Origin of the sequence: Pseudomonas sp. NPDC008258, assembly GCF_042956345.1 — a bacterium.
GTDB lineage: Bacteria > Pseudomonadota > Gammaproteobacteria > Pseudomonadales > Pseudomonadaceae > Aquipseudomonas.
This window is the reverse complement of the sequence record NZ_JBIBGE010000009.1, coordinates 1-55,961: the sequence shown is the minus strand read 5'-3', so window position 1 is coordinate 55,961 and position 55,961 is coordinate 1. Positions and strand designations below refer to the sequence as shown.

Annotated in this window: 52 protein-coding genes and 2 pseudogenes (1 of these 54 running past the window's edge); 20 read left to right on the top strand and 34 right to left on the bottom strand. The window is 59.3% G+C overall.

Annotation, left to right across the window (positions count from 1 at the left end; translation table 11 throughout):
* A protein-coding gene (locus ACFY9W_RS09450; protein WP_391128857.1) for an SDR family oxidoreductase crosses the window boundary here: on the bottom strand, window positions 1–440 show its 5' portion. 328 nt of this gene lie to the left of the window's left edge; only the first 440 of its 768 coding nucleotides appear in the window; its start codon is at window positions 438–440; its stop codon lies off the left edge, out of view.
* A 304-nt stretch (window positions 441–744) separates the two neighbouring features.
* Between ACFY9W_RS09450 and ACFY9W_RS09445 the strand changes: the two genes are divergently transcribed.
* The gene (locus ACFY9W_RS09445) at window positions 745–1,554 is read left to right on the top strand and encodes an NAD-dependent epimerase/dehydratase family protein (protein ID WP_391128854.1); all 810 of its coding nucleotides are present in this window, start codon (window positions 745–747) and stop codon (window positions 1,552–1,554) included.
* A gap of 7 nt (window positions 1,555–1,561) precedes the next feature.
* Window positions 1,562–2,782, top strand: coding sequence for an FAD-dependent oxidoreductase (locus tag ACFY9W_RS09440; protein WP_391128851.1), 1,221 nt, complete (start codon window positions 1,562–1,564; stop codon window positions 2,780–2,782).
* A 59-nt stretch (window positions 2,783–2,841) separates the two neighbouring features.
* On the opposite strand, the gene ACFY9W_RS09435 is transcribed toward ACFY9W_RS09440, so the two are convergent.
* Window positions 2,842–3,189, bottom strand: coding sequence for a Rid family hydrolase (locus ACFY9W_RS09435; RefSeq protein ID WP_391128849.1), 348 nt, complete (start codon window positions 3,187–3,189; stop codon window positions 2,842–2,844).
* Between the two features lie 421 nt (window positions 3,190–3,610).
* Between ACFY9W_RS09435 and ACFY9W_RS09430 the strand changes: the two genes are divergently transcribed.
* Window positions 3,611–4,222 carry a TetR family transcriptional regulator gene (locus tag ACFY9W_RS09430; RefSeq protein WP_391128846.1) on the top strand — a complete coding sequence of 204 codons (612 nt, stop codon included), beginning with the start codon at window positions 3,611–3,613 and terminating at the stop codon, window positions 4,220–4,222.
* Between the two features lie 534 nt (window positions 4,223–4,756).
* Here ACFY9W_RS09430 and gspD read toward each other — a convergent pair.
* The 11 genes from gspD to gspE are packed head-to-tail and all read right to left on the bottom strand — an operon-like array spanning window position 4,757 to window position 14,568.
* Window positions 4,757–6,988, bottom strand: a complete 2,232-nt coding sequence (gene gspD / locus ACFY9W_RS09425; RefSeq protein ID WP_391128843.1) for a type II secretion system secretin GspD — start codon at window positions 6,986–6,988, stop codon at window positions 4,757–4,759.
* Entirely contained in the window at window positions 6,985–7,497 is a 513-nt protein-coding gene (locus ACFY9W_RS09420; RefSeq protein ID WP_391128841.1) for a hypothetical protein, read from the bottom strand. Before ACFY9W_RS09420 ends, gspD begins: the two co-directional genes overlap by 4 nt.
* Window positions 7,494–8,108 (bottom strand): type II secretion system protein GspM, encoded by a 615-nt coding sequence (gene gspM / locus ACFY9W_RS09415; RefSeq protein ID WP_391128839.1) that lies wholly within the window; start codon window positions 8,106–8,108, stop codon window positions 7,494–7,496. The genes ACFY9W_RS09420 and gspM overlap by 4 nt, the downstream gene beginning before the upstream one ends.
* The gene (locus ACFY9W_RS09410) at window positions 8,089–9,132 is read right to left on the bottom strand and encodes a PilN domain-containing protein (RefSeq protein WP_391128836.1); all 1,044 of its coding nucleotides are present in this window, start codon (window positions 9,130–9,132) and stop codon (window positions 8,089–8,091) included. The genes gspM and ACFY9W_RS09410 overlap by 20 nt, the downstream gene beginning before the upstream one ends.
* Window positions 9,129–9,842: a type II secretion system minor pseudopilin GspK gene (locus tag ACFY9W_RS09405; RefSeq protein ID WP_391128833.1), complete on the bottom strand. Its 714-nt coding sequence runs from the start codon at window positions 9,840–9,842 to the stop codon at window positions 9,129–9,131. The genes ACFY9W_RS09410 and ACFY9W_RS09405 overlap by 4 nt, the downstream gene beginning before the upstream one ends.
* Window positions 9,839–10,447 (bottom strand): type II secretion system protein GspJ, encoded by a 609-nt coding sequence (locus ACFY9W_RS09400; RefSeq protein ID WP_391128831.1) that lies wholly within the window; start codon window positions 10,445–10,447, stop codon window positions 9,839–9,841. The genes ACFY9W_RS09405 and ACFY9W_RS09400 overlap by 4 nt, the downstream gene beginning before the upstream one ends.
* Window positions 10,444–10,806, bottom strand: a complete 363-nt coding sequence (locus tag ACFY9W_RS09395) for a prepilin-type N-terminal cleavage/methylation domain-containing protein (protein WP_391128828.1) — start codon at window positions 10,804–10,806, stop codon at window positions 10,444–10,446. Before ACFY9W_RS09395 ends, ACFY9W_RS09400 begins: the two co-directional genes overlap by 4 nt.
* Window positions 10,803–11,243, bottom strand: coding sequence for a GspH/FimT family pseudopilin (locus tag ACFY9W_RS09390; protein ID WP_391128825.1), 441 nt, complete (start codon window positions 11,241–11,243; stop codon window positions 10,803–10,805). Before ACFY9W_RS09390 ends, ACFY9W_RS09395 begins: the two co-directional genes overlap by 4 nt.
* A 2-nt stretch (window positions 11,244–11,245) precedes the next feature.
* Complete coding sequence (gene gspG, locus ACFY9W_RS09385) at window positions 11,246–11,668, bottom strand: type II secretion system major pseudopilin GspG (RefSeq protein ID WP_391128822.1); 423 nt, start codon at window positions 11,666–11,668, stop codon at window positions 11,246–11,248.
* A 10-nt stretch (window positions 11,669–11,678) separates the two neighbouring features.
* A complete protein-coding gene (locus tag ACFY9W_RS09380) occupies window positions 11,679–12,878 on the bottom strand; it encodes a type II secretion system F family protein (RefSeq protein WP_391128819.1) in 1,200 nt (399 codons plus the stop codon).
* 1 nt (window position 12,879) lies between these two features.
* Window positions 12,880–14,568, bottom strand: coding sequence for a type II secretion system ATPase GspE (gspE, locus tag ACFY9W_RS09375; RefSeq protein WP_391128817.1), 1,689 nt, complete (start codon window positions 14,566–14,568; stop codon window positions 12,880–12,882).
* A 489-nt stretch (window positions 14,569–15,057) separates the two neighbouring features.
* Between gspE and ACFY9W_RS09370 the strand changes: the two genes are divergently transcribed.
* On the top strand, window positions 15,058–15,300 hold the full coding sequence (locus tag ACFY9W_RS09370) for a hypothetical protein (RefSeq protein ID WP_391128814.1): 243 nt from the start codon (window positions 15,058–15,060) through the stop codon (window positions 15,298–15,300).
* Window positions 15,297–18,011 carry a glycoside hydrolase family 3 C-terminal domain-containing protein gene (locus tag ACFY9W_RS09365; protein ID WP_391128811.1) on the top strand — a complete coding sequence of 905 codons (2,715 nt, stop codon included), beginning with the start codon at window positions 15,297–15,299 and terminating at the stop codon, window positions 18,009–18,011. Before ACFY9W_RS09370 ends, ACFY9W_RS09365 begins: the two co-directional genes overlap by 4 nt.
* A gap of 33 nt (window positions 18,012–18,044) precedes the next feature.
* On the opposite strand, the gene ACFY9W_RS09360 is transcribed toward ACFY9W_RS09365, so the two are convergent.
* The 4 genes from ACFY9W_RS09360 to ACFY9W_RS09345 all read right to left on the bottom strand — a co-directional run bounded on the left by ACFY9W_RS09360 (window position 18,045) and on the right by ACFY9W_RS09345 (window position 21,789).
* Window positions 18,045–18,686 carry a TetR family transcriptional regulator gene (locus ACFY9W_RS09360; protein ID WP_391128808.1) on the bottom strand — a complete coding sequence of 214 codons (642 nt, stop codon included), beginning with the start codon at window positions 18,684–18,686 and terminating at the stop codon, window positions 18,045–18,047.
* Window positions 18,687–18,740: 54 nt separating this feature from the next.
* On the bottom strand, window positions 18,741–20,084 hold the full coding sequence (locus tag ACFY9W_RS09355; RefSeq protein ID WP_391128805.1) for an MATE family efflux transporter: 1,344 nt from the start codon (window positions 20,082–20,084) through the stop codon (window positions 18,741–18,743).
* Window positions 20,085–20,546: 462 nt separating this feature from the next.
* Window positions 20,547–20,900 carry a Rid family hydrolase gene (locus tag ACFY9W_RS09350; protein ID WP_391128802.1) on the bottom strand — a complete coding sequence of 118 codons (354 nt, stop codon included), beginning with the start codon at window positions 20,898–20,900 and terminating at the stop codon, window positions 20,547–20,549.
* 241 nt (window positions 20,901–21,141) lie between these two features.
* Entirely contained in the window at window positions 21,142–21,789 is a 648-nt protein-coding gene (locus tag ACFY9W_RS09345; protein ID WP_391128799.1) for an EamA family transporter, read from the bottom strand.
* A gap of 334 nt (window positions 21,790–22,123) precedes the next feature.
* Between ACFY9W_RS09345 and ACFY9W_RS09340 the strand changes: the two genes are divergently transcribed.
* Entirely contained in the window at window positions 22,124–22,603 is a 480-nt protein-coding gene (locus tag ACFY9W_RS09340; RefSeq protein ID WP_391128796.1) for an Lrp/AsnC ligand binding domain-containing protein, read from the top strand.
* 62 nt (window positions 22,604–22,665) lie between these two features.
* On the opposite strand, the gene ACFY9W_RS09335 is transcribed toward ACFY9W_RS09340, so the two are convergent.
* The 5 genes from ACFY9W_RS09335 to ehuB all read right to left on the bottom strand — a co-directional run bounded on the left by ACFY9W_RS09335 (window position 22,666) and on the right by ehuB (window position 27,178).
* Window positions 22,666–23,973: a D-amino acid dehydrogenase gene (locus tag ACFY9W_RS09335; RefSeq protein ID WP_391128793.1), complete on the bottom strand. Its 1,308-nt coding sequence runs from the start codon at window positions 23,971–23,973 to the stop codon at window positions 22,666–22,668.
* A 79-nt stretch (window positions 23,974–24,052) separates the two neighbouring features.
* On the bottom strand, window positions 24,053–24,811 hold the full coding sequence (gene ehuA / locus ACFY9W_RS09330; RefSeq protein WP_391129197.1) for an ectoine/hydroxyectoine ABC transporter ATP-binding protein EhuA: 759 nt from the start codon (window positions 24,809–24,811) through the stop codon (window positions 24,053–24,055).
* A gap of 131 nt (window positions 24,812–24,942) precedes the next feature.
* Window positions 24,943–25,602: an ectoine/hydroxyectoine ABC transporter permease subunit EhuD gene (ehuD, locus tag ACFY9W_RS09325; RefSeq protein ID WP_391128790.1), complete on the bottom strand. Its 660-nt coding sequence runs from the start codon at window positions 25,600–25,602 to the stop codon at window positions 24,943–24,945.
* Complete coding sequence (gene ehuC, locus ACFY9W_RS09320) at window positions 25,599–26,258, bottom strand: ectoine/hydroxyectoine ABC transporter permease subunit EhuC (RefSeq protein ID WP_391128787.1); 660 nt, start codon at window positions 26,256–26,258, stop codon at window positions 25,599–25,601. The genes ehuD and ehuC overlap by 4 nt, the downstream gene beginning before the upstream one ends.
* A 62-nt stretch (window positions 26,259–26,320) precedes the next feature.
* Window positions 26,321–27,178, bottom strand: a complete 858-nt coding sequence (gene ehuB, locus ACFY9W_RS09315; RefSeq protein ID WP_391128784.1) for an ectoine/hydroxyectoine ABC transporter substrate-binding protein EhuB — start codon at window positions 27,176–27,178, stop codon at window positions 26,321–26,323.
* 227 nt (window positions 27,179–27,405) lie between these two features.
* On the opposite strand from ehuB, the gene ACFY9W_RS09310 reads away from it, so the two are divergent.
* From ACFY9W_RS09310 to argE (ACFY9W_RS09300), 3 genes are all read left to right on the top strand, one after another.
* A complete protein-coding gene (locus ACFY9W_RS09310) occupies window positions 27,406–28,788 on the top strand; it encodes an aminotransferase class I/II-fold pyridoxal phosphate-dependent enzyme (protein ID WP_391128781.1) in 1,383 nt (460 codons plus the stop codon).
* Between the two features lie 340 nt (window positions 28,789–29,128).
* On the top strand, window positions 29,129–30,319 hold the full coding sequence (gene doeA, locus ACFY9W_RS09305) for an ectoine hydrolase DoeA (protein ID WP_391128778.1): 1,191 nt from the start codon (window positions 29,129–29,131) through the stop codon (window positions 30,317–30,319).
* 103 nt (window positions 30,320–30,422) lie between these two features.
* Complete coding sequence (argE, locus tag ACFY9W_RS09300; RefSeq protein WP_391128775.1) at window positions 30,423–31,601, top strand: acetylornithine deacetylase; 1,179 nt, start codon at window positions 30,423–30,425, stop codon at window positions 31,599–31,601.
* A gap of 141 nt (window positions 31,602–31,742) precedes the next feature.
* On the opposite strand, the gene ACFY9W_RS09295 is transcribed toward argE (ACFY9W_RS09300), so the two are convergent.
* Both ACFY9W_RS09295 and ACFY9W_RS09290 read right to left on the bottom strand, forming a co-directional pair.
* Window positions 31,743–32,711 (bottom strand): methyl-accepting chemotaxis protein, encoded by a 969-nt coding sequence (locus tag ACFY9W_RS09295; RefSeq protein ID WP_391129194.1) that lies wholly within the window; start codon window positions 32,709–32,711, stop codon window positions 31,743–31,745.
* A gap of 374 nt (window positions 32,712–33,085) precedes the next feature.
* Window positions 33,086–33,685, bottom strand: coding sequence for a PDC sensor domain-containing protein (locus tag ACFY9W_RS09290; RefSeq protein WP_391128773.1), 600 nt, complete (start codon window positions 33,683–33,685; stop codon window positions 33,086–33,088).
* 404 nt (window positions 33,686–34,089) lie between these two features.
* Here ACFY9W_RS09290 and ACFY9W_RS09285 point away from each other — a divergent pair, with 404 nt between their 5' ends.
* Window positions 34,090–35,493: an aminotransferase gene (locus ACFY9W_RS09285; protein WP_391128770.1), complete on the top strand. Its 1,404-nt coding sequence runs from the start codon at window positions 34,090–34,092 to the stop codon at window positions 35,491–35,493.
* Between the two features lie 72 nt (window positions 35,494–35,565).
* Here the strand turns inward: ACFY9W_RS09285 and ACFY9W_RS09280 are convergent, their stop codons facing one another.
* Window positions 35,566–36,123 carry a winged helix-turn-helix transcriptional regulator gene (locus ACFY9W_RS09280; protein WP_391128767.1) on the bottom strand — a complete coding sequence of 186 codons (558 nt, stop codon included), beginning with the start codon at window positions 36,121–36,123 and terminating at the stop codon, window positions 35,566–35,568.
* 300 nt (window positions 36,124–36,423) lie between these two features.
* Between ACFY9W_RS09280 and argE (ACFY9W_RS09275) the strand changes: the two genes are divergently transcribed.
* From argE (ACFY9W_RS09275) to ACFY9W_RS09250, 6 genes and pseudogenes are all read left to right on the top strand, one after another.
* On the top strand, window positions 36,424–37,638 hold the full coding sequence (argE, locus tag ACFY9W_RS09275; RefSeq protein WP_391128764.1) for an acetylornithine deacetylase: 1,215 nt from the start codon (window positions 36,424–36,426) through the stop codon (window positions 37,636–37,638).
* A gap of 113 nt (window positions 37,639–37,751) precedes the next feature.
* Window positions 37,752–39,233, top strand: coding sequence for an amino acid permease (locus ACFY9W_RS09270; protein WP_391128762.1), 1,482 nt, complete (start codon window positions 37,752–37,754; stop codon window positions 39,231–39,233).
* A gap of 37 nt (window positions 39,234–39,270) precedes the next feature.
* Window positions 39,271–40,473 carry an ectoine hydrolase DoeA gene (gene doeA / locus ACFY9W_RS09265; protein WP_391128759.1) on the top strand — a complete coding sequence of 401 codons (1,203 nt, stop codon included), beginning with the start codon at window positions 39,271–39,273 and terminating at the stop codon, window positions 40,471–40,473.
* A gap of 325 nt (window positions 40,474–40,798) precedes the next feature.
* Window positions 40,799–40,855: pseudogene (locus ACFY9W_RS09260) on the top strand (hypothetical protein); the annotation flags it as partial.
* A gap of 48 nt (window positions 40,856–40,903) precedes the next feature.
* Window positions 40,904–41,068, top strand: coding sequence for a hypothetical protein (locus tag ACFY9W_RS09255; protein WP_391129206.1), 165 nt, complete (start codon window positions 40,904–40,906; stop codon window positions 41,066–41,068).
* 1 nt (window position 41,069) lies between these two features.
* Window positions 41,070–41,492, top strand: coding sequence for a LysR substrate-binding domain-containing protein (locus ACFY9W_RS09250; RefSeq protein WP_391128757.1), 423 nt, complete (start codon window positions 41,070–41,072; stop codon window positions 41,490–41,492).
* 302 nt (window positions 41,493–41,794) lie between these two features.
* Here the strand turns inward: ACFY9W_RS09250 and ACFY9W_RS09245 are convergent, their stop codons facing one another.
* From ACFY9W_RS09245 to ACFY9W_RS09205, 9 genes are all read right to left on the bottom strand, one after another.
* Window positions 41,795–42,463, bottom strand: coding sequence for an ABC transporter permease subunit (locus tag ACFY9W_RS09245; protein WP_391128754.1), 669 nt, complete (start codon window positions 42,461–42,463; stop codon window positions 41,795–41,797).
* 17 nt (window positions 42,464–42,480) lie between these two features.
* On the bottom strand, window positions 42,481–43,218 hold the full coding sequence (locus ACFY9W_RS09240) for an ATP-binding cassette domain-containing protein (RefSeq protein ID WP_391128751.1): 738 nt from the start codon (window positions 43,216–43,218) through the stop codon (window positions 42,481–42,483).
* Window positions 43,215–43,874, bottom strand: a complete 660-nt coding sequence (locus ACFY9W_RS09235) for an ABC transporter permease subunit (RefSeq protein WP_391128748.1) — start codon at window positions 43,872–43,874, stop codon at window positions 43,215–43,217. The genes ACFY9W_RS09240 and ACFY9W_RS09235 overlap by 4 nt, the downstream gene beginning before the upstream one ends.
* Window positions 43,875–43,918: 44 nt before the next feature.
* Window positions 43,919–44,740 carry a transporter substrate-binding domain-containing protein gene (locus tag ACFY9W_RS09230; RefSeq protein WP_391128745.1) on the bottom strand — a complete coding sequence of 274 codons (822 nt, stop codon included), beginning with the start codon at window positions 44,738–44,740 and terminating at the stop codon, window positions 43,919–43,921.
* A gap of 342 nt (window positions 44,741–45,082) precedes the next feature.
* Window positions 45,083–46,285 (bottom strand): CoA transferase, encoded by a 1,203-nt coding sequence (locus ACFY9W_RS09225; RefSeq protein ID WP_391128742.1) that lies wholly within the window; start codon window positions 46,283–46,285, stop codon window positions 45,083–45,085.
* 48 nt (window positions 46,286–46,333) lie between these two features.
* On the bottom strand, window positions 46,334–47,167 hold the full coding sequence (locus tag ACFY9W_RS09220) for an aldolase/citrate lyase family protein (RefSeq protein ID WP_391128739.1): 834 nt from the start codon (window positions 47,165–47,167) through the stop codon (window positions 46,334–46,336).
* A gap of 48 nt (window positions 47,168–47,215) precedes the next feature.
* On the bottom strand, window positions 47,216–48,475 hold the full coding sequence (locus tag ACFY9W_RS09215) for a methylaspartate ammonia-lyase (RefSeq protein WP_391128736.1): 1,260 nt from the start codon (window positions 48,473–48,475) through the stop codon (window positions 47,216–47,218).
* A 101-nt stretch (window positions 48,476–48,576) separates the two neighbouring features.
* Complete coding sequence (locus tag ACFY9W_RS09210) at window positions 48,577–50,016, bottom strand: aldehyde dehydrogenase family protein (RefSeq protein ID WP_391128733.1); 1,440 nt, start codon at window positions 50,014–50,016, stop codon at window positions 48,577–48,579.
* 281 nt (window positions 50,017–50,297) lie between these two features.
* On the bottom strand, window positions 50,298–51,851 hold the full coding sequence (locus tag ACFY9W_RS09205) for a FumA C-terminus/TtdB family hydratase beta subunit (protein WP_391128730.1): 1,554 nt from the start codon (window positions 51,849–51,851) through the stop codon (window positions 50,298–50,300).
* Between the two features lie 211 nt (window positions 51,852–52,062).
* Between ACFY9W_RS09205 and ACFY9W_RS09200 the strand changes: the two genes are divergently transcribed.
* The 4 genes and pseudogenes from ACFY9W_RS09200 to ACFY9W_RS09185 all read left to right on the top strand — a co-directional run.
* Entirely contained in the window at window positions 52,063–52,962 is a 900-nt protein-coding gene (locus tag ACFY9W_RS09200; protein WP_391128727.1) for a LysR substrate-binding domain-containing protein, read from the top strand.
* Window positions 52,963–53,233: 271 nt separating this feature from the next.
* Complete coding sequence (locus ACFY9W_RS09195; protein ID WP_391128724.1) at window positions 53,234–53,953, top strand: gluconate 2-dehydrogenase subunit 3 family protein; 720 nt, start codon at window positions 53,234–53,236, stop codon at window positions 53,951–53,953.
* A gap of 36 nt (window positions 53,954–53,989) precedes the next feature.
* On the top strand, window positions 53,990–55,759 hold the full coding sequence (locus ACFY9W_RS09190; RefSeq protein ID WP_391128722.1) for a GMC oxidoreductase: 1,770 nt from the start codon (window positions 53,990–53,992) through the stop codon (window positions 55,757–55,759).
* 11 nt (window positions 55,760–55,770) lie between these two features.
* A pseudogene (locus ACFY9W_RS09185) lies at window positions 55,771–55,961 on the top strand (cytochrome c); the annotation flags it as partial.

The following is a 55,961-nucleotide window of genomic DNA, read 5'->3' as shown; positions in this document are numbered from 1 at the left end:
GTGAAGGGCTGGGGCATTAGGGTTTCCAAAGACCCTAAATTGAGTATCGAGCCTCTTCCCACGTATTTCATTTCTTCCGCCAGTGCGCGGCTGGCCAGTGCAGAGCTTTCGTAGCATATTGCCCAAGGCCTCAGTGCCTCATCCAGCGGGTTTTTAGATGGCGTCTTGTGATCGGCTGCTGGGCATGTCACGACTGAATCGGGTAAGCCGCCGAGCTCCTTGCACCTTTCTATCAAAGACCTTATGGAGTCCTCTGTGGGTTCATAGTGAACATGCACACCTTTTCCGCCACGAGCAGAGATACGATCAGCCAGTTTCAATCCCGCCTCAACGTCCTCGCTAGCTACGACCACTGTGCCTTGGCTTTCAGCAAATCTGAGGCTGAGCGCTTTACCCAAAAGTGAGGTTCCACCAATTATTACTGTCATCGGACGTTTCACGCGTTGACCTCTGAGTTAAGTGCATGCGCTGGAGAGCGCCACGCACATTTTTTTCAGCCCCAGGCCAGGCGCTCAGCCCGCAGAAGTGGGCTGGTCGCTTGCGGGGGGGGGGCGTCATACCAAGCCCATTCACCAGCTTCACGTAGATCTACAGATCTGATCACGAATTAGTGATATTACCTTATTGACGAATCACTTGCTATGTCATATGTTCACTAGTGAACGCGACACGCACACGTCGGCCTGACCAAGGCGAGCGTCGCGCCCCTTCTGGGGATACCTATAAGCAATGGAGAGACCTGGTATGGCCATCTTGTGCAATCGAATCCTGTTGACCGGGGCTGCTGGCGGGCTGGGTACCCAGCTGCGGCCATTTCTGCGGGAGCGCTGCAATCATCTAAGGCTCAGCCATCTTCGTCCTATCGAGCTGGCAGACCCGAGTGAAGAGATGGCAACTCTAGATCTCGCTGATTTCTCCAAGGTGCTTGAGGCCACTCGGGATGTGGATGCGATCATCCACATGGGGGGGATCTCGAAGGAAAACACCTTTGAAAGTATCCTTCAGGGCAACATTCGAGGCATGTATAACATCTATGAAGCTGCGCGCTTAAATAACGTCAAGCGTATTATCTGGGGCAGCTCAGTACATGCCGTTGGTTACCATAAGCGCACCGATGTCCTTCAGACCGACTGTGTTACTCGCCCCGACAGCCTTTACGGAGTCTCTAAAGTCTTTGGCGAGGGGCTTGCTCAGTACTACTTTGACAAATTTGGTATTGAGAGTGTAACCATTCGAATTGGCTCCAGCTTCCCCGAACCGAGTGATTGGCGAATGCTGTCCACTTGGCTCAGCTACAACGACCTGAAGCATCTGATTGAGCGTTGCTTGATCGTTCCGAAGGTCGATCACACTATAGTCTTCGGCTGTTCTAATAATGATCAAAGCTTTTGGGATAATAGTAAGGTCGGCTATTTGGGTTATAAGCCTAAGGATAATGCTGAGGATTTTCGTCCAAACCTTGAGTCCAGTGTCACTAAACCACCATACGATGATACAGTCATCTCCTACCAGGGCGGCGCGTTCGTAGCCGCTGGCCATTTTGAGGATAAGTGAGTTTCCCATGAGAATTTCAACACTTGGCCCGCTCTCGGCACAGCCCCGGCAAAATCATTATGATGTGGTAATCATTGGTGGTGCAGTGAGTGGGAGCTCAACCGCATACTGGCTGGCGATGAACCCTGATTTCAAAGGTTCAGTGCTGGTTATTGAAAAGGATTCTCAGTATCAGTTTTGTGCCACTACTCTTTCAACCAGTGCTATCCGTCAGCAGTATTCGAATCCGATTAACGTGAAAATTTCACAGTTTGGGGTTGAATTCATTCGGGATTTTCATAGCAACGTTGAAGTAGATGGCGAAGCTCCCGACATCGGTTTTCACGAGAACGGCTATTTGTTCCTGGCAACAGAGGCTGGGCTTGATGTCATACGGGAGAACACACAAGTTCAGCAAGAGAATGGCGCTGATACTGTGCTTCTGAACCCGGCCGAAATCAAAGAGCGTTTCCCGTTTATTAATGTGGATGACTTGGCTGGCGGTAGCTGGGGTCGTACAGGCGAAGGATGGTTTGACAGTTATGGCCTTCTTCAAGGCTTCCGCCGTCGCGCGCGCTCTTTGGGTATGGAGTATGTTAACAACGAAGCTGTGGGCTTGATTCGTAATGGCAACCGAATTGAAGGTGTGCAGCTGAAAACTGGTGAGATCATCGAGTGCGGTGCCGTTGTCAACGCAGCTGGTAGTTTTGGGCCTTCGGTGGCAAGCTGGGCGGGGTTGTCAATTCCTGTTGAACCGCGTCGACGTAGCATTTTTATCTTCTCGTGCCCTACGCCAATTGCCCAGAAGATGCCTAATGTCATCGACCCGTCGGGTGTATTCTGCCGACCTGAAGGAGCAATGTTCCTTTCGGGTGGGGTGCCTGATCCGGATGTTGCTGTCTCACCGACAGATCATGATGTTGCATACAATGAGTTTGAAGAGCAAATTTGGCCTAACATGGCGCACCGAATCCCTCAGTTCGAAGCTATTCGTCAAGAAAACTGTTGGGCCGGACATTACGACTACAATACCCTGGATCACAATGCGATTGTAGGCCCGCACGATGAAGTGAAAAATTTTTACTTTGCAAACGGCTTCAGTGGTCACGGACTCCAGCAATCTCCTGCAGTGGGCAGAGCGCTGAGCGAGTTGCTTATCTACGGTCGCTTCAAAACGCTGGATCTTTCGCCTTTGGGTTATAGTCGTATTACGCGCAACGAGCCGTTTTTGGAAAAAGCAGTCATCTAGCTACACGTGATCTGTATCAAAAAGAGCGCCTTAGGGCGCTCTTTTTTTGAGGCGGGTTTTCACGCTGCTGCAGTAATGATGATTTCTACGAGCATTCCAGACTTGGCCATGCGAGCTTGTCCGGTCGATCGCGCGGGTGCATTTTCTTTATCCAGCCAGGCATCCCAAACTTTGTTCACTTCATCAAAATCCCGCAGATCATCCAACCAGAGTATTGCGTTCAAGATCTTGGACTTATCTGTGCCAGCCTGAGCAAGCAGCGTGTCGATCTTTTTCAGGACCTCAAGGGTCTGCGCGGTGGCCGATTCGCCAGGTGTACCTACCTGTCCAGTAAGGTAGACAACGCCATTGTGCTTGACGGCATGGTGGATGCGGGTATCGAAATCGTAGCGCTGAATCTCAGTCATGATGAATCCTCATAGAATTGTGATCTGATGACGCCTAAACGCCTCCAACACAGAGCATACCATCATAGTCATGAGATTTAAAATAGGTATGATCACATGTTGACTTCTGTGCTCGGTAGTAGTTAACTAAGGTCATCGGTGATCGAGGCTCACCGAACACGGCTCATCAGAAAAGGGTGGATAGATATGATCTCTATAGCTTCCCGCATACTTAGCCCTCTTGAAAGGTTGTCATTGTCACGGAACTGGGTTTCGCCGCATTGCAAGGTGAAGCCGCAGCCCGGCCCATCCGTGCCCTGTTTGTTGCCGAAGAGCAGGATGAGCAGCATAACTGCTTGACGGTTAACGCCAGTTGCGTGGTCGAGCTAAGAAAGACTAGATATATTCATTCGAATATGTCTGAAGTTGAGGTCCCGATCTTATGGGAACTATTGAGCAATTGCCTTCAATGCAAGAGCGTCTACGGCGGGTAGCCCTGGATTTATTCAGTGCGAATGGGTTTCAATCAACGAGCATGCGTGATCTGGCAAGTCAGCTGGGTATTCATGCGGGATCTCTGTATAGCCATATACGTAGTAAGCAGGATCTTCTGTTTGAAATAATTGAAGAGGCTCTGGATGATTTGGTTACAGAATCCTCTTATCAAATTTCTCAGCAGAAAACATTTGATGCGCAGCTTAGTAAATTTGTTGAGACTTATATATCGATTCGCATGACTGAATGGCAGAGTCTTGCTCTCCTGGAACGCGAGGCTCCCAACCTTTCTGAGCCCCAAAGGCAGCGTATTGAAGAGCTCCAAGCGGGTTATATCCGCTGTTTACGACAGCTTATTCTGCGGAATTCACAGTGCCGAAACTTGCCGCCCTCGCTCCTGGAGACGCTGGCTAAATGTATAGTTGGTATACTTCACGCATTGCCGTTAAAAGATGATCGATCTAATTCTATTAATGCTCAGCAAGCCGTTAAACACGGTGTATGCATCATTCATGGTGCTATCTTGGCTGCTGCCAAGTCATCTTCACTGAATAATTAGGTGGTGATGAATGATGCATGTGTGGGTATTGCCTAAGCCCATCTCTGACGCCGTTGATGTGCCAAGATGATCTAGGTGCGTAGCGCTGAATGCCCCTATAATCATTGAGTTTATCTGAGAGCATCTGGGCGTAAGTATTTTTTTGGGCAATCCAGGCCATAGATACGGTAGAGGCTCGGTCTGAGTACCAGCTCTTCATATCGCCGGGCTGAACCAGAAAAATCGGAATGTTCAAGAAGCCTAGCTTTTGTTCACGCTGTTTGGGTTAGTTCTCGAAACGCTTCTAACCCTATTACACCTCTCACCCCTGCTAACGGCTGGTTCGTCACAAACGTTGAACCGATTCCGCCCCTTAACTGAGAGGGCAGCGTGATGATGGTTTCATCGAGTCCGTCTCCAGCATCGAAGTACCTCATGAAAAGATCCTTTACTGAATTAGGCCTCGATAATCACCACCTTCATGATTGTATGCCTACGGGTTAGCTCTTTGTATTGCTTTGAAGGGAATCAGCGCCCTTGTTATCGAACAGGTCATTATCTTTTCAATTGGCTTTGCAGCAACTGCATCTGTTGACGGTAATCCGACGTGACTTGGCGCGCCTGCTCCGGATTGTTCACTACCTTGGGCGTGATCAATACGATCAGCTCGGTCCGGTCGCGGCTCTTGGAGCTACTGCCAAACAGCCAACCCAGCCCGGGAATGCGCGACAGCCCCGGCACGCGGGTGTCCGACTGAGTGTTGTCCTGTTTGATCAGGCCGCCAAGCAGCACCGTCTGGCCGCTTTGCACCGCCACCTGGGTCGACACCGCGCGGCTGGAGATGCGGGGGTTGGGCTGGGTGGTGGTTACTGCGCTGTCATCGGCGTCGCTGACCTGCTGCTGGATGTCCATGTACACCAGGCCACCGGGGTTTATGCGCGGCACCACATCGAGAATGACCCCGGTCTGCACGTATTCGACGCTGCTCAGGGTGGTATCGGAGTTGCTGGTATTGACCGTGGTCTGGCTGATCGGGATGTTGTCACCAACCTGGATCTGCGCCTGCTGGTTGTTCAGCACCACCAGCGACGGCGCCGACAGCACCTGGGTCAGGCCACGGGTTTCCAGGGCGCGCAGGGCGACCTGCAGGTTGTTGCTGACGAACGAGTAGAACATCGAACTGCTGCCCAGCGCCACGCCACCGGCGCCCAGCGCCCCTTGGCTGCCGCTTTCGTTGGCCACGGTGGTGCTGGAGGAGTTGCCCGCCAGGCGGCCCAGGTACCACTGCACCCCCTGATCGAGGTCACCGGTGAGCTTGACTTCGAGAATGCGGGTTTCGATCTGCACCTGCAGCGGTGGGCTGTCGAGGCGTTTGATCGCGGCTTCGATTTCCTTCCATTGCGCCGGCCGAGTGCGAACCAGCAACTGGTTGCTGCTCTTCTGCGCGGTGATGCGCACGGACTCTTCCAGGCTCTTGGCACTGCCGTCGCCCGCTTCAGTCGCTGCGCTACCCATTTCGCTGTCGCTGCCTTGTTCCGACGGTTCGTCGTAGGCTTCGCTCTGCTCATCGTCGGCCTTGTTCGCCTGGGCGGTCATGCCGCTGCCGTTCAGGCCTTGGCTGGCGGTGCCGTTCAGTGAGGTCAGGCTGGTGGTCTTGAGCCCCGGTGCGACCTTGGCCGGCGTGTCGTCGCTGACCTTGCCCGAGCCGTAGATCTGGCGCAGGTAGCGCGCCAAGTCGGCGGCCTTCATGTTGCGCACGTCATAGACGAACAATTGAGGCTCGTTGCCGCCACCTTCATCGATGGTGCGGATCCAGTCGCCTACCTCCTGCAGGTATTGCGGCTGGGACGAAATGGCGACGATCGAGTTGGTGCGTTCGTTGGGCATGAACTTGACCATGTCCGATAACGGCATGCCGCTGTCCGGGCCGAACAGCTTCTGCAGCTGCGGCATCAGTTCGGCCACCGAGGCACGTTGCAGGCCGTATACGCCGATCGACATGCCCTTGAGCCAGTCGACGTCGAAGGTGTCGATGGTGTCCTGGTAGTTGGCCAGTTCCTCCGGGGTGCCGGCCAGGCTGATTACGTTGCGCGCCGGGTCCACCAGCAGGAAGGCATTGTCACGCACGAACGGTTGCAGCAACTTCTGCATTTCGCCGGCGCCGATGTAACGCAGGTTGTACAAGCGCGCAGCCAGGCCGCCGGGGGGCTGCGCCACGGCGACTTCCGGGACCAGCTTGCCGGCGACGGCCTTGTCCGCGGGGAGGATCACGTAGCGGTTGCCCTGGCGGATCATGGCGTTGTCGGTCCAGGACAGCAGGGTTTCCAGAATCGACAGCGCCTGCTTCTTGTTCACCGGTTTCGAGGTGGAGAAGCTGACGCTGCCTTTCACGCCCTGGCTGATGCTGTAGTTCTCGTGCAGCAGGTCGCCCATCACGCTGTTGATCACCGCCTCGATCGGCTGGTCGGTGAAGTTGAAGACGATATCGCCCTGGTCGCTGGCGGCGGGGGCTGCCGGCCGGCTGGCGGGGCGGGTGAAGCGCTGGTTGCCCTGGATGATTTGCCGAGTAGGCGCGGCGCTCGCCGCTGGCGCACGCGGCGTATCGTCCGCTTGGCTCGCTGGGGCTGGGGCACCGGCACCGTCGAGTGCTTGCTCCAGCAGCGCCGGGTCGCCGTGCAGGTCTTGCCGGGGCAGGGCGCAGCCGGCGAGGGTGACGGCGACACCCAGGCCCAACAAGGGCGCCCGCAGTGCAAGGAGGGGGGAACGGGGGAAAAGCGGCATGGTCATGGTGTCGTCGCAGGCGGAAGTGTGATGGCGGGAGCGGTGGAGGGCGGTGGCAGGCGCAGCAACGGCATGCTGAGCGTGTGACTTTGCCCGGCGCGGGTGAAGGTGGCGCGGGTGGCGCCGAGCTGGCTGAGGGTCCAGCCACTGGCGAGGGTGCTGCCCAGGGCAACCTTGGTTGCCGGCTTGCGGCCTTCGCGCAGGTAGGCGAAGCGCCTGTCGCCGTCCAGCAGCACGCCGCTCAAGGTCATCCCGGCCAGGGCGGCGGCTTGTGCCAGCGGGCCATGGGCATCCGGCTGACGGCCTGGGCTGAACAGCGGGTGCTGCCACACGGCTGCCAGCTGTGCCTTGGCGGGTTCGACCAGATGCACAGGCGGCTTGGCAGCTGCGTTGCTCGCACGTGCCTGGGGTTCCAGCCAGTGCGGCTGGGCGGGCGATGCGAACAGCCAGGCAGCACCCGCCAGCAGCGTGACGTTGGCGGTCAGCAGTGCCAGGCGCAGGGTCTGTGCCTTCATGGCTGGCCTCCTTGGCTGGCGGCCTGCAGGTAGCCGCGAATCAGCAGGTGCACTTCCAGGCGCCCGGCTGGGCCCTGTGCCGGGGCGCTGCTACTGCGGCGGATGCTCAACTGCTCGATGAATAGGCTTGGCTGGCCGTATTCCAGGGCACGCAGCAGTGCGCTCAGCGGTTCGATGGCGCAGGCCAGGGTCAGGCTGACCTTGACTGGCCGGTACGGCTCGGCCTGGGTCTCAGCGCTTTCGGCGGGGGCGATCGGCATGCGCTGGGTCACCTCGCAGCCGGCGCCGGTCGAGGCCTGGCGGCGCACTTGCTCGACGGCGTATTGCATGAGGTCGGCCGCCACGGCATTGGGGTCGTCACCGGGTAGCAGGCTGTTGCGCTGCGCCGGGTCGTTGCGGGCCTGTTTCAGGCGCGCTTCCAGCTGCGGCTGCTCAAGCATCAGGCTGGCATAGCGGCGCTCCTGTTCACGCAAGGTCTGCGCCTGCTCGTCGAGATCGCGCAGCGGGGCCAGCAACAGGCTGTCGACGAACAGGTACCAGCCGGCCCAGAGCAGCAGGCCGAGCACGCCCAGCGCGATGATCTTGCGTTCCCTAGGATTGAGCGGGCGCATGGGGCACCTCCCGCTTGAGCTGGGCACTGATCGAAAAGCGCTCCTGGCCAGTGGCCTTGTCCGGCAGGATCACCCCTTGGAACTGGGCATGTTCCAGGGTCTTGCAGGCCTTGAGCTGGGCGATCATGGCGCTGCTGCGCGCGCTCTGGCCGGAGAACGTCACCTCGCCGGCCGCGTGAACTTCCAGTTGCTCGACCCAGGTTTCATCGCCCAGGCAGGCGCTGAGGTCTGCCAGTAGCGCCGTCACGGTGGGCTGCGCGGCTTTGCGGTTGGCCAGGTACGTGGCGGCGCCGACGCTGCTGTCGAGGGCCTGGCGCAGCTGTTCGATGTGCTGCACGGCCTCGCGTTGGCTGGCGACCTGCTGCTGCATGGCCGCCACCAACGCTTGGCGCTGATCGACGAATACGCCGGCCAGGAGCAGGCAGCCGGCTGCCAGGCCCAGCCACAAGCCTTGGTCGAGGCGGGACGGGCGGGCCAGGCCGGTATCGCTGCCGGCCGGCAGCAGGTCTATGCCCAGGCGCTGGCCATCGGTGCCTTGAACGTCGATGGCCAGCAGCGGGAGGCTGCGTTCACGGCACGCCACGAGCAGGGCATCGAGGCGCTGGCGGGCGATGGCCACCAGCTCGACCTCGGCGTTCGCTGGCTGCTGGCGCACCACGCGGGCGATGAAGTACACCTGCTCGGGGGGATAGGGGGTGTACTTGTCGATTTCGTAGGACAGCACTTCCCGCAGGTTGCGCGTGGCGGCCAGCGGCAGGTTGATGCGCTGCGCCAGCACTTGCCGGGCATCGAGCACGAGCACGGCGGGATAGCCAGGTTGAAGGTCGGCAGGCAACGGCCAGCTCACCCGCTGCGGCGCAGCGCGCTGGCCGAGGCGTTCGGCCACGGCGGCCGGCAACAGCCCGGTCAGCTCCGTGCGCCAGGCCAGCAGCCAGTGCCTGACAAGGCTCTGCCGCCAACCTGCGGCGCAGGCCTGCCGGTAACCGGAAAGCGCTGCCGAGCAGCGATTTGCCAGCGGGGTCATTCCTGCCACCGCAACACGCGATAGGGTTTGCCGCCAGCGTAACCCGGCAGCAGGACAAAGGTGGCCTGCACGTGCGCGGCGAAGCCACCCGCCAGGGTCGCCTCGCTGTGGACGCTGAGGATCTGCCCGGCGTCGGCGACCTGGCCGTTGCCCGGGCGCAGGCCGAGGGCGTGGGCCAGGTGCGGCTCGACCAGGTTCGGGTCGGGCACGGCGCTGCCGGACCACACGGTTATCGACGGCAGCACGCGCGCGTACAGCGAATAGTCCATGGCTGGCAGTTGGCGAAATTCTTCGAGCATTCGCAGAGGTACCTTGTTGCGCCTCGTCCTTAAAGCGTGGGTGATGGTTTTGGCTCGCCCGCTGCTGGCGCTAGAGGCACGCAGCAGCCGTTCGAGCGATGCGACCGGGGCCGCGTTGAGGTCGAGCTTGCCTCGTTCGCTGGTTACCCTGATACGCAGGGTGCTGCCGGCGAAGTGCTCGACATGCAGCTGGCCATCGGGCTGCCAGCGCTGGGTATCGCGGCTCAGCAGGTTGGTCACGGCCAGCTCCAGGCCGGCCTGGGCGGCCAGCGCTGCCTGTGCCTGCCGGCCTTGCCAGAGGGCCTGGCGCTGTTGCAATTGCACGGCGATGGCCAGGCCACCGAGCAGCACGCTCAGCAGCCCGATCACCCACAACGCCAGCAGCAGCGCGGCACCGCGCTGGCGCTTCACGGCCGCCCTCCGTCGCCGGACAGGTCCAGCAGCAGGTTCACCTGCAAGGTGGGCCAGGCCTGCTGGCCGCCGTGCAGGCGCAGGTCGACCCGTACCGCTTGCGGCACCCGCTCTGGCCAGGGCCATTGCGCCAGCCAGCCGGTCGCCTTGCCCAGCGGGGTGTAGCCGCGGTACTGCAGGCTCAGCGCTTCGACGCCATCGAGCAGCCGTTGAGGTGCGCCCCAGGCCTGCAAGTGACGGCCATCGAGCCTGGCCAGTTGCACTTCGAGGTGCTGGCCGCGCACCCGCAGGCGCTGGCGGTACAGCCCGCCGCCTACCGAACTTGGCAGCGGCGCATAGAACAGCACGCTGTCGGCAGCGCCTTCGAAGGTGCTGGTGTGCTGGCCTTCGGCCGTGCGCCCGGTCAGCGGCAGCACCTGGCTCAACGACTGGCGCAGGAAGCGCTGGGTAGCGCGGCGCTCATCCAGGTTGTCGCTGTAGCGCTGGGCCTTGCCCACAGCGCGGGTCGAGGTCACCAGGGCGCTGCCGACCAGACCCAGCAACAGGCCCAGCAAGCTGATCACCACCAGTATTTCCAGCAGCGTGAAGCCGGCCTGGCGCTTCATTGCCCGGGCCCTGCGGTGCGTGCGCGCAAGGTGCTGTAGCGCGAGGCGTGACGGCCTTCACCCAGCGTAAGGTCGAGCCGGTACAGGATGACGCGCCCTGGCGCAGCTGCGGCCTGGCTCACCTCCAGTGTCCACGGCAGGCCTTGCCAGCGGCCATGCTGCTGGCCGGGTTCGAGCGTGCCGAGGTCGAAGTTGTCGATCAGCGAGCGTGCGGCACTGTTGTATCGGTCGGCGCGCGCCACCTGTTGCAGCGAGCGCCCGCTCTGGGCAAAGGCGCCGAGCAGGATCGATGCGGCGATTACCAGCAGGGCAATGGCGGCGAGCATTTCCAGCAGGGTAAAGCCGCGCTGACGGTTCATGGCAGGGCCTTCAATATCACGCGCCCGGTCAGCCAGCCGACATCGATGCGCCAGTGCCGCTCGCCACGGGCAATCTGGATGTTGCCACCGCTGGCAGCGCCATCCGGGTAGAACTCGAATGCGGCGCCCAGGCCTTCGGCAGTGTTCAGGCGCACGGTGAAATCTTCAGGCCAACGGGCGGGGGCATGCCCGGCCATCACTACCTCGCGCCGCGGCAGGTCGAAGCGGGCGCGCACCGGCTGGCCGCTGCCGATCGCCTGCATGCGTGCACTGCGCAGGGCGCTGACCATATTCGACAGCGCACTGCGTTCCTGGGCACTGTGCAGGCCGCGGCCGACGCCGACCGTCAATATGGATGTGGCCACGCCCACCAGCACGATCACCAGCAACAGTTCGAACAGCGTGAAACCACGCTGGTGGTGCTGCAGCGTGCCCATGCTTACTGCCAGTTGCCCAGGTCGGCCTTGTAGCCTTCGCCACCGAGGGCGCCGTCCTGGCCGAGGAAGATCAGGTCGAAGCTGCCGTGCTTGCCCGGGTAGCGGTAGGCGAAGGCATGGCCGAACGGGTCGAGCAGATCGGACGGTTTGGCGTAGGGGCCGGCCCACTGGCTGGCGTTGGCCGGCTTGTGCAGCAACTGGTCGAGGCTGGCCGGCGGGGCGCCGACATCCAGCGCGTAGCTGTCGACCTTCATGCTCAAGCTGGCCAGTTGCGCCTTGCCGGCGCCGTACTTGCCCTTGTCGACGTTGCCGCCGACCTGGCGCACGACAATGGTCGCGACGATGCCCAGCAGGACGATGACTGCGAGCATTTCGAGCAGGGTGAAGCCCGCCTGGCGGGCGGTGGAACGGGAGCGGGAGCGCATGGGCGGTTTCCTAGATTGTGCTGGTGAGGCTCATCAGCGGCAGCATGATGGCGAGCATGATCGCTGCCACCAGCACCGCCATGACGATGGTCAGGGTCGGCACCAGGGCCGCCAGCAGGCGGTCGATGGTGCGCTTGCTCTCGATGTCGTAGACATCGGCGACCTTGAGCAACATGGCGCCGAGGCTGGCGGACTGTTCGCCGACCTCGATCATCTGCAGTGCAAGGTCCGGCAGCAGCGGGTCGGCGGACAGCGCATGGGGCAGGCTATCGCCCTGGCGGACGGCCTCGGCGACCTGGCCGACGTGTTCGCGCAGCGCGTGGTTGGCGCTAACATCGCGACCGATTGTCAGTGCGGCGAGCAAGGTGACGCTGTTGCTGAGCAGGGTGCCGAGGGTGCGCGCCAGGCGCGCTGTTTCGAGTTTTTGCAGCAGCGGGCCGAGCAGGCGGCTGCGCCATAGGCGGCGGTCCTGGGCGACACGCCGTTCTGGGTTGCGGCGTGCCGCCAGCAGCAGCGAGAACGTTGCAGTCAGCGTGCCCAGGCTGATCAGGCCCCAGGCGTTGACGAAGTCGCCCAACGCCAGGATCGCCCGGGTCACCCACGGGATCGGCACGCCCAGGTCCTGGAAGATCGGCATGAACTGCGGCACCACGTAGGCCAGCAGCAAGCCCAGCGAGCCAATAACGCCAATCACCAGGAACGCCGGGTAGATCAGCGCGTTGAGCACTTCGGCGCGCAGCGTGTGGCTGCGTTCCAGGTAGCTGGCCAGCTGCGCCAGGGTGATTTCCAGTACGCCGCCGGCTTCACCGGCACGTACCAGGCTGGTGTAGAACGGGGTGAAGGTCGCCGGGTGTTCTTCCAGGGCCAGGGACAGCGGCTGGCCGGCCTTGACCTGGTCCCGCACGCGTTCGAGCAAGGCCTTTGCCGCCGGTTTGCGCAGGTTCTTCAACAGGGTGGCCAGGGCCTTGTCCAGCGGCTGGCCGGCACTGATCAGGGTGGTGAGCTGCTGGGTGAAGCTGATCAGCTCTGCAGGCTTCAGCACACTGCGCTGGCCGCCGGCACGCAGCAGGCGGCTGCCTGGCTTGAGGCTGAGCACGAGCAGGCCGCGCTGATGCAACTGGCGCGCGGCCAGCGCTTGATCTGCGGCCTGCACTTCACCACGCTGCTTGCGCCCTTCACTGTCCAGCGCGCGGTAGCTATAGACCGGCATGTCAGTCGCCGCCCGTCACGCGCAATATTTCTTCAAGCGAGGTGACGCCGGTCAGGGCCTGGCGCAGGCCTTCCTCATAGAGTGTGACCAAGCCTTTGCTACGCGCTGCGGCTTCGAGGCTGGCGGCATCGCTCTGGCGCATCAGCAGGCTGCGCAGGTCGTCGTCCATCACCAGCAGTTCGGTGATCGCACTGCGGCCATGGTAGCCGCCACCCGGGCTCTGCTCGTCGGGGCGGTACAGCAGGATCGGCCGCTGCTCGGTGTAGCGCTGCAATTGATGGCGCTCGACCAGTTCGGCCGGCGCTTCAAAGGCGATGCGGGTGCGCGGGTCGAGGCGGCGCACCAGGCGCTGGGCGAGGATGCCCTGCAGGGTCGAGGCCAGCAGGTAGCCTTCGACGCCCATGTCGAGCAGGCGGGTGATGCTCGCTGCTGCGCTGTTGGTGTGCAGCGACGACAGCACCAGGTGGCCGGTGAGCGACGACTGGATGGCGATGCTGCAGGTTTCCAGGTCGCGCATTTCGCCGATCATGATCACGTCCGGGTCCTGGCGCACGATCGAGCGCAGGGCGGTGGCGAAACCCAGGCCGATCGAGGGTTTGACCTGGATCTGGTTGATGCCGGTGAGCTGGTACTCGACCGGATCCTCGACGGTGATGATCTTGCGTTCGGCGCTGTTCAGGCCGGACAGCGCGGTGTACAGCGTGGTGGTCTTGCCCGAGCCGGTCGGGCCGGTGACCAGGAAGATGCCGTGCGGGCGTGCCAGCAGTTGTTCGATGCTGCGCAGGACCGGGCCACTGATGCCGAGGCTGGCGAAGTCGAAGCGAACCGTCTGCCGGTCGAGCAGGCGCATCACCACCGACTCGCCGAAGCTGGTGGGCACGGTGGATACCCGCAGGTCGAGCTCGCGGCCCTGCATGCGCAGCATGATCCTGCCATCCTGGGGCAGGCGGCGCTCGGCGATGTCCAGGCGGGCCATGATCTTCAGGCGCGAGATGATCGCCGCGGCATAGCCACTGGGCGGCGCTTCGCCTTCGAGCAGCACGCCATCGACCCGGTAACGCACCTGCAGTTGGCTTTCGAAGGGCTCGACGTGGATGTCCGAGGCGCGCTGGTCGACGGCATGCTGCAGCATCAGGTTGACCATGCGCACCACGGGAGCTTCGGACGCCATGTCCTTGAGGTGCTCGATGTCGCCTTCGCTGACGCTATCGTCGTCCAGCGCCTCGACCAGTGCGCCCATGGCCGAGCGGCCGGCGCCGTAGGCCTGCTCGATCAACCCGGCGACCTGTTCGGCAGTGGCGATGACCGGCTCGACGGCCTTGTCGGCGTGATAGCCCAGTGCCGACAGGGCGTAGGCAGAAAGCGGCACGGCAGCCGCCACGCGCAGGTGGCTGGCGGTTTCGCTCAGGGTGATGACGCCATGGTGACGGGCGAACCGTTCGGTGACGCCAGGCGCTGCTTCGACGGTTTCGTCAGCCAGGCGTGGCGCACCGAGCAGGTGCGCGTAGGCGGCTGCCATCTGCCCGTCCTTGACGGCGCCGAGACGCAGCAGCGTGTGCAGTTTTTCATCCTCGCAAATGCCTTGGGCGACACCCAGCCGAACGGCGCGCTGTATATCAGCCAGTTGCAGTGCGCCTGCACTTAGCAGCCACTCACATATAGCGTCGGCGGTAGGGATTTCCAAGTTCATGGTGATGGCTTTATGCAATGTACTGGCTATATGGCGGCATTTATTTAGTTACTGATTTAAAGGTCGCCGGAGAATACGTCGTTGCCTTTCATGGCGCAATAGAGTGCATTTCGAGATAAATTCCCGATATTTAGCGTGGACTTTCCCAGCGGCGACGGGAGCTTACCAGATTGCTAAACCTAGCTGCAACTAGGTTTAGTGATTGGTTTAAAATTGCTTATAAACTACGAAAAAAGATGTTACATGCCTTCGATTTTGTATTTTTAGCAATTAATATCGAAATAATCCGCTGAGTTTATGAGTTTGAGCGTGCAGAGGAACGCTAAATGAGCAAATTCAACCGCCATTTTCGTCAATATTTATCGCGCGCTTAAGCTGAGTGTCTGTCGTGACTTGAACTTTTTCTCGCAGTGCCCAGACTTACGCCCGCTGCATGCCTGGGCCCGGGCCATGCCGTTCATTTCAAACCTTTCAATCGAGAACTATTCGATGAATAGACTATTGCTGTCGCTCGCCTGTTCGGCGCTGCTGGCCACGCATATCAATGCCTTTGCCGACACTTCGACTGCCAGCCAGCAGGCGACCACCCAGAGCGCGCGCGAACAGCTCGATGCCCAGCGCGAACGCATCACCGGCGTCGACCGGGTCGGCCAGGAGGCGGCAGCCTCCAACGCGATGCTCGACACCCCCGTCGACACCAGCGATGCCCCGACCCAGGTCAGCCAGCCATGAGCCGTACAAGGAACCGCCGTGTGAACCCTCTGAAACACACCCTGGGCCTGAGCCTTCTGGCGCTTGGCGTGATCCAGGCCTCCGGCGCCCTGGCCGCAGCGCCGGCCACCGGCAACGAAGTCGAGGCGCGGGTCAGCTCGATCCTCGACAACATGAACACCTCGGAGAAGATCAACTTCACCCGGGTCAACGACGGCCACATGATCCCGCCGCTGCTCAAGTGGGGCATCCAGGGCACCGTGGCCTATGACTCGTCGATGGGCGTGCACGTCAACAACGCCACCTTCGGCGCCCAGTACCCGTCGCAGTCGGCACTGGCGGCGAGCTGGAGCATCAACCGGGCCAAGGAATTCGGCCTGGCCATCGCCTATGAAACGCGTATTTCCGGCGGCCAGCAGATGCTCTCGCCAGGCGTCAACCTGTACCGCACGCCATACAATGGCCGCTCTGCCGAATACCTGAGCGGCGAAGACCCGTTCCTCGGGGCCGTATTAGCTCCGGCGGTGGTCAACGCCATCCAGGTCCAGGGCATTCAGGCCGGCGCCAAGCACTATGTGGCGAACGAGCAAGAGGCAAACCGCCAGGCGGTCAATGTCGTTGCCGACGAGCGCACCCTGCGCGAGTTGTACCTGCCAGGCTTCGAGTCGATGGTCAAGAATGCCAACGTCGCCTCGATCATGTGCGGCTTTAACAAGGTCAATGGCGATTATGCCTGTGAAAACCATCACCTGATCACTGAGGTGCTCAAGGGTGAGTGGGGTTACCAAGGTATGGTGATCAGCGACTTCAACGCCATTCACGACCCTTTCAAAGGCGCTTGGGCCGGCACCGACATCGATATGCCGTCGGGCCTGCAGTTTACCGAAGCCAACCTGCTGCCCTACCTGTGGAGCGGCCAGCTGACCCAGAACGTGATCGACGACAAGGTCAAGCGCAACCTGCGGGGTATCGTCAGCTACGACCTGCAAGAGCATATGAACACCGCGCAGACCCTTGAACACACCGAGTACGGCCAGCGCGCGGCGCTGAACCTGGCGCGCGAGTCCATCGTGCTGCTGCGCAACGCCGACACCGCTGCCGGCAAGCCCTTGCTACCCCTGGCGCGCACGGCCAAGGTCGCCGTGATCGGCGACTGGGCCGCCCAGGCCCCGGCTTCACCGTTCGGCACGGCCAACTCGCCACCCAACAGCTACGTTACCGAACTCAGCGGCCTGCAGCAGCTGGCCTCGAGCAGCAGCAACGTCACCTACCTGTCGGCGTTGAGCCTGAACCCGAAGGCGTCGGTGTGGTACCAGCCGAGCAGCGACAAGGGCACGGTCAGCAACGCCGGGGTCAAAGCCGAGTACTTTGGCAATACTACGTTGAGCGGCTCGCCTGTACTGACCCGGGTCGAGCCCGGGGTGAACCTGAACTGGACCACTAGTAGCAATGAAACCAACAACGGCACGACCGCTGTCAGTGGTTTCAGCCCTACCGCCGGCGCGTTCTCCGCGCGCTTCACCGCGACCATCAAACCGACCCTTTCCGGCAAGCATGTGTTCAAGGTGCGCGCCGATGGCCCTTACAAGTTGTGGGTCAACGACAAGCTGGTGGTGGAAAGCGACGGTGTGCCGTACTCCTCCGACGTGGTCAATGCCCTGGTCACCTCCGGGCAGAGTGCGGCCCTGGTGGCCGGCAAGTCCTATACAGTCAAGCTTGAATACCGCCGCGTGCAGGGCAATTTCACCCCGGCTTTGGGCGGCCTGGCTGGCGTGCAGATGAGCTGGGCATCGCTGCGCCCGCCAAAAGACCTGGCGCAATACGATGCCGTGGTGGTCGCCGCCGGCACCAACTACGAGAGCGAAGGGGAAGGGGCCGATCACGGCTACGACCTGCCGGACCAGCAGGCTGACCTGATCAAATTCATCACCAAGGCGAACCCGAACACTATCGTGGTCCTGCACGGTGGCGGTGTCGCCAACATGCAGCCCTGGGCCAAGAAGGTGGGCGCCACGCTGCACGCCTGGTTCCCAGGTCAGCAGGGTGGCCAGGCACTGGCCGAGATCCTGTACGGCAAGGTCAACCCCTCGGGCAAGCTGCCGGTGACTATCGACAAGCAGATCGAAGACAATCCGAGCTATGCCTCGTATCCGGACCCGGCAGCCTATCGTGGTGATGAAGCACTGACCGAGATCGACTACAGCGAAGGGTTGTACCTGGGGTATCGCGGCTACGACAAACGACAAGGCAAACCGCTGTACCCGTTCGGCTTCGGCTTGTCGTACACCACCTTCGAGTACTCGGACCTGAAGCTGTCGAGCAATGTGATGACGCCGGGCAACACCATCGACGCCAAGTTCACCTTGACCAACAGCGGGGACAAGGCAGGCTTCGAAGTCGCTCAGCTGTACATCCAGCCGATCGACCCGCAGGTCGACCGCCCGAAAAAGGAGCTCAAGGGCTTCACCAAGGTCTATCTGCAGCCTGGTGAAAGCAAGACCGTGAGCCTGCCGATCGATTCGCGCTCCCTGGCGTACTTTGTGCAGAACAGCGACAGCTGGGATGTCGATGCCGGCAAGTTCAAAGTCTGGGTGGGCCCGGACTCCGAGCACCTGACGCTGCAGCGCACCTTGTTGACGCTGATCCCACAGCATCTGACCACCCGCGACAGCAACCCGCTGCCGGCACCGCTGAGGGCCGCAGTGCAGGTCAGCGCCTCGCAGGCCTACTGACGCAGGCGCACCGGCCTAGGGATGGGCCGGCATTCAGGCGCGGATGGCCTCAGTCAGGCGCTTCAGGTAGGCATCGAGCGTCGCGCCGACATCGACCTGCTCAGGGGCGCGCAGCCACTGGATCTGCAAACCGTCCATGACGGCGAAGACCTCTGTGGCCAGTGTCTTCACATCGACGTCGGCACGCACTTGGCCTTGCTCCACCAGCGTGGCCAGGTGCGCCTGGGCGTGGGTATGGGTGAGTTTGAACTTTTCCTTGTACCAGGGCCAAGCCGGGTGCTGTTCTGACAGGCTCTCGATATTTATCATCATTGCTGCCTGGCATTCCGGCAGACTCTGCACGCTGAAAGCCATGCTCATGCGCACGAATGTCAGGAAGCTCTCCAGCGTCGGCTCGATCTCGAGTGTGTCGAACTGCTCGGTGACCCGCTGATCACGACGGTTGATCAGCGCCCGCAGCAGCGAGACTTTGTTAGGGAAGTGATGCAGCAGGCCGACCGTAGTGATGCCGGCCAGCTCGGCAACATCACGCATGGAGGCCGCAGCATAGCCATCCTTGGCAAATACCAGGGTTGCCGCATCCAGCAGCGCAGCACGGCGCATCTCGCCTTTGGGCGCTCGGCGGCGTTTGGTAGCCGGCGCTTCGGCCGACTCGGTGTGTTCCTGTTCTGACATAAACCCACTGGCAACTGTGTTGGAGGTGTGCGGGGCGCTGATTATGGCAAACATCTAATATTCATGCGCCCAATAAGTGCCCTGGCGATTTATGGCCATGGCGGTGGCGATCGAAATCACCGCGACCAGCGCGTTGCCGCACCACAGCCCGAGCATCACACCACTGGCGCCGTAGGCCTGAGCGCCTGCCCAGACGAAAGGTACGCTGCCCAAGGTAGCGCGCAGCCAGGCATAGGTCGGCACCCACCAGACCCGACCGCGGCTGATGAACAGCGAAATCGAAACGAAGTCCAAGCCTATCAGCAGCCACCAACCTGGGCCGTAGCGACAGAGTTGCTCGACCAAATGTTGCCCAGGCCCGGATAATCCGAACAGTTGCCCCATCCAAGGTGACAGAAGCAGTAACAGGACCCAGACCACCAGTCCGTGGCCTAGCACCAGCTTGCAAGCGCTGCGCAGTGCCGCCTGTACCCGCCGGGAATAGCCAGCGCCCAGATTTTGCGCCAGGATCGGTACCAGCGCGCTCGGCAGGGCGAAATACAGGCAATAGGCGATTTGCAAGACACGGTCCATCAACGCCATGCCGGCCATCACCGAGACGCCGAACGTGGCCAGTTGCGCCATGCTGTAGGTGAGGGCCAGCGGCATAGCCAGGCTGGCCAGGGTGAAGGGCAGGGCGACGCGGTTGATCCGGCCGGCGTACAGGCGCATCACGCGCCATCGGATGTTGACGGTCAGCCCGACGTGGCGGTGCAGTTGCCACAGACCGAACAGGCTACTGACGGTAGCGGCAATCAGGCAGGACAGGCCGGCGCCCCACAGCTTGAGGTCGAGCACGAAGATCAACAGTGGGTCGATCACCGCCAGACACAGCGCGGCGGCCACCACCACTGCCAGCGCCCGGCCACTGTACCCGCAGGCGCGCAGCGCCTGTGCCGCGGCTTGGGTAATGGTCGTCAGTGGCGAGGCCACCAAGGTCATGAAGATGAACTCTCGGGCAACGCTGGAGGTCGAGGCATTGGCTCCGAGCAAACCGGCGAAAAAGTCCTGGTACAGCCACTGTATGAGCGCCACCAGCGCCGACGCCAGCGTCACCAGTAAAAGCGTGTGTGTTACCAGCGCTGGCAAAGGGGCACATGTACCCTGGCCGACGCGGCGTGAAATCATCGACCCTGCAGCGACGACGATGCCGGCGACGAGGCTGGCATTGAAGAGCGCCAAGGTCTTTCCGATGCCGACGGCGGCCACCAGCGCTTCGTCGTGCAGCATGGCGATATAGGTGAGCGTCAGGATATCCGTAAGGAACACGGAGAGTAGGGCGAGGCCGCTAGTCGAAGACATCACCAGGACGTGGTGGCCGATGGCGCCTTGGGTAAATGTGAAGCTCAGTTTTTTCATGTGGGATCGCCAGGCGGACGGGCCCCTTGCGTGATGATCTACACGTCTTGTCGCAGAAACCAATTTTGCATTTTACAGGGCGTGCTGATGACCTCAATGCTGTCTTTAGCTAGGTTTCGATTTCGACAGCTATTGTTACCTCTCACACTTCGAACTCGAAAGGCCTAACGACCATATTCCCAAAATGCATGATCCAACTGTCGCAGGGTTTATGGGAGGCGTATCGCCGGCCAGGGCAGTGCTGTTGGAGGCCGTTTTGGATGATTGGTGCACCTGCTAATCGAGTGAATGCGAAGTACTGGCGAGTAGCTTGAAAACCGTAGTCGCTTAGTCATTCACAAGATACGCTTCCATCAGCTGAAATGAAAAAGGCGCCCAAGGGGCGCCTTGGTTTCAGCCGTTCGATGCATAGTGGAGGTTGTGGCAGCACCGGCCTGCAACGTTCGAGCGCTACTGAAAATTTCAGTCTTGTACTGCCACTAACGCCATTTCGACCAGCAAGCTCGGTTTGAACATCGCGGCTTCGACACACGCGCGAGCAGGGGAGTGGCCTTCTGCGACCCAGCTCTCCCAGATTTCATTCATGGCAGCAAAGTCATTCTGGATGTCTTTCAGGTAAATGGTAACCGAGAGGATCTGCGATTTGTCGCTCCCGGCCTGTGCCAGCAAGGCGTCAATATTCGCCAAGGTCTCGCGAGTCTGCGTGCGGATATCGCCGTCGTGGTTGTTCGCCAACTGGCCGGCCAAATGAACGATACCATTATGGATCACGATGTTGCTCAGACGCTTGTTGCTGTGCAGTCGTTCGATTGTCATTTTTGCGAATTACCTTCTGGTTGTTTTAGGTCCGGTTCGAGGTGGCGTGGGGTTGCTCATCGAGGGCCGTAACCTTACCCAATCCGCAGCAGTGAATTTGGCTGAATCGTAGCGTATTTTTAGTTCAAACTCGGCCTGGAGTGTGGTGGAGCAAGAGGGGCTCTCGTTGCGTGCTTAGACGCCTGCCGGTACACCGAAATGCATCGCTGCACCGGCAATGGGCGCAATGATTAATAGTTTTTTAGAGAGGGCTTTGAGCACGGTGATCAAGGCGATGTTTGGTGGAAACCAACCCCGCCCCCGCACAAGCTATTGCGATGGTCATGATCCCTATGCACTGACTGGGGCTCAGTGTTTCGCCCAATACGCACCATCCAGCTATTGCAGCGACGGCGGGTGACGCACTCAGCAGGACGCCGAATACCTGAGCCGGGAGATGACGCATCGCGAACATGTCCAACAGAAATGGCGCCGTGCTGGAGAGCAGGGCAACCGCCAGGCCTGTCAGCAAAACGGAAGGCTCCAGCAGCTCCCCACCTGCGTGGCTGGCACCGAGCGGTACCGCGAACGCTGAAGCTATCAACATTCCGCTGGCCACCGCCTGCTTGCCATGCACGGCGACCCGTTTGCCTAGCACGACGTAGGAGCCCCATGTTACTGCAGCTGCCAGTGCGTAAGCCACGCCACGGATGTCCAGGCCCGCGCTGCCCGATGCCCATGGCAAGAGGACCAGGCCACAGGCCGACATAGCGACCCACAGCAAATCCAGCCTGCGACGCGATGCGAGGAGGGCTACGCCAAGAGGGCCGATAACTTCGATCGAGACTGCGATACCGACCGGTATGTAGAGGAAGGCGCGGTAGATTAGCAGGTTCATCAGGCCCAGCATGATCCCATATCCCATCATATGGACCACGTTGACGCTGCGCCAAATTGTCCACGGCCGTGTCAATAACAGTAAGATGAGCGCCGAGATGCCTAACCGAAGTGCGGCCACACCCTCTGGTCCGACTGCGGGAAACAAGGACTTACCGATGGCAGCACCCGACTGCACAGAGATTAGGCCAAGCACGGCAGCGATGATTGGGGCGTGGGGGGCGGGTGAAGTTGAGCGCACGATGATCTCCGATTGGGTGGCTGGAGAATTTTAAGTGCTCGTGTGTGCGGGAGATGCTTGAAATAAAGGCCTTGTCCGAACGAATTGCTTTTTTTGAGCCTGTGGAATGAAAGAATTTATCAAGCGACCACTCGACACCTTCGACCAGGCGATCCTGCGCATGTTGCAAGCTGACAACAAGCAGTCGCAGCGTGTTATTGCAGAGGCTATCGGATTGTCCACGCCCGCCGTGCAGCGGCGAATTACGCAAATGGAAATGACCGGCGTCATTCGTGCCAATACCGCGGTTATCGACGCGGTAAGCGTCGGCCAGGGGGTTTCAGCGATTGTCGAGTCCAGGTTGAGGGACGACAGTTCGCTGGTCATGGACCGTGCGAAGCGCTATTTCGCGGGGGTGAATGAGGTGCAGCAGTGCTACTTCGTCAGTGGCGGCGTGTCGTTTATCATTGTCATGCTTGCCCGTGATGTTGCCCATTTTGAAAAACTGGTGCGACAGCACTTTGCTGACAACCGGGATATTCAGACATACCGAACTTTGATCGTCTTGGACGCCGTGAAGGTGGGGCTCGCGGTACCTATCGGGTGATTGCTTCGAGAAGCGTCGAAAAGCGGGCTCGCTGCACTGATGCAGGTTGAGCCCGCTTCGCGTTAGGATGATGAACTGACCCTGGAGGGTTGTTTGGCATGCGCATCCGCCACGTTGGCGGTATAGCGTGAAAGATCGAAGCCGTTTGTGCGTATCGCTGACGCTTTGTTTGCCAGCAGGTCCGCCAGCAGTCGGCCCGAACCGCAAGACATGGTCCACCCCAAGGTACCGTGCCCGATGTTGATGAACAGGTTTTTGTACCGTGTGGCGCCAATGATGGGTGTGCCATCCGGTGTGGCAGGTCTGAGGCCAGTCCAGAATGTGGCGTGTTCCAAATCTCCGCCTCCGGCAAACAGATCGTTGGTAACCATTTCCAGGGTTTCCCGGCGCAACGGGTTCAGCGATAGGTCATGACCCATCAATTCAGCCATGCCACCGACACGAATGCGCTTGTCGAAGCGGGTAATGGCCACTTTGTATGTTTCGTCGAGAATGGTCGAGGTGGGCGCGCGCTCCGGCTCGATGATCGGGATGGTGAGCGAGTAACCTTTAAGCGGGTAGATAGGCGCCTGAATCCCTAGTGGCTTCAATAACTGCGGGCTATAGCTGCCCAGGGCCACGACGTACCTGTCAGCCGTCTCCAGCTTGCCATTGATGCGCACACCGGCAATGCTGTCACCTACGAATTCGATACCCTCGATCAACTGGTTGAACCGAAATTCGACGCCAAGGTTTTCCGCGAGCTTGGCAAGTTTGGTGGTGAACATCTGGCAGTCGCCAGTCTGGTCGTTGGGCAGGCGCAGGGCGCCGCTAAGTTTATCCTTGACATGCTCCAGTGCTGGCTCGGCGCGACCAATGCTGTTGCGGTCGAGCAGTTCGTAGGGCACTCCGGAGCGCTGCAGTACGGCGATATCCTTTGCCGCGTTATCGAACTGCGCTTGTGTACGGAACAGTTGCATGGTCCCTAGTTGGCGGGATTCGTAATCGATCCCGGTGTCGATGCGCAGTTCATCCAGGCAATCGCGGCTGTATTCGGAGAGGCGAACCATGCGTTCCTTGTTAACCGCGTACCGTGCGGCGGTGCAGTTCTTCACCATCTGCGCCATCCACAGGTACTGGTCAACATTGGTCGTGGGCTTGATAGCCAGAGGCGCGTGCCGCTCGAACAGCCATTTCATGGCCTTCAGTGGTACGCCTGGCGCCGCCCAGGGGGAAGCGTAGCCGGGGGATATCTGCCCGGCATTGGCATAGCTTGTCTCCAATGCCGGCCCTGGTTGCCGATCGATCACCGTGACTTCAAACCCTTCACGGGCCAGATAGTAAGCACTGACAGTGCCGATGACGCCGCTTCCTAGAATAAGTACTCGCATTGCATTTCTCCTGCAGCTTTAAAGCTTCACCCCTGGAACGCGCTGGCGTGGCCTTCGCGCCCAGGGTTCATCCGATGGATCAGTTGGCTTCGCGCACGGCACTCAGGAATGCGCGGGTGCGCTCCTGCTGAGGGTGGGTGAACAGCTCTTCCGGAGTACCCTGTTCGTGAATCCTGCCCTGGTGGAAGAAGCAGACACGATCGGCGAACTCGCGTGCGAAGCCCATCTGGTGAGTCACCATCAACATGGTCAGGTTGTGTTCTTCCCCCAGTTCGCGAATGACGTTGAGTACTTCGCCGCACAACTCGGGGTCGAGGGCAGAGGTCACTTCGTCGAACAGCATGACCTTTGGCCGCATGGCCAATGCGCGGGCCATTGCAACCCGCTGCTGTTGGCCACCGCTGAGCTGGGAAGGGTAGTTATCCATCTTGTTACCCAGACCGACTTTTTCCAGCAGGGTGGCGGCGCGCTCCCGTGCTTCGGCTTTGGGGATGGCCAGTACCTGCACCTGCGCTTCGATTACGTTCTGGAGCGCAGACATGTGCGGAAACAGGTTGAAGCTCTGGAACACCATGCCGATCTTGCCGCGCACTTTGCGAATGTGGGCGCTGCTGGGAGCAATACGCTCGCCCCGCTTGTTGAGCATGTAGTTGAGCGGGTCTCCTTCGATGATGATCTCGCCCTCGTCAATGGTTTCGAGGGTCATCAACGCACGCAGCAAGGTCGACTTGCCTGAGCCGCTCGGCCCGATGATCGCTACTTTCTCGGCCGGCTTGACCGCCAGGTTGAGGTCATTCAGAACGGTAATATTGCCGTAGCGTTTGGTCACATTGCGCATCTCGACGATGGCTGTGGCTGGCGTGATGACTGGTACACCACGCAGTTGCTCGCTCTGTGTCATGGCGCCGTTGCTCTTGAGGGCTGCTGAAAAATCCGACTGCTGGGAAGTCGAGCGGGAAAGATTCATTGTCATTTTTGGCTCTCCAGACGGGATTCAACGTTACGAACGCCCACCGCGAGTACGATGGAAATGATCAGGAAAAATGCGCCGACCATGGTGATGGGTTCCAGAAAGCGGAAGCTTTCAGAGCCCAGGTTCTTGGCTTTGAGCATGATTTCCACAACAGTGATTGCAGAGAGCACCGGCGTTTCCTTGAGCATCGCGATGAGGTAATTGCCCATCGGTGGAAGGATCGGTTTGAGGGCCTGCGGAATGATGATCCGGCGGTAGGCTGCCGATGCCTTCATGTTAAGGGCGGTTACCGCTTCCCATTGCCCCCTGGGTACGCTTTCCAGGCCTCCCCGGTAAACCTCTGCCAGGTAACAGGCGTAGTGGAGGCCGAGACCGATCAGGCCTGCCTGCATTGCAGAAAGGTTGATCGAGAACGTCGGGAACACGTAGAAGATGAAGTAGATCTGGATGAGCAGCGGCGTGCTGCGCATGAACTCGATGAACAAACTGGCCGACCACGACAGCGTTTTGATGTGGCTGCGCCTTGCCAGCGCGAGAAACAAGCCCACCACGACAGCGATGCCAAATGCGATCACCGTGATCTGCAATGTTTTCACCGAGGCCAACAACAGGTCCGGAAGTATCTCCCAGGCATAATCCCAATCGAATATTTTCATCTAAGGCTCCCCCCCATACGACCCAGTTGTACACGCCTCTCGACCTTGCGCATTGTCAGGCTGATGCACTGGGCCATGATGAAGTAGAGCAGTAGCGTCAACGCGTAAACTTTCACCGTCTCGAAAGTGTACTGGTCGAGTTGTTTGGCGCGGAAGGACAAGTCGGCCAAGGTGATCAATGAAAGCAACGAGGTATTTTTAAGCAACTCAATCAGCAAGTTAGTACCCGGTGGAATTGCCGCGACCATGGCTTGGGGCAAGATGATTCTGCGAAATTGTGAAAAGCGCCCGAAGTTCAATGCCGTGCAGGCTTCATATTGCCCTTTGGGAATTGCCTTGAATGCCCCTCGCATGATCTCTGCGCCATACGCACCTATATGCAAGCCCATACCAAGTACGGCGACTTGATACGGAGTCAATTCGATATTGAATGGCGGCAGGGGTAATACGAAGAACAGCCAGAATAATTGCACCAGCAGCGATGACCCTCTGAACACTTCCACGTAGCAGATGCTGAACCAACGAATCGGCTGCCATGTGGCGCGGCGCCCGAGTTCTGCAAGGATTGCGGCCGGAATGGCCAGTAAGGTGCTCAATACCGTGATCTGGATAGTTATCCAGGCTCCCTGCATGAGCAGTGGCATAAGTTCGCCCATAGCGCTTCTCCAGGACTGCGGAAAGCCACCACAAAGAGGAGTGGCCTCCCGGGTTCAAGACGTCAGGTTCTGCTGCACACTTCGGCGGCGGTCTTGTCTGGAATATTGGTTTCATCGAAACCGAATTGGCTCACGGTTTTGCGATGTTCTTCACTGCCTAGCCACTTTTTCAGTTCGGCATTGACAGCGTCACGTAAGGCCGTGTCATCGGGTCGGAAGGCAAGGGCGCCATAGTTGATATGGTCTGGGCTGTCTTGGAAATCCTGGACTGCTTCGACTTTATCACCGCCTTTGGCTGCAATACCCTTGACCGTCAGCCGGGTACTGACGGCTGCGTCGGCGCGGCCAGCCAGAATCGCCTGCAACTGAGCTGTGGCATCTGGCACCTGGAGGATCTGATCGTCATTGATCCCGGCATCACGGGCGTACTTGGTGTAGACCGATCCTGCGAGCATGGCCAGTTTGGCGTCTGGGTTTTTCGCCACGTCTGCATAGCTGCGCAGATTTTTCGGATTGCCCGGTGCCACAAGGAAAGTGTCGGTGATCTTGGACAGCGGATCGCTGAAAATTACCTGCTTGCAGCGTGCCGGAGTGATGTACATCCCTGCTGCAATGACGTCGAAACGCTTGGCTGTGAGCCCCGGAATGAGCGCCCCCCATTCCGTCAGTACGCCAGTGGCCTCTTGGACACCGAGCCGTTTGAAGATCGCCTTGGCGATTTCTGGCGATTCTCCAGTCACCACTCCATCCGGGGTGGCAAAGGCGAAGGGGGCCTCGCTGGCGTAGCCCACTCTGACTGAGCCCTTCTCGGTCAGCGATTCGAGAGTTGTTGCATGGGACGTCAAGGGTGTTGCAGCAACCAGGAACGCGGTGAGGACTGCTGCAGTGATACCGTTTTTTCTTGTATTTGTACTACTCATCGCATAACTCCTTTTGTGATCCGTATACGGCATAGGAGGCAGTATTTGAGTGTCGGTAAGTGTCGACCTGCGCTGGGTCGACGATCTAAAAAGCCGTACCAGAGGCATCGGCGGCGTTGTCCGGACGCAATTTGAGAATACCCAAACGATTAGAAATCAGTAATGCTCTAGGGCATTAGCCGTTTGTCGACGGCAACTAACCATAAAAAGAACGGTGAGGTGAGTTCATGCTGGAAGAGTGGCGGGCAGCGTTGCAGCATGCAGAGGAGGGTGAGTCGAAGTACAAGACCTTGGTGAGAACCATCGCCGAGGATATCGAGCAAGGCCGGTTGGCGGAGCTGCAACGCCTGCCGTCTCAACGCCAGGTAGCACACGCCTTGGGCATCAGCGGCCAGACCGTTACCAACGCTTACCAGGAACTGGAGCGCCTGGGGTTGCTGCGCTGCGAAGTCGGGCGCGGCAGTCATGTCTCCAAGCGCGTGACGAAACACATCACCACCTACATTCTCGATGAAGACCAGCCCGCGATTGCCGACCTTTCGACGGCAACGTTGATGCGCACAACCGAGCATGAGCGTTGTTGGCGGGCGCTGTGCGAGCGAATGAGTCAGGAGCAGGAGCAGCCCTGGCTACGTGCCTCCCGCCCCATCGCCGGAGCCCAGTCGCATCGAGAAATTGCCAGTGCCTGGATAGGCAGTCATGGTCTGAAAGTAGAGCCGGGCCGAGTGATGATCACCAATGGCGCGACACATGCGTTGCACATCGCACTGACCTCAATTACGGGCCATGGTGACCTGGTCGTCTGCGAGAACCTGACCGATCACGGGATCATCGGCAGTGCGCAGGTTGTGGGGTTCAGCCTGAAAGGGCTCGACACTGACGCATACGGCATCAAGCCCGAGGACTTCGATGATTTGTGCTGTAATGACCGCGTCACGGCGCTGGTTTGCACGCCTAACCTCAACAACCCGACCAGCAGCATCATGCCTGACGCGCGGCGCCGCGAGATTGCCGAGATCGCGGGCAATCATGGTGTTTTTATCATCGAGGACGATGTCTACGGCCCATTGCTGGGTGCCGGCAGCTACGTACCCATCAGTCAGTATTTGCCGGACCTTTCGTTCTACTGTACCAGCCTGACCAAATCCGTGATGACCTCGCTTCGCGTTGGATTCCTGGTTCCCCCCAAGCGAGCTGCAGCCAGGGCTGAAACGGTATTGCGGCTAACCAGCTGGATGACCAACCCGATCATGTCGGAAGTGGCAGCCCGCTGGTTACGTGACGGTACGGCCGAGGTGCTGACCCAGGTGCAACGTGAATTGATCGAGACGCGTCAGGCGCTAGTCAGTGCCTACCTCAAGGAATACATCCTGGCTCAGCACCCTCGTGCATTGATCACATGGCTTCGAGTGCCTCCGTACTGGGGGATGCAGGCCTTGGTGAGCCGATTACGCGAACTCGGTATTGCAGTCACTTCCTCCGAACCGTTTACCGTACCGGGCGGTAAGCCGCCGCAGGCGATCCGAATTTCCATTGGTGCCGAGTACGACGACGAGCTGATGAAGCGGACGCTCGAGCTGATCTCGGGCACGTTTGCATCGGTTGCCTGAGCCCTGTGACAAAGCAAATTCAGCATCGGTTATTCGGCGCCTGACCTAATCAGGTGCAGCGTTTCCGGTGTTGCATCTTTATTGTGCGCACTCAATAAACTGCGCTTGTAAAAAATGTTCTAGGGCAATGAGGGGCAATTAAACGCTCGGTAAGCTGAGCCCGTAACCAGAAATCAAATTCGTGCTGTTGAAGTACAGTCTTGCTACCGCAGGGTGGGAGGGCGTGAGTTTAAACGACCTGCGGCATTTTGTTGTAAGTCAGCAGCCGGCGTGTGAGTGTTGTGCCTGTTTTTACGTTTCTTGAGGTAACGTGATTTCCATATAAGAAAGGAGATGCGCAATGCCAGATTCAGTGATCAATTTGCCGTTTTCATTAAAGGAATATGATGAGCGCCTGACCAAAGTCAGGACTTCCATGCAGAAAAAAGGTATTGAGCTGCTGATTGTGACTGATCCTTCCAACATGGCCTGGTTGACCGGGTATGATGGTTGGTCGTTCTATACCCATCAATGCGTGCTGGTAGCACTTGATGGCGAGCCGGTCTGGTATGGTCGGGTTCAGGACTCAAACGGCGCCAAGCGCACGGTGTACTTGCAACTCGACAACATCATTCCTTATCCGGATATCTACGTTCAGACCCCTGAGCGCCATCCGATGGACTACCTGTGCAAGGAAGTCATCATCCCGCGCGGTTGGGCGAGCCTGCGCATCGGCGTGGAAATGGATAACTACTACTTCAGCGCCGCCGCTTACCAGTCGTTGATCAAGCACTTGCCCAATGCCACCTTCAGTGATGCCGAAGGGCTGGTTAACTGGCAGCGCGCCGTCAAGTCGCCGCAGGAAATCGTGTACATGCGCCGCGCCGCGCGCATTGTCGAGAACATGCACAACCGCATTTTGGAGGTCGTCGAACCGGGTATCCGCAAGAACGATCTGGTGGCCGAGATTTACCACACAGCCATCGCTGGTACGCCAGAGCACGGCGGAGATTATCCCGCCATCGTGCCCATGCTGCCGACCGGACCTGATGCCAGTGCTGCTCACCTTACCTGGGACGATACGCGCTTCGAGCGAGGGGCGGGCACTTTCTTCGAGATCGCCGGTTGCCACCGCCGGTATCACTGCCCGATGTCACGCACGATCTATCTAGGCAAGCCGCCGAAGCACTTCCTCGAAGCCGAGCAGGCCGTGGTTGAAGGTATTCATGCCGGCCTGGAAGCTGCTCGCCCAGGCAACACCACCGGGGATATCGCCCGGGCATTCTTCAAGGTGCTGGAAAAATTCGGCATCCACAAGGACTCGCGTTGCGGCTACCCAATCGGTATCAGTTATCCGCCGGATTGGGGCGAGCGCACCATGAGCTTGCGTCCGACCGATACCAGTGTGCTCCAGCCCGGCATGACGTTCCACTTCATGCCTGGATTGTGGATGGACGACTGGGGCCTGGAGATCACCGAAAGCATCCTGATCACCGAAACCGGGGTAGAAACCCTGGCCAACGTACCGCGCAAACTCTTCGTCAAAGACTGATGACCGCAGCGTCGTGGCCTCCGTGCTTTTCATTGCGGAGGCTTTGGCGATGCTTCCTAACCGTGGTTCCCGAAGGGAACAGTATCCTCTGCAGGTTATACCCATGAATCAGATGGCTTCCCACCCGATCTCCCTCGACTGGATCGAGCGCCTGGTTTCGATCGACACCGTCAGCCGCAACTCAAACCTGGGGTTGATCGAGCTGGTGCGCGACGAACTGGCCAAGCTCGGGGTGCAGTCCGTGCTCACTCACCACTCGACTGGCAGATGGGCCAACCTGTTTGCCACCATCCCCAGCGTAACCGGCCAGACTACCGGCGGAGTCGTGCTGTCCGGCCATACCGATGTGGTGCCGGTAGACGGCCAGGACTGGGCGACCGACCCGTTCAAGCCGGTAATCATCGACGGCAAGATGTATGGCCGCGGCACCTGCGACATGAAGGGCTTCATCGGCGCATCGCTGGCCCTTGTGCCGCAGATGCAGGCTGCGCAGTTGCAAAAGCCGATTCACTTGGCGCTTTCTTTTGACGAGGAGGTGACCTGCCTGGGGGCGCCGATCATGATTGAGGAACTGATGCGCCGCGGTGTAAACCCTGATGGCTGTATCGTCGGCGAGCCGACTGGCATGCGCCCGATCGTTGCCCATAAAGGCATCAATGCCTATGAATGTTGTGTTCACGGCCATGCGGCGCATTCATCGTTGACGCCTCATGGCTTGAATGCCATCGAGTACGCCGCACGGCTGATCTGTTACATCCGTGACATGGCCGATGAATTCAAGCAGCAAGGGCCGTTCGATCAGCTCTATGACGTGCCATTCACCACAGCTCAGGCCAGCACCATTGTGGGTGGCAATGCGATGAATACGGTACCGGCGCTGTGCAAGTTCCAGTTCGAATTCCGCAACCTGCCGACCATGAACCCGAAGCCGATCTTTGAGCGCATCCAGCGCTATGCCAACGAAGTGCTTTTGCCGCAGATGCAGAAAGAACATGCCAGTGGCGCCATCGACTTCACCCTTATCTCCGATGCACCGGGTCTGGACGCGTCGGAGCAGGCTGCGATCACTCAACTGGTGCGAGCACTGACCGGTGATGACGAAAAGCGCAAGGTGGCTTACGGCACCGAGGCCGGACAGTTCCAGGAGGCGGGTATTCCGAGTGTCATCTGTGGACCAGGCGATATTATGCAGGCGCACAAAGCCAACGAGTTCGTGACCCTGGAACAGATTGGCCAGTGTGAGGCCTTTATCAAGAAGGTCATTCGGAGCCTTGAGCAGTAGGAGGGGCGTTCAGGTCGGCTGCAAAGGCTGCTCATGCATTGTATTCGAGCCCTGTTGATGCGGGCTCGGGCTGGCAGCGCAGGAGCGGCCTTTTACCTAGGCAGGCTGCAAAGCACCCTGGGTTTCTCGGGCGCAGTGTCCTCAAGTCTTGAAGCGAACGGCCAGCTCATTCAGATGGTTGGACAGTCCTTGCAAGCGCCCGGCATCCTGTTTGGCTGCATGCGATAGCCCCTCGACCAGTTGCGCATCAGCGTGAATCTGCGCCACGTGCCTGTTCATGTCCTCGGCCCCGGCGTGCTGTTCTTCGGCGGCAGTGGCGATATGGGTACTCTGCTCGCGTATCTGCTCGACCGAGGTGCGAATACGCTCAAAGCTGAGCCTGGCTTGTTCGATATGCCCTACGCTGCTCGACGAGATGCTCATGCTGTTTTGAATCTGCCGCGTCACTTGGTCGGTCTTTACCGTGAGGCCGGCGAGCAGTTGGCCAATTTCTCCTGTGGCGTCAGATGAGCGCTTGGCCAGTGCTCGCACTTCATCGGCGACGACAGTAAAGCCGCGTCCTTGCGCACCGGCCCTGGCGGCTTCGATGGCGGCATTGAGTGCCAGCAAGTTGGTCTGATCGGCAATAGAGCGGATGGTCTCAACGATAACGTTTATCTGCGAGCTGTGAACCTGTAGCGCCGCCACCGCTTCACCTGACAGGGACAGGTTTTCGCTCAGGCGAGCGATGCTTGCCGTTGCGTCGTTCATTCGCAGGCTGCCGTCGCAAACCTGGGTGTGGCCGTTGTCAACGTGGTTCGCCGCTTCACCGCACGCTCGCGCTACTTCGTTGGCAGTTGCTACCATTTCGTTGAAGGCCGTGGACACCATTTCTACTGCTTGGCGTTGCCTGGCTGCGGCGTCGCTCATGTCGCTGGCTACCTTCAAACTGTTGGCTGACGTGTGTTGAAGCTCACCTGATGTCGTGACCATGCGGCTTACCATCCCGTGGATGGTTCCGAGAAACTGGTTGAACCATCCTGCCAGCAAGGCGGTTTCGTTATGGCCGGTAATAATGAGGCTGCGTGTCAAGTCTCCTTCACCTTGGGCGATATCCTCTAACCCGGCCATCACCGCCTTGACTGGCCGTAGAATCAGCCCTGCGAAAACGCCGCCAAGTAGCGCAAACAGGATCGCCATGACGACTGTGAACAGCCCGATCTGCCAGCTAAGGGAAGAGGCCTTCGCCATGACCTCGCTTTTTTCTACCACGCCAATCTTGCGCCAGCCCAGGCGCTGCGATTTCCAGATATTGGCCATGTAGCTCTTGCCGTCGATGTCGACCGTGGTCATGCCGGTATCGAGATCCGCCAGAGCAGCGAATCCGCGCCCCAAGCTTGCGAGAGGCTTGAAGTTGTGCGATGCATCACGCGCATCGACCAGTATCTTCCCCGTGTCTTCCACCAAGATCAGGTATCCGCTTTCTCCAATGCGGATTTGCTTGATCAGGTCGGTGAGTTGCTCAAGGAAACATAAAGGCCTAATACGCCGATAGGCTTGCCTTGCGGGTCGTCAACGGTGCGCACGGTGGCCACCAGTGCCACGTCGTCCGGTGCCCAGTAGTAGGCTTCGCTGCGTTGGGTTTGTCCCGGAACACCCATCCCCAGCGCGTACCAGGGGCGTTGGCGAGGGTCAAAGCTGTTCAGGTTCTTGTCGTCAGGCCAGATCGCGTAGCCACCATCCTGAAGCCCAAGCGAGAGATAAGCGGTGTCGGGGTGTGTGCTGGCATAGCGGGCAAATATCGCTTGAAGCGTCTTGGTGTTTTCGGTCAAGGGCAACTGGGCTGCATCGCCACTGCTGTAGTTTTTCAGTGAGTGGCTGCTCATTACCTGCGGATGCCCTGCGAGGTAGGCCACGTCGCGGTCGATGCCATTGAAAAACAGTGAGATGACATTGTCCACCTGGCGGATCTCGCGGGTGGTGTTTTCCTGAAAGTCGGCCTGTGCCTGCCCTCGCAGGTTCCAGATCACTGCTGCTGTGCCGAGCAACAGGGGCGCGCTGGCAACGGCAGCGAATGAAATGGTCAGTGTTTTCTTGATGCTCACGGATGCCTCGTTCGCGTGTGAGTGGTGGTTGTACGAGGCTGCGATACCCTGCAGTTGGCAGGAGTTAACAATGAGGGCGGCGATGGGGTGGATGCTCTAGAGCATCCGCCTGTAGCAGCTAGCTCGACCCGGCTGCCCGAGAAGATGCTGCTGGAATGGCGTTGTCAATGGGTGCTGTGAAAGGTTGATCTCCTTTCATTTGATCATGCGTAAAGCATTTAACTAAAATAGTTGACGAATGATTCGCTTCGTGTGATTTTAGGTTCCATATGATCGCTGGCGTCGATGGCGTGACCGAGAGGCGGGGTGTGGTATGCCCAGTCTGCAGGCAGGTCGGCTAAGGGTCATCTAGCCCTGGTGGACGGGTTCAGCCCTGAAACCATTGACCAAGACAGGAAAGTGCTATGAACGACAAAAACTACCAAGAAATCATGGAGCAGGATCGCGCGTCGGTACTGCACCCTTTCACTCAGCTCAAAGACTTGGCCACCGGTAAGATCGACCCCACCGTGATCGTCGATGCCAAGGGCATTCGCGTGACCGACTCCACCGGCCGTCAGTACATCGACAGCTTTGCCGGCCTGTACTGCATGAACCTTGGTTATGGTCGGACCGAAATCGCCGATGCGATTTCTGAGCAGGCACACAAGCTGGGCTTCTTCCACACCTACGCCGGCCACACCACCGATCAGCTGGCTCGCCTGTCGTCGCGTCTGGTCAAGATGGCACCTGGCAAGATGAGCAAGGTGTTCTATGGCCAGTCCGGTTCGGACGCCAACGAAACCCAGGCCAAGCTGGTGTGGTACTACAACAACCTGCGCGGCAAGCCGAACAAGAAGAAGATCATTGCCCGTGAGCGCGCCTACCACGGCAGCTCGATCGTCTCCGGCTCGATGACCGGCATGAGCTTCTACCACAACAACATGGACCTGCCGCTGCCGGTCATCCTGCGCACTGGCGTTCCTCACTACTACTGGGGTTCCAACCCGGGTGAAACCGAGGAGCAGTTCTCTGCTCGCCGTGCAGCTGAACTCGAAGAGCTGATCCTGAAAGAAGGTGCGGACACCATCGGCGCCCTGATTGGTGAGCCGGTGCTGGGTTCGGGTGGTATCGTGCCGCCGCCAAAGGGTTACTGGACCGAGATCAAGCGGGTACTGGACAAGTACGACATCCTGCTGATTGCTGACGAAGTGGTTTGCGGCTTCGGTCGTACCGGCAAGATGTTCGGCTGTGACCACTTCGGTCTCGAGCCAGACCTGATCACCTGCGCCAAAGGCCTGACCTCTGCCTACTTCCCGCTGTCGGCCGTGATTGTCAGCGAGAAGGTATACAAGGTCTTCGAAGACGGCGCAGACAAAGTTGGCCCGTTCTCGCACGGCTACACCTACTCGGGCCACCCGATCGGCCTGGCCACTGCCAACGCAGTGCTGGACATCATCGAGCGGGAAAACATCCCGGAGCATGCTGAGAAGGTTGGCGCCTACTTCCTGCAGAGCCTGAAGGAAACCTTCGGCAATTGCCCGATCGTGGGCGAGGTTCGCGGTATTGGCCTGCTGGCTGCGCTGGAGTTTGTAGCCGACCCTGAGAAGAAGGTCCGCTTCGATGCATCGCTGAAAGTGGGTGCCCGCATTTCCCAGGCTGCCCGCGATCGCAACCTGATCGCCCGTGCAATGCCGCATGGCGATATTCTGGGCTTCTCGCCACCGCTGACCATCACCATCGACGAGGTCAACGAAATCGTCGAGCTGACCCGTCAGGCTGTCGAGCAGGTTGTCGGTGAGCTGCGTGCTGAAGGCGTGATCGCTTAAGCGGGCAGTCCGAACAAGAAGGCGCCAAGTGTGAAGCCTGGCGCCTTTTTTGCTTTCAGACTCATGCGTTATTCATGCCTCCCGCTGTTCCTTGAGGAATTCCTCAATTTCCAGCAGTAATCCTTCAGAGAAATTCTTTGCTGGCATTTCAGCGATCGACACTTGAGTGGCAGTCCCCTGCAGGCCGGTGACCTGCCAAACCCTGTCCATGAGGATGGCGCGCAGGTGATTGTGGTCTCGTGCCCGCAGGCGCACCAGCAGGTCGAGATCGCCGGTGACCAGCAGCACGTCCTGCACCTCGGGGATCTTCCACATCTGGCTCATCACGTCACCGATGTCGTAACCGGGGGTGGCTACCACCGACAGGAAAACAGTCAGCGGGTAACCCAATGCGGCCCAATCCACCTCGGCAGTGTAACCGCGGATGACGCCTGCCTTTTCCAGGCGGCTCATGCGTTCGCTGACAGTGGGGGCGGAGATGCCCAGGTTTCCGGCGATCTGACGCTGAGAGAGCCGGGCGTCGGTCACCAGCACTTTGAGTAGGGCCAGGTCGACCTCATCGAATCCAAAGGTAGGCGTTTCTGGAGCAGTCACCTGGCGGATGGTGGAGTGGGTGGAGGATTTTTGCACGTAGTGCTCCTGAGAGGGGGGCGGGTTTACAAATGTAAGCCTATCACACCGAATGGTAGTAAGAATTTCAAATGCAAAAGAATAAGGGTTTTTAGATCTTTCATGTGAAAGAGATATAGTTAATTGCCTTGCCGTACGAAAGGCATTGTGTAATATTCTCTTTGCGAATGAAGTTGATCGCTCGTGGCCGGGACGAGCGTCAAGGCTACGCAAGACTCCGCTGCAGGACCTCAGGGCCGAGAGCCTCGATTCGTGCCAGCGGTCGCGCTAAGACAAGAGGCTGACTTGAGGAGCCCCTGAATGAATACGTTTGAAGCACACGGTACCGCCGCTGGCGCAGCTGGGCAGATGCCTGCTTCTCTGGAATGGGTGAAACGGCTGGTGGCGATGAACACCGTAAGCCGTCTTTCCAATCTGGAGCTGATCGAAGACGTGCGTGGGTATCTCACCGGGCTGGGTGTCGAATGCACCCTCACGCACCACAAGAGCGGGCAGTGGGCGAACCTTTTCGCCACCATTCCGGCGAGCTCCGGCGTCACCCACGGTGGCATCGTGCTGTCGGGCCATACCGATGTAGTTCCAGTGGATGGCCAGGACTGGCATAGCGATCCGTTCAAGCCTGAGGTGCGAGATGGCAAGCTGTATGGTCGTGGCACCTGTGATATGAAGGGGTTCATTGGTGCCGGCTTGCACCTGGTGCCGGAAATGCTGGGCATGCGCCTGGCCCGGCCGATTCACTTTGCCTTGTCGTTCGATGAGGAAGTGACTTGCCTGGGTGCGCCGCTGATGATCGAAGAGCTGATGAAGCGTGGCATCAACCCAGACGGTTGCATCGTAGGTGAACCGACCAATATGCGCCCGATCATCGCGCACAAAGGTATCAATGCCTATCGCTGCTGCTTCAAAGGCCACGCAGCCCATTCGTCGCTGACGCCGCACGGGCTCAACGCCATTGAATATGCTGCGCGACTGATCTGCTTCATTCGCGACACTGCCGAAGGCTTCCGTCGCAATGGTCCGTTCGACGAGCAGTACGATGTTCCGTTCACCACCGCACAGACCAGCACCATCAGCGGCGGCAACGCGATGAACACTGTGCCGGCTGAATGCAATTTCGAGTTCGAGTTCCGCAACCTGCCGACCCTGGATCCTAAAGTGATCTTCAAGCAGATCGAAGCCTATGCCTTCGATGTACTGCTGCCGAAGATGAAGGCAGAACACCCCGATGCGGCCATCGCCTTCGACATGATCTCCGATGCACCGGGCCTCAACGCCAGCGAGCAGGCGGAAATCACCAAACTGGTACGTGCGCTCACCGGTGACCAGGACAAGCGCAAGGTGGCCTACGGCACCGAGGCTGGCCAATTCCAGGATGCCGGGATCCCCAGCATCATCTGCGGCCCTGGCGACATTCAGCAGGCACACAAGGCCAATGAGTACCTTTCGCTAGACCAGCTGGTTCAGTGTGAAAGCTTCCTGCGCAAAGTGGTACGCAGCGTTTCACTCGATCAATAAGTTCAGGCCAAGCCACTGGTGCAGTGGCTTGTTCAAACCTGACATCCCCCGATTTGTAATGTTCGACCTTAGTTCTGCCTTAAATAAAGTTAATAAAATCAAAGGTGAAAGGTATGCAAAAGCAACCCGTGCACGCATCGTCGGATGCGTCGGCCAGCACCCCTGACGGTGAAGGCACATTGGTTCGCGGTTTGGCGAACCGTCATATTCAGTTGATCGCCATCGGCGGTGCCATCGGTACTGGCCTGTTCATGGGCGCCGGCAAGATGATCCATGTGTCCGGATCGTCAATTGTCCTCACCTACGCCATCATCGGCTTCTTCCTGTTCTTCGTCATGCGTGCACTCGGTGAGTTGCTGCTGTCGAACTTGAAGTTCAAGACATTCGCCGACTTCGCCACCCATTACCTGGGGCCGTGGGCCGGCTTCTTTGTTGGCTGGTCGTACTGGATGACGCTGGTGATTGTTGGCGTGGCCGACTTTATCGTGATCGGTGGTTACTTCAAGTTCTGGTTCCCGGACTTGTCGCCCTGGATACCCGGGATGGGCACGCTGGCCTTCCTGTTCCTGCTGAACATCATGGCGGTCAAGGCTTTCGGGGAAATGGAGTTCTGGTTCGCCCTGATCAAGATCGTCGCCATCGTGTCGCTGATCGTGGCGGCCTTCGTGATGGTCGCCAGCGGGTTCGTCTCGCCCACGGGAGTAACGGCTTCGTTCAAGCATGTGATCGAGCCTGGCACCATGTTCCCGAATGGCATCATGGGTTTCTTCGCCGGTTTCCAGATCGCCATTTTCTCTTTCGCAGGCATCGAGCTGCTGGGTACCACGGCCGCTGAAGCCAAGGACCCCTACAAAACCCTGCCCAAGGCAATCAACGCTGTACCGATCCGCGTGCTGCTGTTCTACGTACTGTCGCTGTCCTGCATCATCGCCGTTTCTTCCTGGGCCATGGTTGCCCCGGACAAGAGCCCATTCGTTCAGTTGTTCCAGATCGCCGGTTTGCCCATTGCGGCAGGTGTGATCAATTTCGTGGTGATCAGTTCGGCCATGTCGGCGGGCAACTGCGACGTGTTCTCTTCCAGCCGCATGCTGTTCGGTTTGTCTTGTGAAGTTGATGCGCCTTCGGTGTTCAAGCGCCTGTCCAAGTCGGCGGTGCCTATGCCTGCGCTGATCTTCTCGTGCTTCTGCATGTTCATGGGCACTGCGCTGCTGGTGTTGATTCCGGACCTGATGACAGTGTTCACCACGGTGTCGACCATCGCGGCGATCCTGTTCATTTTCACCTGGTGCATCATCCTTGGTTCGTACCTGGCCTACCGTGCCAAACGACCTGATCTGCATGAAACCTCGACGTTCAAGATGCCTGCCGGGATCTTCATGTCCTGGGCCTGCCTTGTGTTCTTCGTCTTCGTCCTCGGCCTGCTGGCGCTGGAGCCCGATACGCGCCAGGCACTGGTTTTCATGCCGCTGTGGTTTGTCTATCTGTTCGTGATGTATCGCATTCAGCGCGTCAAAAAGCGCGCGATCAAGCGCGGTCTTTCAGCCGCATCTGTGCAAACAAGTGGTGCCCGCCCGGAAGCAGCGGCAGGCGTCTGAGTGGCCCAACACTCAACGTTTTACGGTAGGAGTCGGTATGAGTGAGAGTGGAAGTGGTTTCCCGTCTCTGAGGCAGTATTTCACTGTCGAAGAGTACGCGGCGAGATTGGTCCGGGTTCGGCAAATGATGCAGCAGCGTGGTGTCGAGTTGCTGATTGTCGCCGACCCGTCGAATATCGCCTGGTTGACTGGGTATGATGGTTATTCGTTCTACAACCACCAGTGCGCGGTGGTCGCAATGGAAGGGGAGCCTGTCTGGTACGGCCGAGGCCTGGACCTGAATGGGGCACGGGCAACGACTTACCTGGCCAATGACAACCTGGTGGGTTACCCGGAGGAATACGTTCAGCGCGACTTGCACCCGATGGAGCATTTTGCCCGGGAAGTGATTCAGGCGCGTGGTTGGGAACGCCGGGTTGTCGGCCTTGAAATGGACAGCTTCTATTTCTCGGCCGCCAGTTTCATGACCCTGCGTAAGTCACTGCCTAATACCACCTGGGTCGATGTCAACAACCTGGTCAACCTGGCCCGTGCCGTCAAGTCCGAGGCGGAGCTTGAGTACATGCGTATTGGTGGCCGCATTCTCGAGAAGATGTACGAGCGTGTGGTCGAAGTGGCCGAGCCGGGTGTGCGCAAGGCTGATGTGGTAGCCGAGATCTACTCCACGGCCATCCGCGGTGTTGACGGGTTTGCCGGTGACTATCCGTCGATCGTGCCGATCGTACCGTCTGGCATCGAAGCAGCTACGCCTCACCTGACCTGGGATGATTCGGTTCTGGTCGCCGGTGAAGGCACGTTCTTCGAGATTGCCGGCGTGTACCGCCGTTATCACTGCCCGGTTTCACGTACGGTGTTTCTGGGTAAGCCGCCGAAGAAGTTCCTCGATGCGGAAAAAGCGGTGGTCGAGGGGATCGAGGCAGGGCTTGAGGTTGCACGGCCTGGCAACACTTGCGAAGACATTGCCCGCGCATTCTTCGATGTCATGGCCAAGCACGGTATCAAGAAGGCAGGGCGTGTCGGCTACCCGGTCGGTCTCAGCTATCCACCTGACTGGGGCGAAAGAACCACCAGCTTGCGCATTGGGGACCAGACGGTCCTGCAACCTGGCATGACGTTCCATTTCATGCCGGGCCTGTGGTTCGACGATTGGGGTATCGAGATCACCGAAACCATTGCGATCACTTCCACTGGGGTGAGTTGCCTTAGCAACGTTCCTCGGAAGATGTTCGTCAAGGAGTAAGTGCTTCCAGGCGCAGGGTAAGTTGGACTGTTCTGACGACTGCCGTACTTGCCCGATGCGTGGATGAAAGGGGAGCTAGAGTGTTACAGACCCCCCGCTTGGCGCTGGCTTCCCGAACTTACGCAAACCTCCGCATTCGCGGAGGTTTGTTTTTTCGGCAAGCATTTTTGATTGAAGAATCAGTCAAGCGTATTTTTCTCTTCATGAGAAATATGGACCTTGAGGATTTGCATATCTTCCGAGCTGTAGTTCAGCACGGTGGAATCGTGCATGCAGCCCGTCAGCTAAACCGCGTACCCTCCAATGTAACGACTCGATCAAGCAGTTGGAAGACCGCTTGAGTGTGGCGCTGTTCCGGCGACAGGGGCGGCATCTAGTGCTTACTGACAATGGGCATGCATTGCTCCGGCATGCACAACGGTTGCTACAGATGCCCGATTTGGCTGAGCAAAAGTTGCAAACTGGTATCGCCGCGGGTGTGCTGCGGCTGGGATCGCTGGAGAGCACGGCGGGGGCCAGGCTGCTACCGTATCTTTCGGCTTATCATCAGCACTTCCCTGAAGTCTGCATCGAGTTGCAGACCGGCATCCACTGATGTGTTGCTGCAAAAGCTTGCGCTTTATGAACTGGACGCTGCATTCGTGGCAGAGCCGTTCGAGCCCGGGCGATGTTCCAGTGCGCCTGCCTTCGACGATGTGTTGACCCTGATCACCGCCAAGGGCGAGGCTGCTATCACGCGGGCGGCCGACCTGCGAGGCATGACGATGGTGGTGTTCCCGCATGGTTGCTCATATCGCCGGCGCTTGGTGGAGTGGTTGGCCGCAGAAGCCGTCTCGCCTGGCAAGCTTCTCGAAATTGGCTCCTACCACGCTATCGTCGCCTGCGTGGCCGCGGGGATGGGGGGGCGGTGTCATCTCCCAGGCGTTGCTCGATCACGCAGTGCTGGGTGCCAGCGTTCAGTGCCATCCGTTGCCGGCTGCATTGGCGAGCAATCGAACGCATCTGGTGTGGCAGGGTGAGATGACTGCGCCTGTGGCAGCTTTCATGCATCTTTTGCAGAGCCCCGAAGCCGCCGCTGAGTGTATGCGGCCAAGGGCTCGCTCCTGAGCCGCAGGTAATGGCCATCTTCGGTGCAGTTGGACAGAATCAGCATGGCAACGAAATCGACCAGCAGCTTCAGCGTCCGGATGCAATCGGCTAGCGCGTCCGTGGCCCGTTCCCTCTTTTGGAGCTGCCGCCCTTATGCCTGGCCTTATGTTGCAGGGCGGCATGCGCGCTGACTATCAAATTTCAGCAGCCTTGCAGGTAGCGTTTGCGAGCGTCAGCTGGCCGGTGCAAGCCCTGGCGTCTGCAACCTGCGCTCCATGAACTTGAGCAGTTCAGCCACCACCAGGGACATTGCCAGGAAGATCAAGGCAACGACCATGAAGGTATAGAGGTATTCATAAGTCTGCGAGCCGATTTCGGATGCTTTGGCGGTGACCTCGGTAAGGCCGATCGCAAATGCGACGGAGGTGTATTTGAGGTTGGTGATCGCTTCGTTGGACCACTGCGGCAGCATCCGACGGATACCTTGGGGCAGCAGGATCAGCCTGAAGCATTTGAACGTGCTCATGCCCATGGCCCTGGCGGCATTCGCTTGGCCACCCGGTATGGAGGTGATTGCCCCACGCAGGTATTCCGACTGATAGGCTGCGGTATTGAGCGCCATAGCGATCAGGGCGGCGCTGAAAGGGGAGAGCACTATCCCTGCAGCTGGCAACCCCAGGTAAATGAATAGCAGTTGCACCAGCATCGGTGTTCCGCGGAACACCTCCACGTAGGTGATCGCAAAAGCTTTCACCAGGCGATTGCCGTACAGGCGCATCCAGGTCAAACAGAGCGCATAAAGGCCACCGAGCGTCATGCTGGCAACCCACAGGGAGAGGGTCACCGGGATGCCTGATGCGATGTCTACGAAGTTATCCTGGCAGAATGTATAGAACGACATGATGGGTCTCCCTGTACTCAGCTGCTGGCGGCGTTCAGGAAACGCAGCACCGTGGCATGTTCCGACTGACTGAACATTTCACCAGGCGGGCCCTGCTCGACTACCTTTCCCCCCTCCATGAAGATGACTTCGTCCGCCGCAGCGCGGGCAAAGGCCATTTCGTGGCTGACTACCAGCATGGTCAGGCCGTCGCTTGCCAGTTGCTTCATGACATTCACGACTTCGGTCTTCAGTTCGGGATCCAGCGCCGATGTCGGCTCGTCGAACAGGATGACCTGCGGCTCCATCGCTAACGCCCGGGCGATCGAGACCCGCTGTTGCTGGCCGCCGGACAGCTGGGCGGGGTAGTAATCAGCTCTTGCGTTCATCCCGACCTTGGCCAGCATGTCCATGGCCAGTTCTTCGGCCTCACGGCGCGGGCGCCCGAGGACCTTGTGCGGGCCGATCGCCACATTCTGCAGAACCGTCAGATGTGAAAACAGGTTGAAGTCCTGGAACACGAAGGCGAGTCGTTGCCGAATGCTGTCCAGATTCTTTTCGGTCAACATTTCGCCGCCCAGGATGACGCGACCGCTGTCAGGTGGATTGAGATGGTTGATACAGCGCAGCAAGGTTGACTTACCGGTACCGGAAGGGCCCATGATGACCTTGCTCTGACCCTTCTCCAGCGTCAGGCTGACGCCATTGAGCACAGGGATACCAGCATAGGTCTTGATGATGTCGTGGACTTCGAGAATCTTCTGTACGTTGTTCATGTCGCTGTACTCATCCCAGGAATTGATATGGCCTTGTTCAAGCGGGCGAAAGCCCAGTTGCCGAAACGGTTCATGAGGAAGTAGGTGAGCGCCACAGCGGCGAAGACCAGCAGGACGTTACCCTGTGTGCTGGAGATGATGTACTTGGCTTGACGGGTGAGCTCCACGACGCCGATCACATAGGCCAGCGATGTGGCCTTCAGCTGAGAGGAAAACTCGTTTCCCCAGGGCAGGATGGTGTGGCGTGCGGCGCTGGGCAGAATTACCCAGCGCACGGCTTGCCATTTCGACATCCCCATCGCTCGGCCAGCCAGCATCTGGCCGACCGGTACATTGAGTATCGCACCGCGAAAGATCTGCGATTGATAGGCCCCTGAGCTCAGGCCGAGGGCGACCCCGGCCGACCAGAAGGGTGACAGGGAAACGTACTCCGACCCACCGTGATAGACCAGCAGCAGCAATACTACAGGGGGGATGCCGCGAAAGATGCGTTCATAAAGACCCACTGCGACCTTGAGAGGAAGCGGGCCGTAGATCTGCAGTAGGGCGATTGTCACGCCAATGGCGCAGCCTAAGGTCAGCACTACTGCCAGCAAAGAGAGTGCGACCATGGCGCCGTCCAGCAGGAACGGCAGGTTTTCGATCAGCAAGTTCATGACAGGCTCCACGAAGGGGCAGCTATCGACTGCCCCTGGCAAAGTTATTCGGCTGTGTAACCTGGTATCGGCGCTTTGTAGGACTGCACATAGTCCGGCATGTACGCCGGGATTGGCCTGATGGTCGACTGGGGAGAATACTGGTGGACAATTTTTTCCCACTGACCCGAGCGATTGAGAGCCAGGATCCCGGCATTGAGCTTGGGTAGCAGGCCTTTTGGATCACCTTTTTTCACTGCCAGGGCTTGTGGCTGATTCTGGATGATGGTCCCGGCAATTTTGATTGGCTGGCCTTTGGCAATCAGGTCTTCCGCCGTGTCAGTACTGGTGACGACTGCTTGCAGGCGGCCGGCATGCATGTCTTCGATCGCGGTGATCAGGTCTTCATAGCTGCGCAGGGTCACGCCTACATCGTTCTTCACCAGATTCCTGTTGAGCCACTCGAACTGCGTTCCACCACCTTGAGCGCCGACGCTGGCGTTGCAGCACAGTGCGGTCACGACATTCTTGTCGGAATTGCGCGGGATCAGCACCTCATCATTGTTCTGCCACCATGGGATGGCGAAATCGAGCACTTTGGCTCTGGTTTCGGTGACATTCAACCCGGTGACGATCAGATCGATTTTCTGACCGGCCAACGAAGGGATCAGTGAAGGCCATGGCAGGTCTTGAAACTCGACCTCCAGATCTTGCGATTTGGCGATCTCTTTCATGGCATCGATGGCAATGCCTTTGACCTCGCCTTTCTCTACATAGGCCCATGGTGGGAATGAAGCCTCGATGCCAGCAATGACCTTATCTGCGGCGTGTGTCATGCCACTCCAGATTCCCAGAGTGAGTGTCGCTGCCAGGAACAAACGGTTCATGAAACCTCCAATTATTGATTTGGTTCTCGGGTGTCTGAACAAATCATCGCGTGCGCACATGCACTTGAACGGGCAAGTGGGGTGAGGCGTAACCGATGCGATTGGGTTTTCGGCAGAGTGCTGAATGTGTGATGGCGTCCCCATGGAAGAGAACAGTCGTTAGTTTGTTATTTTATTTATGAATACTGGCGTGCGTGAGTCGGTATTTGATAATTTTTTACTTTATTGTTGTTTCAAAGGCAAGGTTCGTCGCTTGGTTTGTTCTATTTAGCGATGATTTTCTATGGATTTATCTTTCGTTTATTTTTGTGGTCGGGGCGTAAGCCCCGGCCAGCCACCCCTTTAGATGACGTTGTCCTTGGTCAACTGGTTGATCTGTCCCACGCTGTAGCCCAGCTCAGCCAGAATCGAAGACGAATGCTGCCCGACTGCCGGAACATCGCCCATGCGTGGCTCGAACGCCGAGCTGCGTCCTGGGGGCAGCAGTGCGGGTAAGGTGCCCGCCGGGCTACCCACCTCACGCCAGCGATCGCGGGCCTTGAGCTGTGGATGCTCCCACACGCCGGCCATCTCGTTGACCCTTGCATTGGCGATCTGTGCTTCATCCAGGCGTTGCACCACGGCGTCGGCGCTGAGGCTGGAGAACAGGTCGAGAATGATCTGTCGCAGCTCTGCCCGGTTGGCCGAGCGCAGTGGGTTGGTGGCAAAGCGCGCGTCATCGGCAAGCTCCGGCAGTTGCAATACGCACTCGCAGAATGACCGCCACTCGCGCTCGTTCTGCAGCCCCAGCATGACCACGCCGCCGTCGCCCGCATTGAACGGGCCGTAGGGGTAGATGGTGGAGTGTGAAGCGCCGGCCCGTGGTGGTGGCGGAGCGTCGTTGTAGGCGTAGTACAGCGGATAACCCATCCACTCTACCAGGCTCTCGAGCATTGAGATGTCGACACGGCTACCAGTGCCGGTCTTGTCGCGCAGCAGCAGCGCACTGAGAATGTTGGTGTAGGCGTACATGCCGGCGGCAATGTCGGCAATCGAACAACCGGCCTTGGCCAGTTGGTCTTCGCCCTGGCCGCCGGTCACCGACAGGAAACCGCCCTCGCTCTGGATAAGCAGGTCGTAGGCTTTCTTTTTCTCGTAAGGACCGCCGACGCCATAACCAGAAATGTCACAGACGATCAGGCGCGGAAAGCGCTCCTTCAGGATCTCGTAGTCTAGCCCCATGCGCGCTGCCGCACCTGGCGCCAGATTCTGGATCAGCACATCGGCGTCCTCCAGCAGCTTAAGCAGGATTTCCTTGCCTTCGGCAGCCTTGAGATCCAGGCCCAGGCTCTCTTTCGAACGGTTGGTCCAGACGAAGTGGGAGGATAGACCATTGACTCGGGTATCGTAGCCGCGGGCGAAATCACCGCTGCCTGGGCGTTCTATCTTGATAACTCGGGCGCCGAGGTCTGCAAGTTGACGGGTGCAGAAGGGGGCCGCGATTGCGTGCTCCAGGCTGATGACTTTGACGCCGTCCAGCGGCCGGACAGTGTGTGAATTGTTCATTGATAATCTCCCGTTGCAACGCCAGCCGTCTGGCGGCTGGCCGGACAGTCAGTTGAGAGTGGCATGCGCTGCCTGAGCGAGAATTTGCTCGGCTCGCAGCACCACCGGGCGATCGATCATCTGGCCGTCGATCGTGGCCACGTTGCTGTCTGACGCGCGCTGGACAATTGCGGTGGCCCAGGCGATCTCGTCTTCGGTAGGCAGGTAGGCGCGTCGTACCGGGGCGACTTGGCGAGGGTGAACGCAGAGCTTGCCGGTGAAGCCCAGGGAGCGGGCATATTCAGCTGCATGCAAGGTCACTGACTCATCGAGGATATTGGTCGTAACCCCGTCGATGGGGCTGGCGATCTGGCTTGCTGCGGAAGCCAGCACCAGTTGAGAGCGTGCGAACAGTTGTGCCTGGTTGTCGTCAGACTTGATCTGCACGTCTGCAGCAAAATCGACATTGCCGAAGGCCAGACGGGCAACGCGGGGAGAGGCAGCGATCTGTGGCGCGTTGAGGACACCCTTGGCGGTTTCGATCAGGGCCACGATCAGAATTCCGTCGCCGAATGTGGCAACGGTTTCGGCAATGTCCTCAGGGGTTTCGGCCTTGGGCAGCATGACTACACGCGCAAGTCCGGCAAGGGCGTGTACGTCTTCCTCGAACGCCGGGGTCATGCGTGGGTTGATGCGTACGACCGTCGGCAGGGTCGGGTTGCTCAGGAGCCAGGTCCGCACGTTTGCTCGCGCTTGCGTTTTCTCGGCTGTTGCGACGGCATCCTCAAGGTCGATGATGACGATATCGGTGCCAGACTCATGGGCCTTCTGGAAGCGTTCAGGACGGTTGCCTGGTACGAACAGGAACGAAGTGGCGCCATTGATGACGGTGTGCAGCGACATGATTCTTATCCTCTGAGGCGACGCAGGCGCCGCCCCGTGCATCAGTGGTCAGGAACGCTCGATAAGGCTGGCGATCCGCAGAGCGCGGTTCATCTCGTTAAAGACGATGTTGTAACCCTCGTCGAAGCCCATGCCGGGCTTGGCCAGCATCTGGCTAACGCCGGTTGCCACGCCGATATGGGCGGTGGTACGCGCCGACTGGTCCGTCTCTGCGCAGGTGCCGCCGAGTACCGGGCCGATACCGTATTTGTGGCAGTCGAGGATGGCGTCGATGGAGTTGTGAATCGAGCCCAGGTCCGGGGTCTTGATTTGCACCATGTCGGTAGCACCGGCGGCTGCGAACAGGTGGACATCCTCGGCCGTGTTGGCCCATTCATCGGCAATGATCGACACCTTGCTGCCACGCGATTTCAGCGTTTGTCGCAGATTCGCCATGGCTTCGATCTGAGCGTCGCGGTTGCCGGCATCGAGTGGGTGTTCGATGCGCAGTTCGTGGTCGCCTGCAGCACGTTCCAGCTTCTGGATGATTGTGGCGGTGTGCTCGATCGAGCCTAGTGCCACGCTGCCGATCAGGCCATACACGTCGATGTGGAGGATGGGTTTGTAGCTTTCGCTGACGCGCAGTTGGCCGATGCGTGCGCGCAGCCAGCCGATGTACTCTTCCAGCGCGACGCCGTCGGTGCCTACCAGGCTTGGTGTGTTGATCAAGCCATGGGGAAGGACCGGGACGCTCTTGAGGATCATCTTGTCGACGGTGGTATAGCGTTCATCGCCGCACTGGCCGTAGATCGGTACCGCAGCCAGTGGGCGACTGATGTCCCATTCGTCCTTGATCACCTGAGCCATCAGGTGGTGACCAGCGGCATGCGCCGCAGCATTGAGCAGTGCCTGGGAAACGCCATAGGCAGCAGCCCGCTTGCTGTCGAACAGTTCATCCACCAGGCGTTCGGTGGCGATCGCTGCTTCACGGAAACCGTTCACCGGCATACCCACCAGGCGAGGCCCCAGTTCCTGTTCGATCTGCTGGGCGAGGGCGGCGGCGTGGAAGCGTGGCTCACGGCCGCCCACGCCGGTGTACTGCACGCTCGCGCAGTCGCCGTGGGCGATGTAACCGTCGCTCAGCACCAACATCACCGAGACGGCTTCGGAGGGCTCGCGAACCGCTTTGAAGCCAGGGGTCACAGGGACGCCCAAGTAAGCCGAGCCATCCCTTACTGCACCCGCCTTGATCGCGGCTTGGTCATCGAAAAAGAACGAACCTACGCCAGGGGACGCAATTACCTTGGCGATTGTGAGCGGAGTAGCCATTTCAACCTCTTCGAGATGTCGCGAATAATCGCGTCCATTGATATTTGGCAAGTGGCGCTCCCGATTCAGGGCCGGTGAGCGCCAGTTCGTCAGGTTGCGAGTCAGAGCGCAGACTGGTTGATCAGCTTGAGTTGGGTGTAGGCGAGCACGCCTTCGCTGCCGCCTTCGTAGCCGTAACCACTGTTACCCAAGCCACCCAGCGCAACGTCGGGCAGGGACGGGGCCGTCTGGTTGATGCCCAGGTTAGAAGCGTTCAGCTTCGCCACGACCTCGTTGCGTACTCGCAGCGAATCGCTGAACAGGTACGCAGCGAATGCATAAGGTGCTGCGTTGGCATGCTCGAGGGCTTGCTCAAGCGAGGCGACTTTCTGCACGGTGGCAATCGGGCCAAAAGGTTCTTCGAAGAGGATCTTGGCGTCGCTAGGTACATTGCTGAGAATGGTTGGCTTGAAGAAGAAGCCGGGGCGGTCGACTTGGTAGCCACCCGTCTCGACCACTGCACCTTTGCTGACCGCATCCTCGATCAGCGCCTTGAATTCGGCGATACGACCTGCATGGGCAACAGGGCCGAGGGTGGTGCCGTCTTCGAGGCCGTGGCCCAGCTGGTAGGACTCGGCCTTTGCGACGAGACCCTGAACAATCTTGTCATGCAGGCTTTCATGAACCAGGTAGCGAGTAGGCGCGACGCAGGACTGACCGGCGGTGCCGAACTTGGCGGGTGCCGTGACCTGGATGACGCGCTCTGGATCGGCGTCCTCCCAAACGATCACCGGGGCATGGCCACCCAGCTCAAAGACACAGCGCGTTAGATTGCGCGCCGCTTGGGCGGCCAAGAGCTTGCCGACATGGGTGGAGCCAGTGAACGAGACGATCTTGACCTCAGGTGCGGCAAGCAGTTGCTCACTCACTGCGGCAGGGTCGCCGTACACCAGGTTCACAACCCCGGCCGGGATACCCGCATCGACGATGGCACGAATGATCACGGTGGCACTGTATGGCGTGAACTCAGACGCTTTGAGCACTGCCGTGCAACCGGCGGCCAGCGCAGCACCCAGCTTGCGGGCAATCAGCACGGCCGGGAAGTTCCACGGGGTGATCGCTACTGCCACTCCCAGTGCGGTGGGTACTGAAAGACGCGTGCTGCCTTCGACGATGCCAGTGTGGACTTTGCCGAAGACGCGCGAAGCCTCTTCGCCGTTCCAGCCGAATGCTTCGATCGCGCGCCCGGCTTCGCCGTAGGCATCTGCCTTGGTCTTGCCACCTTCCAGCAACAAGGCATTGGCAAGCTCATCGACGCGTTCCGCCAGCAGGGCCGAAACCTTCTTCAGCAGCAGCCCGCGGTGGACGGCAGGGGTTCGGCTCCACGCCGGGAATGCTGCGTCGGCCGCTTTGATTGCTGCATCGACCTGACTTGCGCTGGCCAGGCTGACAATGCCAAGGATCTCGCCGTTGCCAGGGTCCACGTTGTCGCGTTTGCCCGCGCTGCCCTCCTGCCATTGGCCATTGATGAAGAGATGTGCATCCAGGTTCTTAGCGGGCATAGCGGACTCCGAAGTATCAGTCGATGGGCATCAGCGCCAGGGTTCGGCGGTTATTTTTGGATATCGTGCCGAGAATTTCATTCGCATGATCGATTCTACACAACGCTTTTCAAATGACAAGAGTTCTGTTGTAAACCCTTTCTTATGAAAGATATTGATTCAAAGTTGTTTTTTTATGTGGAGTCCTCCTAGAGCGCTTTATGAGCCCTCAGGCCTCTTCGTTAAGCCTTGACCGCTGCAGCTCTGTTGCAGCGGTCTTTTTTATCCGGCTGTGTGCGGCTTCAGGCGTCGCCGCGCAGCAGAATGCGTTCGCTCCAGTACTGCGGGCCGGTTTGATGCACCGAGGTGCCTTGGCTGTCGACTGCCACGGTAACGGGCATGTCCTTCACCTCGAACTCATAGATGGCTTCCATGCCAAGGTCCTCGAAGGCCAGCACGGTCGACTTGCGGATGGCTTGCGCCACCAGGTAGGCGGCGCCGCCGACGGCCATCAGATACACCGCCCGGTTGTCCTTGATGGCCTCGATTGCCGCAGGGCCGCGTTCGGATTTGCCGATCATGCCAAGCAGGCCGGTCTGTTCCAGAATTTGCCGGGTGAACTTGTCCATGCGGGTGGCAGTTGTGGGCCCGGCAGGGCCGACCACTTCGTCACCTACCGGATCGACGGGGCCAACGTAGTAGATGAACCGGCCTTTCAGGTCGACGGGCAGTGACTCACCCCGGTTTAGCATTTCCACCATGCGCTTATGCGCCGCATCGCGACCGGTCAGCATCTTGCCATTTAGTAGCAGTGTCTCGCCCGGTTGCCAGCTGGCGATGTCCTCCGGGGTCAGGCTGTCCAGGTCGATGCGGCGTGCGCTGGGGCCGGCCTCCCAGACGATCTCGGGGTAGGCGTCAAGCGAAGGTGCTTGCAGCTCGGCGGGGCCGGAGCCATCAAGCACGAAGTGAGCATGCCGAGTTGCCGCGCAGTTGGGGATCATGCAGATGGGCAAAGATGCTGCGTGGGTGGGGTAATCGAGGATCTTCACATCCAGGACCGTAGTGAGTCCGCCCAGGCCCTGTGCACCAATCCCCAGTTGATTGACCTTCTCGAACAGCTCCAGGCGTAACTCCTCGATCCGGTTCGCAGGGCCGCGGGCCTTTAGCTGGTGAATATCGATAGCCCCCATCAGGCTCTCCTTGGCCATCACAGCAGCTTTTTCCGCAGTACCGCCTATGCCAATGCCGAGCATGCCAGGAGGGCACCATCCGGCACCCATCGTTGGCACCGTCTTCAACACCCAGTCAACGATCGAGTCGGAGGGGTTGAGCATGGCCATCTTTGACTTGTTTTCCGATCCACCGCCTTTGGCAGCGATGTCGATTTCGACGGTCGCGCCCGGTACCAGCGAGTAGTGAATGATTGCCGGCGTATTGTCGCGCGTATTGGGGCGTCGGCCTGCGGGGTCGCTCACGATCGATGCGCGCAGCACGTTCTCTGGCAACTGGTAGGCGCGGCGTACACCCTCATTGATCATGTCGTCGACGCTCAGGCCAGAATTCTCCCAGCGAACTTGCATGCCAACGCGTACGAATACCGTGACGATGCCGGTGTCCTGGCAGATAGGCCGGCGACCGGTCGCACACATGCGTGAGTTGATCAGGATCTGCGCCATTGCATCCTTGGCAGAGGTTGACTCTTCGCGCAGGTAGGCGCCATGCAAAGCTTCGATGAAATCGGTGGGGTGGTAGTACGAGATGTACTGCAGCGCGTCCGCCACGCTCTGGATCAGGTCTTCGCTTCGGATGACAGCAGCGTTGTTGGGGGGGGTGTTGGCGTTATCGTCCGGATGCATAGAAGGATCTCGAATTGCGAGTATGGTCATTTGATTTGTTTTTTTTAGATTAGCTTTTCCTTTGCAATTTATATTGCAGCAAATAATTTCAAATGAGAAGATTTTGTGAGTTTTAGATTCCTTTGCTATCGCGGAATGTCAACAGGATGACGCTAGGGCGCTGGACGCGGGGAGGTGCATAGCTCGGGTTGATCGCACACCAGGAATTATCATGACCATGAACATCAAGGACTTGGCGCTTTTTGTCGAAATCGCCAACGCGCCGAGTCTCAGCCTTGGGGCCAAACGGGCGCTACTGTCACCTGCCGCAGCCAGTGCGCGGATCAAGGCGCTCGAACTGGAGGTGAACGCTCAGTTGCTCTATCGCAATAGTCGCGGGGTGATGCTCACGGATGCCGGATCACGGCTGCTGGTACACGCCAGGCTCGTCATGCAGCAGCTCGAATGCTTGAAGTCCGAGTTTGCTGAGCCAGGCGTGGGCAGCTTTGGGCGCATCAAGGTCGTCGCCGATACGATTGCGGTCATCGATGCCTTGCCGATAGCGCTAAGACGTTTTCGAGCGGATTTTCCAGGTGTGGATATAGAGCTTCAGGAGCGCAATTCAGTGGATGTCCTTGGCGACATTCTGGAGGGGGCCGCGGATATTGGAATCACCACTGGCCCTGTCAGTGGTCCGGTGTCAGCCATCGGCCTGGAGGTCATTCCGTTCAGCACTGAGCGTCTGGTGCTGGCTGTGGCCGCAGATCATCCGCTGAGTAGAAACAATAGCGTGACGTTAGCTGACGCCTTTCTCTATTCCCATGTCAGCTTGCCGGCGGGAAGTCCGCTGCATGAGCTCCTGAAAAAGCACGCGAGCCAGCTCGGCTGCGAGTTTGCTCCACCCCTTCAGGTGGCCAGCTTCGAGGCCGTCAGCAGAATGGTAGAGGCGGGGGTTGGCGTTGCGATATTGCCTCAATCACTCGGCAGAAGGTACCGCAAGGCCATGAGCCTCCACATCAAGGAGCTTTCGGAGCCGTGGGCGGTGTTGGAGCGCAGCGTTGTTTTCCGAGATTTCAGCGCACATCCAGGCTACTCCAAATCACTCATCACCTTACTGCGTTCCCTTCATTGACCGCTTCACTCCGAGGTCTACAGCATCCAAATGTTGCTGTGGGAGGAGTGCGACAATGGTGCGGTTGACAATTTGGGTAGAAACAAATTGTTACTAGATAGGTAGCCTGCTACCATTCACAATCCGTGAGATACGATGTCTGTCATATGTATGACTAGTTGAGCTCGCTGCAATCAGTGCAGCGCGCTCTGGAAAGTCGACGAGAGCAGTGCCTGAGCCTGCCGATGAGCACATTTCATGGGTCTGAGTGATTAGTCATAGGTAGACCTGCATGTTGTTAGCCAAACAAACCTCGCGAAGGAAGTTCCTGCTTTCGTCGCTGATCGCCTTGCCCGCGATGGGCATCACCGTCAACGGCCTGAGTGCCGCGCTGGCGGCAGAAATGGCGGCGCCGAGCCTCGAAAGCTACACCCCGTGTTTCTTCACTCCGGCCGAATGGACCTTCATCCTCGCCGCCTGCGATCGCCTGATCCCCGCCGACGGCCGTGGCCCCGGTGCGCTGGAAACCAATGTGCCGATCTTCATCGACCAGCAACTGGCCGGTGACCTGGGCAGCGAGATCTATCTGGAAGGCCCGTTCGACCTGAATGCCCCGGCCACCCTGGGCTACCAGCTGCCGTACACCCCGCAGCAGGTCTACCGCAAAGGTATCGCCGCGCTGGAAAGCTGGTGCCAGGCCACCCACGGCCAGCACTTTGCCCTGCTGGAGCTGGGCAAGCGCGATGACGTGTTGAAGAAACTGCAAGCCGGCCAGGTCGACTTCGCCGCCCATGGCGAAAGTGTACTCAAAGCCAAACTGTTCTTCGGCGAACTGCTCAACCACAGCCGTCAGGGCTGGCTGGCCGACCCTATCTACGGCGGCAACAAAGGTATGAAGGCGTGGATCGCCATCGGCTTCCCCGGTGCCCGCGCCAGCTATCTGGAATGGGTCGCCCAGCACAACGTCCCGTACCCCCTCGGCCCGGTCAGTCTGACCGGCCAACGCGGTTGATCCCTTCGCTTCGAGTTACAGCATTCAAGGTTTTTTATGGCAAATATTACCAATGACGAAGTCGACGTCGCCGTCGTCGGCCTGGGTTGGGCCGGCTCGCTGATGAGCATCGAGCTTGCCCAGGCAGGCTTGAAAGTGCGCGCCTTCGAGCGCGGTGAAGACCGCACCAACGCCGATTTCGCCTACCCGAAACCGGCTGACCAGTACGCCTACGGCGTGCGCAACAAGATCATGGTCACGCCCAAGGACGGCGCGCTCACCGTGCGCCACAACCTCAACGGCACCGCCTTGCCGACCCGCCAGTGGGGCGCCTTCGTGCCTGGCACCGGCGTCGGTGGCTCGGGCCTGCACTGGACCGGCGTACTGATCCGCCCTACGCCGACCGACATCAAGCTCAAGACCTACGCCGACCAGGCCTATGCCCCGGGCATCCTGCAAAGCGACATGACCATCGGCGACTTCCCGTTCACCTGGGACGAGATCGAGCCGTACCTCGACAAGTTCGACAAAATCTGCGGCCTGTCGGGCAACACCGGCAACCTCAACGGCCAGATCCTGGTAGGCGGCGACCCGTTCGAAGGCCCGCGCTCCAACCCGTACCCGCTGCCCGCGCTGGAAGATACGCTGAACAATAAAATGTTCGCCGACGCCGCGCGCAAGCTGGGTTACCACCCGTTCCCCAACCCCTCGGCCAACGTGTCGCGGGCCTGGAAGAACCCCTACGGCAACCAGATCGCGCCGTGCAACTACTGTGGCTACTGCAGCAAGTACCCGTGCCTGAACTACTCCAAGGCCTCGCCGCAGACGGCGGTGATGGACGCGCTCAAGCGCATGGACAACTTCGACTACCGGGTCAATGCCAACGTCCTGCGCGTGGAACTGCACCCGGACGGCAAGACCGCCAAGGGCATCACCTACGTCGACGCCCAGGGCAACGAGGTGTTCCAGCCCGCGAAGATCGTCGTGCTGGCGGCGTTCCAGTTCGTCAACGTGCGCCTGATGCTGCTGTCGGGCATCGGCCAGCCGTACAACCCGGTCACCCGCAAGGGCACCATCGGCCGCAACTACGCGTTCCTCAGCAACGGCGGCGCCACGCTGTTCTTCAAGGACAAGCACTTCAACCCGTTCGCCACCGCCGGTGCCACCGGGCAGATGTTCAACGACGTCTCCCCAGGCAATTTCGACGGCCCGTCCCTGGGCTTCATCGGCGGCGCCAAGATCCACAGCTCGCAAGCCACCGGCACGCCGATCGGCACCGCGTTGCCTTCCGGCACCCCGGAGTGGGGCCAGGGCTGGAAGGAAGGCATGCAGGACTGGTACGGCCACTCGATGAAGATCAGCATCTCCACCGGCTGCATGTCGTACCGCGACCACTATGTCGACCTCGACCCGACCTACAAGGACCCGTGGGGCCAGCCGCTGCTGCGCATCACCTTCGACTGGAAGGAGAACGAGCTCAAGCTGCAGCAGCACCTGCGCAAGATCGTGCTGGACATCACCAAGGAACTGAACCCAGACAGCTACAGCGAAAGCTTCCTGGGCATGGACTCGCACTGGGATATCACCAAGTACGTGTCCACCCACAACGTCGGTGGCGCAATCATGGGTGACTCGCCGGAAACCAGCGCGCTCAACCGCTACCTGCAGAGCTGGGACGTGCATAACGTGTTCGTGCCGGGCGGCAACGCCTTCCCGCAGAACTTCCAGGCCAACCCGACTTCCATGATCGGCGCCCTGACCTTGTTCGCGGCCCAGGCCATCAAGGACCAGTACCTGAAGAACCCTGGCCCGCTGGTGCAGGCGTGAGGAGCGAGAACATGACAATCAAATCCCGTTCCATCCTGTCGATCGTGCTGGGTGTCGCCGTACTGGCCGCCGTGCTGGCGTGGATCGTCGCCGGCCTGCTCAACCGGTCCGGTGACGCCTCCGCGCAGTTGACCCAGGCCGTGACCCCGGCGCTGATCGAGAAAGGCGCCTACCTGGCCCGTGCTGGTGACTGCGTGGCCTG

Coding starts and splice junctions, on each gene's coding strand:
- ACFY9W_RS09285 (WP_391128770.1), top strand. CDS start 34,090: ATGAACGACAAAAACTACCAAGAAATCATGGAGCAGGATCGCGCGTCG.
- argE (WP_391128775.1), top strand. CDS start 30,423: ATGAATCAGATGGCTTCCCACCCGATCTCCCTCGACTGGATCGAGCGC.
- ACFY9W_RS09350 (WP_391128802.1), bottom strand. CDS start 20,900: ATGACAATCGAACGACTGCACAGCAACAAGCGTCTGAGCAACATCGTG.
- ACFY9W_RS09295 (WP_391129194.1), bottom strand. CDS start 32,711: ATGGCCGGGTTAGAGGATATCGCCCAAGGTGAAGGAGACTTGACACGC.
- gspM (WP_391128839.1), bottom strand. CDS start 8,108: ATGCGCCCGCTCAATCCTAGGGAACGCAAGATCATCGCGCTGGGCGTG.
- ehuB (WP_391128784.1), bottom strand. CDS start 27,178: ATGAGTAGTACAAATACAAGAAAAAACGGTATCACTGCAGCAGTCCTC.
- ACFY9W_RS09190 (WP_391128722.1), top strand. CDS start 53,990: ATGGCAAATATTACCAATGACGAAGTCGACGTCGCCGTCGTCGGCCTG.
- ACFY9W_RS09370 (WP_391128814.1), top strand. CDS start 15,058: ATGAATAGACTATTGCTGTCGCTCGCCTGTTCGGCGCTGCTGGCCACG.
- ACFY9W_RS09200 (WP_391128727.1), top strand. CDS start 52,063: ATGACCATGAACATCAAGGACTTGGCGCTTTTTGTCGAAATCGCCAAC.
- ACFY9W_RS09445 (WP_391128854.1), top strand. CDS start 745: ATGGCCATCTTGTGCAATCGAATCCTGTTGACCGGGGCTGCTGGCGGG.
- ACFY9W_RS09310 (WP_391128781.1), top strand. CDS start 27,406: ATGCTGGAAGAGTGGCGGGCAGCGTTGCAGCATGCAGAGGAGGGTGAG.
- ehuC (WP_391128787.1), bottom strand. CDS start 26,258: ATGGGCGAACTTATGCCACTGCTCATGCAGGGAGCCTGGATAACTATC.
- ACFY9W_RS09340 (WP_391128796.1), top strand. CDS start 22,124: ATGAAAGAATTTATCAAGCGACCACTCGACACCTTCGACCAGGCGATC.
- doeA (WP_391128759.1), top strand. CDS start 39,271: ATGAGTGAGAGTGGAAGTGGTTTCCCGTCTCTGAGGCAGTATTTCACT.
- ACFY9W_RS09220 (WP_391128739.1), bottom strand. CDS start 47,167: ATGTCGCTGCACACCGTCATCAATGGCGCCACTTCGTTCCTGTTCGTA.
- ACFY9W_RS09440 (WP_391128851.1), top strand. CDS start 1,562: ATGAGAATTTCAACACTTGGCCCGCTCTCGGCACAGCCCCGGCAAAAT.
- ACFY9W_RS09395 (WP_391128828.1), bottom strand. CDS start 10,806: ATGAACCGTCAGCGCGGCTTTACCCTGCTGGAAATGCTCGCCGCCATT.
- ACFY9W_RS09390 (WP_391128825.1), bottom strand. CDS start 11,243: ATGGGCACGCTGCAGCACCACCAGCGTGGTTTCACGCTGTTCGAACTG.
- ACFY9W_RS09410 (WP_391128836.1), bottom strand. CDS start 9,132: ATGACCCCGCTGGCAAATCGCTGCTCGGCAGCGCTTTCCGGTTACCGG.
- ACFY9W_RS09255 (WP_391129206.1), top strand. CDS start 40,904: ATGCCCGATTTGGCTGAGCAAAAGTTGCAAACTGGTATCGCCGCGGGT.
- ACFY9W_RS09400 (WP_391128831.1), bottom strand. CDS start 10,447: ATGAAGCGCCAGGCCGGCTTCACGCTGCTGGAAATACTGGTGGTGATC.
- ACFY9W_RS09270 (WP_391128762.1), top strand. CDS start 37,752: ATGCAAAAGCAACCCGTGCACGCATCGTCGGATGCGTCGGCCAGCACC.
- ACFY9W_RS09225 (WP_391128742.1), bottom strand. CDS start 46,285: ATGAACAATTCACACACTGTCCGGCCGCTGGACGGCGTCAAAGTCATC.
- ACFY9W_RS09335 (WP_391128793.1), bottom strand. CDS start 23,973: ATGCGAGTACTTATTCTAGGAAGCGGCGTCATCGGCACTGTCAGTGCT.
- ACFY9W_RS09430 (WP_391128846.1), top strand. CDS start 3,611: ATGGGAACTATTGAGCAATTGCCTTCAATGCAAGAGCGTCTACGGCGG.
- ACFY9W_RS09230 (WP_391128745.1), bottom strand. CDS start 44,740: ATGAACCGTTTGTTCCTGGCAGCGACACTCACTCTGGGAATCTGGAGT.
- argE (WP_391128764.1), top strand. CDS start 36,424: ATGAATACGTTTGAAGCACACGGTACCGCCGCTGGCGCAGCTGGGCAG.
- ACFY9W_RS09355 (WP_391128805.1), bottom strand. CDS start 20,084: ATGAAAAAACTGAGCTTCACATTTACCCAAGGCGCCATCGGCCACCAC.
- ACFY9W_RS09245 (WP_391128754.1), bottom strand. CDS start 42,463: ATGTCGTTCTATACATTCTGCCAGGATAACTTCGTAGACATCGCATCA.
- ACFY9W_RS09240 (WP_391128751.1), bottom strand. CDS start 43,218: ATGAACAACGTACAGAAGATTCTCGAAGTCCACGACATCATCAAGACC.
- gspE (WP_391128817.1), bottom strand. CDS start 14,568: ATGAACTTGGAAATCCCTACCGCCGACGCTATATGTGAGTGGCTGCTA.
- ACFY9W_RS09215 (WP_391128736.1), bottom strand. CDS start 48,475: ATGGCTACTCCGCTCACAATCGCCAAGGTAATTGCGTCCCCTGGCGTA.
- ACFY9W_RS09360 (WP_391128808.1), bottom strand. CDS start 18,686: ATGTCAGAACAGGAACACACCGAGTCGGCCGAAGCGCCGGCTACCAAA.
- ACFY9W_RS09195 (WP_391128724.1), top strand. CDS start 53,234: ATGTTGTTAGCCAAACAAACCTCGCGAAGGAAGTTCCTGCTTTCGTCG.
- ACFY9W_RS09435 (WP_391128849.1), bottom strand. CDS start 3,189: ATGACTGAGATTCAGCGCTACGATTTCGATACCCGCATCCACCATGCC.
- ACFY9W_RS09205 (WP_391128730.1), bottom strand. CDS start 51,851: ATGCATCCGGACGATAACGCCAACACCCCCCCCAACAACGCTGCTGTC.
- ehuA (WP_391129197.1), bottom strand. CDS start 24,811: ATGCGCAATGTGACCAAACGCTACGGCAATATTACCGTTCTGAATGAC.
- gspD (WP_391128843.1), bottom strand. CDS start 6,988: ATGACCATGCCGCTTTTCCCCCGTTCCCCCCTCCTTGCACTGCGGGCG.
- ACFY9W_RS09235 (WP_391128748.1), bottom strand. CDS start 43,874: ATGAACTTGCTGATCGAAAACCTGCCGTTCCTGCTGGACGGCGCCATG.
- gspG (WP_391128822.1), bottom strand. CDS start 11,668: ATGCGCTCCCGCTCCCGTTCCACCGCCCGCCAGGCGGGCTTCACCCTG.
- ehuD (WP_391128790.1), bottom strand. CDS start 25,602: ATGAAAATATTCGATTGGGATTATGCCTGGGAGATACTTCCGGACCTG.
- ACFY9W_RS09210 (WP_391128733.1), bottom strand. CDS start 50,016: ATGCCCGCTAAGAACCTGGATGCACATCTCTTCATCAATGGCCAATGG.
- doeA (WP_391128778.1), top strand. CDS start 29,129: ATGCCAGATTCAGTGATCAATTTGCCGTTTTCATTAAAGGAATATGAT.
- ACFY9W_RS09345 (WP_391128799.1), bottom strand. CDS start 21,789: ATGCTGGGCCTGATGAACCTGCTAATCTACCGCGCCTTCCTCTACATA.
- ACFY9W_RS09380 (WP_391128819.1), bottom strand. CDS start 12,878: ATGCCGGTCTATAGCTACCGCGCGCTGGACAGTGAAGGGCGCAAGCAG.
- ACFY9W_RS09365 (WP_391128811.1), top strand. CDS start 15,297: ATGAGCCGTACAAGGAACCGCCGTGTGAACCCTCTGAAACACACCCTG.
- ACFY9W_RS09420 (WP_391128841.1), bottom strand. CDS start 7,497: ATGAAGGCACAGACCCTGCGCCTGGCACTGCTGACCGCCAACGTCACG.